The organism is Methylobacterium sp. Leaf91 (assembly GCF_001422815.1).
In the GTDB taxonomy this organism is placed as follows: Bacteria; Pseudomonadota; Alphaproteobacteria; order Rhizobiales; family Beijerinckiaceae; genus Methylobacterium.
In genome coordinates this window covers 226,772-282,173 of the sequence record NZ_LMMP01000045.1, presented here as the reverse complement: position 1 = coordinate 282,173, position 55,402 = coordinate 226,772, and the positions used below count along the sequence as shown (strand labels likewise).

General features: G+C 67.0%; 57 protein-coding genes (2 of these 57 cut by a window edge). 26 read left to right on the top strand and 31 right to left on the bottom strand.

Annotated features, from left to right (window positions below; translation table 11 throughout):
• The 4 genes from purF to ASF32_RS19805 all read left to right on the top strand — a co-directional run.
• Positions 1-980: the 3' portion of an amidophosphoribosyltransferase gene (gene purF, locus ASF32_RS19820; RefSeq protein WP_018045057.1), read on the top strand. Its footprint begins 511 nt before the window's first position; 980 of the gene's 1,491 nt are visible here — the last part of the coding sequence; the start codon falls outside the window, past its left edge; its stop codon occupies positions 978-980.
• Between the two features lie 8 nt (positions 981-988).
• On the top strand, positions 989-1,729 hold the full coding sequence (locus ASF32_RS19815) for an SDR family NAD(P)-dependent oxidoreductase (protein WP_056432370.1): 741 nt from the start codon (positions 989-991) through the stop codon (positions 1,727-1,729).
• A gap of 180 nt (positions 1,730-1,909) precedes the next feature.
• Positions 1,910-2,317, top strand: a complete 408-nt coding sequence (locus tag ASF32_RS19810) for a dihydrofolate reductase (protein ID WP_056432367.1) — start codon at positions 1,910-1,912, stop codon at positions 2,315-2,317.
• A gap of 55 nt (positions 2,318-2,372) precedes the next feature.
• Positions 2,373-3,497, top strand: a complete 1,125-nt coding sequence (locus ASF32_RS19805; RefSeq protein ID WP_056432364.1) for a carboxylate-amine ligase — start codon at positions 2,373-2,375, stop codon at positions 3,495-3,497.
• A gap of 3 nt (positions 3,498-3,500) precedes the next feature.
• On the opposite strand, the gene der is transcribed toward ASF32_RS19805, so the two are convergent.
• The 3 genes from der to ASF32_RS19790 form a co-directional block, all read right to left on the bottom strand.
• The gene (der, locus tag ASF32_RS19800) at positions 3,501-4,859 is read right to left on the bottom strand and encodes a ribosome biogenesis GTPase Der (protein WP_056432361.1); all 1,359 of its coding nucleotides are present in this window, start codon (positions 4,857-4,859) and stop codon (positions 3,501-3,503) included.
• 65 nt (positions 4,860-4,924) lie between these two features.
• On the bottom strand, positions 4,925-5,638 hold the full coding sequence (locus tag ASF32_RS19795; RefSeq protein WP_056432359.1) for a tetratricopeptide repeat protein: 714 nt from the start codon (positions 5,636-5,638) through the stop codon (positions 4,925-4,927).
• A gap of 127 nt (positions 5,639-5,765) precedes the next feature.
• Positions 5,766-6,371 carry an NnrU family protein gene (locus tag ASF32_RS19790; RefSeq protein WP_056432356.1) on the bottom strand — a complete coding sequence of 202 codons (606 nt, stop codon included), beginning with the start codon at positions 6,369-6,371 and terminating at the stop codon, positions 5,766-5,768.
• A gap of 108 nt (positions 6,372-6,479) precedes the next feature.
• Between ASF32_RS19790 and ASF32_RS19785 the strand changes: the two genes are divergently transcribed.
• Positions 6,480-7,649: a hypothetical protein gene (locus ASF32_RS19785; RefSeq protein WP_056432353.1), complete on the top strand. Its 1,170-nt coding sequence runs from the start codon at positions 6,480-6,482 to the stop codon at positions 7,647-7,649.
• A gap of 116 nt (positions 7,650-7,765) precedes the next feature.
• On the opposite strand, the gene ASF32_RS19780 is transcribed toward ASF32_RS19785, so the two are convergent.
• Positions 7,766-8,734 carry an OmpA family protein gene (locus ASF32_RS19780; protein ID WP_056432517.1) on the bottom strand — a complete coding sequence of 323 codons (969 nt, stop codon included), beginning with the start codon at positions 8,732-8,734 and terminating at the stop codon, positions 7,766-7,768.
• Positions 8,735-8,950: 216 nt separating this feature from the next.
• Here ASF32_RS19780 and ASF32_RS19775 point away from each other — a divergent pair, with 216 nt between their 5' ends.
• Both ASF32_RS19775 and ASF32_RS19770 read left to right on the top strand, forming a co-directional pair.
• A complete protein-coding gene (locus ASF32_RS19775) occupies positions 8,951-9,250 on the top strand; it encodes a hypothetical protein (protein WP_056432350.1) in 300 nt (99 codons plus the stop codon).
• Positions 9,247-9,678: a type II toxin-antitoxin system VapC family toxin gene (locus ASF32_RS19770; protein WP_056432346.1), complete on the top strand. Its 432-nt coding sequence runs from the start codon at positions 9,247-9,249 to the stop codon at positions 9,676-9,678. Before ASF32_RS19775 ends, ASF32_RS19770 begins: the two co-directional genes overlap by 4 nt.
• 99 nt (positions 9,679-9,777) lie before the next feature.
• Here ASF32_RS19770 and guaA read toward each other — a convergent pair whose 3' ends face one another.
• Positions 9,778-11,334, bottom strand: coding sequence for a glutamine-hydrolyzing GMP synthase (guaA, locus tag ASF32_RS19765; protein ID WP_056432343.1), 1,557 nt, complete (start codon positions 11,332-11,334; stop codon positions 9,778-9,780).
• Positions 11,335-11,513: 179 nt separating this feature from the next.
• Between guaA and ASF32_RS19760 the strand changes: the two genes are divergently transcribed.
• Positions 11,514-11,741, top strand: coding sequence for a hypothetical protein (locus ASF32_RS19760; protein ID WP_056432338.1), 228 nt, complete (start codon positions 11,514-11,516; stop codon positions 11,739-11,741).
• Between the two features lie 154 nt (positions 11,742-11,895).
• Here ASF32_RS19760 and ASF32_RS19755 read toward each other — a convergent pair whose 3' ends face one another.
• On the bottom strand, positions 11,896-13,197 hold the full coding sequence (locus tag ASF32_RS19755; RefSeq protein WP_056432334.1) for an RsmB/NOP family class I SAM-dependent RNA methyltransferase: 1,302 nt from the start codon (positions 13,195-13,197) through the stop codon (positions 11,896-11,898).
• Between the two features lie 198 nt (positions 13,198-13,395).
• Between ASF32_RS19755 and ASF32_RS26045 the strand changes: the two genes are divergently transcribed.
• Positions 13,396-13,566 carry a hypothetical protein gene (locus ASF32_RS26045; protein WP_200919196.1) on the top strand — a complete coding sequence of 57 codons (171 nt, stop codon included), beginning with the start codon at positions 13,396-13,398 and terminating at the stop codon, positions 13,564-13,566.
• Positions 13,567-13,590: 24 nt separating this feature from the next.
• Here ASF32_RS26045 and panE read toward each other — a convergent pair whose 3' ends face one another.
• The 4 genes from panE to ASF32_RS19735 form a co-directional block, all read right to left on the bottom strand.
• Positions 13,591-14,529, bottom strand: a complete 939-nt coding sequence (gene panE / locus ASF32_RS19750) for a 2-dehydropantoate 2-reductase (protein ID WP_056432332.1) — start codon at positions 14,527-14,529, stop codon at positions 13,591-13,593.
• 83 nt (positions 14,530-14,612) lie between these two features.
• A complete protein-coding gene (locus tag ASF32_RS19745; protein ID WP_056432328.1) occupies positions 14,613-15,044 on the bottom strand; it encodes an MAPEG family protein in 432 nt (143 codons plus the stop codon).
• A 226-nt stretch (positions 15,045-15,270) separates the two neighbouring features.
• Complete coding sequence (gene guaB / locus ASF32_RS19740) at positions 15,271-16,764, bottom strand: IMP dehydrogenase (protein ID WP_056432325.1); 1,494 nt, start codon at positions 16,762-16,764, stop codon at positions 15,271-15,273.
• A gap of 130 nt (positions 16,765-16,894) precedes the next feature.
• Positions 16,895-17,779, bottom strand: coding sequence for a DUF3313 domain-containing protein (locus ASF32_RS19735; RefSeq protein WP_056432322.1), 885 nt, complete (start codon positions 17,777-17,779; stop codon positions 16,895-16,897).
• Positions 17,780-18,078: 299 nt separating this feature from the next.
• On the opposite strand from ASF32_RS19735, the gene ASF32_RS19730 reads away from it, so the two are divergent.
• The gene (locus tag ASF32_RS19730; RefSeq protein ID WP_056432318.1) at positions 18,079-19,479 is read left to right on the top strand and encodes a DHA2 family efflux MFS transporter permease subunit; all 1,401 of its coding nucleotides are present in this window, start codon (positions 18,079-18,081) and stop codon (positions 19,477-19,479) included.
• Here the strand turns inward: ASF32_RS19730 and ASF32_RS19725 are convergent.
• The 7 genes from ASF32_RS19725 to ASF32_RS19700 all read right to left on the bottom strand — a co-directional run bounded on the left by ASF32_RS19725 (position 19,476) and on the right by ASF32_RS19700 (position 23,356).
• Positions 19,476-20,000 carry a DoxX family protein gene (locus ASF32_RS19725; protein ID WP_056432509.1) on the bottom strand — a complete coding sequence of 175 codons (525 nt, stop codon included), beginning with the start codon at positions 19,998-20,000 and terminating at the stop codon, positions 19,476-19,478. The two genes, ASF32_RS19730 and ASF32_RS19725, sit on opposite strands and share 4 nt — an antisense overlap.
• Positions 20,001-20,118: 118 nt before the next feature.
• Positions 20,119-20,418 carry a type II toxin-antitoxin system RelE/ParE family toxin gene (locus ASF32_RS19720; RefSeq protein ID WP_056432315.1) on the bottom strand — a complete coding sequence of 100 codons (300 nt, stop codon included), beginning with the start codon at positions 20,416-20,418 and terminating at the stop codon, positions 20,119-20,121.
• Positions 20,415-20,678 carry a type II toxin-antitoxin system ParD family antitoxin gene (locus ASF32_RS19715; protein WP_056432312.1) on the bottom strand — a complete coding sequence of 88 codons (264 nt, stop codon included), beginning with the start codon at positions 20,676-20,678 and terminating at the stop codon, positions 20,415-20,417. Before ASF32_RS19715 ends, ASF32_RS19720 begins: the two co-directional genes overlap by 4 nt.
• A 158-nt stretch (positions 20,679-20,836) precedes the next feature.
• Complete coding sequence (locus ASF32_RS26930; protein ID WP_280136575.1) at positions 20,837-20,962, bottom strand: hypothetical protein; 126 nt, start codon at positions 20,960-20,962, stop codon at positions 20,837-20,839.
• Positions 20,963-21,021: 59 nt separating this feature from the next.
• Complete coding sequence (locus ASF32_RS26040) at positions 21,022-21,195, bottom strand: hypothetical protein (RefSeq protein ID WP_200919195.1); 174 nt, start codon at positions 21,193-21,195, stop codon at positions 21,022-21,024.
• A gap of 81 nt (positions 21,196-21,276) precedes the next feature.
• Positions 21,277-22,446, bottom strand: a complete 1,170-nt coding sequence (locus tag ASF32_RS19710) for a multidrug effflux MFS transporter (RefSeq protein ID WP_244477903.1) — start codon at positions 22,444-22,446, stop codon at positions 21,277-21,279.
• A gap of 316 nt (positions 22,447-22,762) precedes the next feature.
• Positions 22,763-23,356, bottom strand: coding sequence for a hypothetical protein (locus ASF32_RS19700; protein WP_056432306.1), 594 nt, complete (start codon positions 23,354-23,356; stop codon positions 22,763-22,765).
• A gap of 259 nt (positions 23,357-23,615) precedes the next feature.
• Between ASF32_RS19700 and ASF32_RS19695 the strand changes: the two genes are divergently transcribed.
• The gene (locus ASF32_RS19695; protein WP_056432303.1) at positions 23,616-25,055 is read left to right on the top strand and encodes a serine hydrolase; all 1,440 of its coding nucleotides are present in this window, start codon (positions 23,616-23,618) and stop codon (positions 25,053-25,055) included.
• Positions 25,056-25,534: 479 nt separating this feature from the next.
• On the top strand, positions 25,535-27,055 hold the full coding sequence (gene adh, locus ASF32_RS19690) for an aldehyde dehydrogenase (RefSeq protein ID WP_056432300.1): 1,521 nt from the start codon (positions 25,535-25,537) through the stop codon (positions 27,053-27,055).
• A 77-nt stretch (positions 27,056-27,132) separates the two neighbouring features.
• Here adh and thrB read toward each other — a convergent pair whose 3' ends face one another.
• The 4 genes from thrB to ASF32_RS19670 all read right to left on the bottom strand — a co-directional run bounded on the left by thrB (position 27,133) and on the right by ASF32_RS19670 (position 32,018).
• Entirely contained in the window at positions 27,133-28,098 is a 966-nt protein-coding gene (gene thrB / locus ASF32_RS19685) for a homoserine kinase (RefSeq protein ID WP_056432297.1), read from the bottom strand.
• Between the two features lie 79 nt (positions 28,099-28,177).
• Entirely contained in the window at positions 28,178-29,173 is a 996-nt protein-coding gene (gene ispH / locus ASF32_RS19680) for a 4-hydroxy-3-methylbut-2-enyl diphosphate reductase (RefSeq protein ID WP_056432293.1), read from the bottom strand.
• 124 nt (positions 29,174-29,297) lie between these two features.
• Complete coding sequence (locus tag ASF32_RS19675) at positions 29,298-30,524, bottom strand: acyl-CoA dehydrogenase family protein (protein WP_056432290.1); 1,227 nt, start codon at positions 30,522-30,524, stop codon at positions 29,298-29,300.
• Positions 30,525-30,620: 96 nt separating this feature from the next.
• Entirely contained in the window at positions 30,621-32,018 is a 1,398-nt protein-coding gene (locus tag ASF32_RS19670) for a PLP-dependent aminotransferase family protein (RefSeq protein ID WP_056432287.1), read from the bottom strand.
• Positions 32,019-32,159: 141 nt separating this feature from the next.
• On the opposite strand from ASF32_RS19670, the gene ASF32_RS19665 reads away from it, so the two are divergent.
• The 5 genes from ASF32_RS19665 to ASF32_RS19645 all read left to right on the top strand — a co-directional run bounded on the left by ASF32_RS19665 (position 32,160) and on the right by ASF32_RS19645 (position 37,493).
• A complete protein-coding gene (locus ASF32_RS19665; protein ID WP_056432284.1) occupies positions 32,160-32,456 on the top strand; it encodes a DUF1127 domain-containing protein in 297 nt (98 codons plus the stop codon).
• A gap of 236 nt (positions 32,457-32,692) precedes the next feature.
• Positions 32,693-32,983 (top strand): DUF1127 domain-containing protein, encoded by a 291-nt coding sequence (locus tag ASF32_RS19660; RefSeq protein WP_056432281.1) that lies wholly within the window; start codon positions 32,693-32,695, stop codon positions 32,981-32,983.
• A gap of 179 nt (positions 32,984-33,162) precedes the next feature.
• Positions 33,163-35,070, top strand: a complete 1,908-nt coding sequence (locus tag ASF32_RS19655) for a monovalent cation:proton antiporter-2 (CPA2) family protein (RefSeq protein ID WP_056432278.1) — start codon at positions 33,163-33,165, stop codon at positions 35,068-35,070.
• Positions 35,063-36,517, top strand: coding sequence for an MATE family efflux transporter (locus ASF32_RS19650; protein ID WP_056432275.1), 1,455 nt, complete (start codon positions 35,063-35,065; stop codon positions 36,515-36,517). Before ASF32_RS19655 ends, ASF32_RS19650 begins: the two co-directional genes overlap by 8 nt.
• A 118-nt stretch (positions 36,518-36,635) precedes the next feature.
• A complete protein-coding gene (locus ASF32_RS19645) occupies positions 36,636-37,493 on the top strand; it encodes a DUF937 domain-containing protein (RefSeq protein WP_056432273.1) in 858 nt (285 codons plus the stop codon).
• Between the two features lie 36 nt (positions 37,494-37,529).
• Here the strand turns inward: ASF32_RS19645 and ASF32_RS19640 are convergent, their stop codons facing one another.
• From ASF32_RS19640 to ASF32_RS19630, 3 genes are all read right to left on the bottom strand, one after another.
• Positions 37,530-37,781 carry a Flp family type IVb pilin gene (locus tag ASF32_RS19640; RefSeq protein ID WP_156467905.1) on the bottom strand — a complete coding sequence of 84 codons (252 nt, stop codon included), beginning with the start codon at positions 37,779-37,781 and terminating at the stop codon, positions 37,530-37,532.
• A 340-nt stretch (positions 37,782-38,121) separates the two neighbouring features.
• A complete protein-coding gene (locus tag ASF32_RS19635) occupies positions 38,122-38,367 on the bottom strand; it encodes a DUF3072 domain-containing protein (RefSeq protein WP_082469922.1) in 246 nt (81 codons plus the stop codon).
• 251 nt (positions 38,368-38,618) lie between these two features.
• Entirely contained in the window at positions 38,619-39,182 is a 564-nt protein-coding gene (locus ASF32_RS19630) for a TetR/AcrR family transcriptional regulator (RefSeq protein ID WP_056432267.1), read from the bottom strand.
• A 105-nt stretch (positions 39,183-39,287) separates the two neighbouring features.
• On the opposite strand from ASF32_RS19630, the gene ASF32_RS19625 reads away from it, so the two are divergent.
• Positions 39,288-39,980 (top strand): glutathione S-transferase family protein, encoded by a 693-nt coding sequence (locus ASF32_RS19625; RefSeq protein WP_056432264.1) that lies wholly within the window; start codon positions 39,288-39,290, stop codon positions 39,978-39,980.
• 382 nt (positions 39,981-40,362) lie between these two features.
• Here ASF32_RS19625 and ASF32_RS19620 read toward each other — a convergent pair whose 3' ends face one another.
• Entirely contained in the window at positions 40,363-41,250 is an 888-nt protein-coding gene (locus ASF32_RS19620; protein ID WP_056432499.1) for a branched-chain amino acid aminotransferase, read from the bottom strand.
• A gap of 204 nt (positions 41,251-41,454) precedes the next feature.
• Between ASF32_RS19620 and ASF32_RS19615 the strand changes: the two genes are divergently transcribed.
• The 7 genes from ASF32_RS19615 to ASF32_RS19585 all read left to right on the top strand — a co-directional run bounded on the left by ASF32_RS19615 (position 41,455) and on the right by ASF32_RS19585 (position 49,614).
• Positions 41,455-42,072 carry a helix-turn-helix domain-containing protein gene (locus tag ASF32_RS19615; protein WP_156467904.1) on the top strand — a complete coding sequence of 206 codons (618 nt, stop codon included), beginning with the start codon at positions 41,455-41,457 and terminating at the stop codon, positions 42,070-42,072.
• A 1-nt stretch (position 42,073) separates the two neighbouring features.
• Entirely contained in the window at positions 42,074-42,799 is a 726-nt protein-coding gene (locus tag ASF32_RS19610) for a response regulator (RefSeq protein ID WP_056432261.1), read from the top strand.
• A 93-nt stretch (positions 42,800-42,892) separates the two neighbouring features.
• Positions 42,893-44,218 carry an ATP-binding protein gene (locus tag ASF32_RS19605; protein WP_244477902.1) on the top strand — a complete coding sequence of 442 codons (1,326 nt, stop codon included), beginning with the start codon at positions 42,893-42,895 and terminating at the stop codon, positions 44,216-44,218.
• 122 nt (positions 44,219-44,340) lie between these two features.
• Complete coding sequence (locus tag ASF32_RS19600) at positions 44,341-44,532, top strand: hypothetical protein (RefSeq protein WP_056254034.1); 192 nt, start codon at positions 44,341-44,343, stop codon at positions 44,530-44,532.
• 78 nt (positions 44,533-44,610) lie between these two features.
• Positions 44,611-45,528, top strand: a complete 918-nt coding sequence (locus ASF32_RS19595) for an extensin family protein (RefSeq protein WP_056432258.1) — start codon at positions 44,611-44,613, stop codon at positions 45,526-45,528.
• 97 nt (positions 45,529-45,625) lie between these two features.
• Positions 45,626-46,933 (top strand): L,D-transpeptidase, encoded by a 1,308-nt coding sequence (locus tag ASF32_RS19590; protein ID WP_056432255.1) that lies wholly within the window; start codon positions 45,626-45,628, stop codon positions 46,931-46,933.
• A 239-nt stretch (positions 46,934-47,172) separates the two neighbouring features.
• Positions 47,173-49,614: an EAL domain-containing protein gene (locus tag ASF32_RS19585; protein WP_082469918.1), complete on the top strand. Its 2,442-nt coding sequence runs from the start codon at positions 47,173-47,175 to the stop codon at positions 49,612-49,614.
• Positions 49,615-50,174: 560 nt separating this feature from the next.
• Here ASF32_RS19585 and ASF32_RS19575 read toward each other — a convergent pair.
• From ASF32_RS19575 to ASF32_RS19560, 4 genes are all read right to left on the bottom strand, one after another.
• The gene (locus ASF32_RS19575; RefSeq protein ID WP_056432245.1) at positions 50,175-50,471 is read right to left on the bottom strand and encodes a hypothetical protein; all 297 of its coding nucleotides are present in this window, start codon (positions 50,469-50,471) and stop codon (positions 50,175-50,177) included.
• 271 nt (positions 50,472-50,742) lie between these two features.
• Positions 50,743-51,483, bottom strand: coding sequence for an ABC transporter permease subunit (locus tag ASF32_RS19570; protein ID WP_056432489.1), 741 nt, complete (start codon positions 51,481-51,483; stop codon positions 50,743-50,745).
• Entirely contained in the window at positions 51,480-52,664 is a 1,185-nt protein-coding gene (locus ASF32_RS19565; RefSeq protein ID WP_156467903.1) for an ABC transporter permease subunit, read from the bottom strand. Before ASF32_RS19565 ends, ASF32_RS19570 begins: the two co-directional genes overlap by 4 nt.
• On the bottom strand, positions 52,661-53,548 hold the full coding sequence (locus ASF32_RS19560; protein WP_082469999.1) for a glycine betaine ABC transporter substrate-binding protein: 888 nt from the start codon (positions 53,546-53,548) through the stop codon (positions 52,661-52,663). Before ASF32_RS19560 ends, ASF32_RS19565 begins: the two co-directional genes overlap by 4 nt.
• A gap of 291 nt (positions 53,549-53,839) precedes the next feature.
• Between ASF32_RS19560 and ASF32_RS19555 the strand changes: the two genes are divergently transcribed.
• Positions 53,840-54,229, top strand: coding sequence for a response regulator (locus ASF32_RS19555; protein WP_056432242.1), 390 nt, complete (start codon positions 53,840-53,842; stop codon positions 54,227-54,229).
• A gap of 166 nt (positions 54,230-54,395) precedes the next feature.
• Here ASF32_RS19555 and ASF32_RS19550 read toward each other — a convergent pair whose 3' ends face one another.
• Complete coding sequence (locus tag ASF32_RS19550; protein WP_056432239.1) at positions 54,396-54,788, bottom strand: YraN family protein; 393 nt, start codon at positions 54,786-54,788, stop codon at positions 54,396-54,398.
• Positions 54,775-55,402 carry the 3' portion of a 16S rRNA (cytidine(1402)-2'-O)-methyltransferase gene (gene rsmI, locus ASF32_RS19545; protein WP_056432237.1) on the bottom strand. Its footprint extends 335 nt past the window's final position, so the window shows 628 of its 963 coding nt (coding positions 336-963); its start codon lies beyond the right edge, outside the window; its stop codon occupies positions 54,775-54,777. The genes ASF32_RS19550 and rsmI overlap by 14 nt, the downstream gene beginning before the upstream one ends.

Genomic DNA, 55,402 nt, shown 5'->3' with positions numbered 1-55,402 from the left:
TCGTCGAGCGCTTCACCGAAGCCCTGCGGCAGGTCCAGGGCGCCTACGCCATCGTGGCGCTGACCAACAAGAAGCTCATCGGTGCCCGCGACCCCCTCGGCATCCGCCCGCTGGTCATCGGCGAACTCGACGGCCGCTACATCCTCGCCTCGGAAACCTGTGCTCTCGACATTATCGGCGCGAAGTTCATCCGCGACGTGGAGAACGGCGAGATCGTCGTCATCTCCGAGGAAGGCATCGAATCGATCCGGTTCGCGCCGGCGCAGCCCATGCGCCCCTGTATCTTCGAGTACATCTACTTCGCCCGGCCGGATTCCGTAGTGAACGGCAAGAGCGTCTATTCCGTCCGCAAGAATATCGGCCACGAACTGGCCCGCGAATCCGCCACCGCCGCCGATGTGGTGATCCCGGTGCCGGATTCCGGCGTGCCGGCAGCCCTCGGCTTCGCCCAGGAGACCGGTCTGCCCTTCGAGATGGGGATCATCCGCAACCATTATGTCGGGCGCACCTTCATCCAGCCGACCCAGTCGGTGCGTGAACTCGGCGTGCGGATGAAGCATTCGGCCAACCGCGCCGTGGTGGAAGGCAAGCGCATCGTCCTCGTGGACGACAGCCTCGTGCGCGGGACCACATCGGTGAAGATCGTGCGGATGATGCGCGAGGCCGGTGCCAAGGAAGTGCATTTCCGCATCGCCTCGCCGCCGATCACCTATCCGGATTTCTACGGCATCGACACGCCTGAGCGCGAGAAGCTGCTCGCCGCCACCCACGACCTCGAAGGCATGCGCCGCTACATCGGCGCTGATTCCCTGGCCTTCCTGTCGATCGAGGGCCTGTACAAGGCCATGGGCGAGGAGAGCCGCAACGAATCCTGCCCGCAATATACCGACCATTGCTTCACGGGCGACTACCCGACCGGCCTGACCGACCTCGCCATCGCCGGGCCGAAGCGTCTCGCGATGCTCGCCGAAGCAGATTGATCCGACCCATGACGAAGCCCCTCGACGGCCGTATCGCCCTCGTCACCGGCTGCTCGCGCGGCATCGGCCGGGCGGCGGCCCTGGCCTTGGCCGAGGCCGGGGCTCACATTGTCGCCGTCGCCAGGACGCAAGGGGCGCTGGAAGAACTGGACGACGCGATCCGGCAGGCGGGATCGAGCGCGACACTCGTCCCCCTCGACCTGACCGATTTCGACGCGATCGACCGGCTCGGCCTAAGCATCTACGAGCGCTGGCAGAAACTCGACGTGGTCGTGGGCAATGCCGGTATCCTCGGCAATCTGACGCCCCTCGGCCACGTGACGCCCAAGACCTGGACGCAGGTGATGGACATCAACGTCACCGCCAACTGGCGCTTGCTCCGTTCCGTCGACCCGCTGTTGCGGAGGTCGGATGCGGGCCGCGCTATCTTTGTCACCTCCGGCGCCGCGCAGAAATGCAAGGCCTATTGGGGGCCGTACTCGGTTTCGAAGGCCGCTCTCGACGCCCTCGTGCGCACCTACGCGGCGGAGACCGAGACCACGCCGATCAAGGCCATGCTGCTTAATCCCGGCCCCCTCCGCACCTCCATGCGCAAGGCGGCGATGCCGGGCGAGGACGAGACGACACTGAAGACTCCAGACGACCTCGCACCGCATTTCGTGCGTCTCGCGAGCCGGGATTGGGATCAATCGGGCAAGATCTACGATTTCCCCAGCGACCGGGTGCTGACGCCGCAGATGGCGGCTTAGCTTTTCTGTCACCCATAACCTGCCCGCGACCTCATCCTGAGGTGCTGGAGCGAAGCGAAGGCCTCGAAGGAGGGCTCCAGGACTCGCAGTGCGGTCTGGAGCCCTCCGTCGAGGCCGCTTCGCGGCACCTCAGGATGAGGTCGGTGGCGGGAGTGACCCGCCTTCATCGAGGTTTCCATCATGATCGACGTTCGCTGCATCTGCGCCATCGGCCTGCGCGGCCAGTTGGGCCTCAACGGGCACCTGCCCTGGGAGGGCAACACCGATCCGCTCTTCGTTGAGGACGTGACGCGCTTCTTCGCGCTGACCATGGGGCACGTGCTGATCGCCGGGCCAAAGACCGTGGCCTCCGTGCCGGACTTCGCCTTCAAGGACCGCACCATCGACGTCATCCGCAGCCACGAGGACCCGGAAGAGGTGCTCAAGCGCTATCCGGGCCGGCGCATCTTCGTCGGCGGCGGCATCACGGTCTGGAACGTTTACGCCAAGTACATCCAAAACTGGGACATCACCCGCCTGCCCTATGACGGCGAGGCCGACCGCTGGTTCGATCCGGCCTGGCTGGTGGGTGGCGCATTGCGAAGCTGAGGAGCAACGACCTTTCGCCCTACGAGTTGATGGAGGTCGCTCGCAGGATGATGGCATGACCGCGCATAGCTACCGTTTCGGCATCGAGGAGGAATACTTCCTGGCCGATGCCGAGACGCGAGGGACGCCGCGGCGGTCGGTGAAGCCGTTCCATACCGAAGCGAGCGAGCGCCTGCCCGAGATCGGGCGCGAGATGTTGCAGTGTCAGGTGGAGGTCTGCACCCCGCCCTCCACGGAGTTCGGCGAGGCGAGAGAGATCCTGGCCGGGCAGCGCGACGCCCTCGGCCGGCTGGCCAGAAAACACGAGCTTATGGTCTTCGCCGCCGGCACCCATCCGGTGGCGGATTGGGCGCGGCAATTGCCCACGAAGGGCGAGCGCTATCGCGGCATCCTCAAGGATGTGGGCCTCGCCGGCCGCCGCAGCCTGATCTGTGGCATGCATGTCCATGTGGAAGTGCCCGATCCCGCGGCCCGGATCGACCTGATGAACCGGCTGCTGCCGTTCCAGCCCCTGCTCTTCGCGCTCTCGGCCTCGTCCCCGTTCTGGCAGGGCAAGCCGACGGGGCTCACCGCCTACCGCCTGAGTGCCTTCGGCGAATTGCCCCGAACGGGATTGCCGCAGCTCTTCTCCGGTCCAGAGGCATATGAGCGCTACCTGCGGATCATGACCAAGGCCGGTTCGATCCAGGATGCCAGCTTCCTGTGGTGGTCGCTTCGTCCGTCGATCAAGTTTCCCACGCTGGAGCTTCGCGTGGCGGATTCCTGCACCCGGCTTGAGGATGCTCTCACGGTGGCGGCACTCTTCCGCTGCCTCGTGCGCTGCGTCGTGCGCCAGCCGGACCTCAACGCCGATCTCGACGGCGTCTCTCTCGCCCTGGCCGAGGAAAACCTCTGGCGCACCCAGCGCAGCGGCACCGAGGCCGAGATCATCGACGAAACCAGTGAGGATGCCCTCCCCTTCGCCGACGCCCTCGACAAGGTGCTGGCTCTCATCGATGCGGATGCCGATGCGCTCGGCTGCGGCGCGGAGGTCGAGCGCGCCCGCACCATCGTGGCGAAGGGCACCAGCGCCGACCGTCAGATCGCCGTGTTCGAAGCCGCGCGCGAGAAGGGCCGCACCAACCGTCAGGGACTGGACGACGTGGTGGATTGGCTGAGCGAAACGACCTGCGGGTCGTGAAGCTCAGCCCTTGTTGTCCTTGTCGAACGGGTTCTTCGAGGTGCGCAGGGACAGCCGGATCGGCACGCCGGGCAGGTCGAAGGCTTCGCGCAGGTTGTTGACGAGATAGCGCGTGTAGGATTTCGGCAGGCCGTCGAGCTGGTTGCCGAACAGGGCGAAGTGCGGCGGGCGGCTCTTCACCTGGGTGGCGTAGCGGATCTTGATGCGGCGGCCGGCCACCGCCGGCGGCGGGTTGCGCTGGGTCGCCGCGCTGAGCCAATCGTTGATCTTGGAGGTGGAGACGCGGCGGTTCCAGACCTCGAATGTCTCGGTCACGGCCTTCATCAGCGCGTCGATGCCGTCACCGGCCAACCCCGACAATGGAACTACGGAGACACCGCGCACCTGCGGTAGCAGGCGGGTGCAATCCTCCCGCAGCTTCTTCAGCAGGCCGGGCTGGTCCGCCACGAGATCCCACTTGTTGAGGCCGATGACCACGGCCCTGCCCTCGCTCTCGATGAGATCGATGATGGTCAGGTCCTGCTTCTCGAACGGGATCGTGGCATCGAGGAGCACCACCACCACCTCGGCGAAGCGCACGGCGCGCAGGCCGTCCGACACGGCGAGCTTTTCGAGCTTGTCGTCGATGCGGGCCTTGCGGCGCATGCCGGCGGTATCGTGGAGCTTGATGCGGCGGCCGCGCCATTCCCAGTCGAGGGAGATCGAATCCCGCGTGATGCCGGCCTCGGGCCCGACGAGCAGGCGCTCTTCGCCGAGCATCCGGTTGATGAGGGTGGACTTGCCGGCATTGGGGCGGCCGACGATGGCGACCTTCAGCGAGCGATTCGACGGGTCGTCGTCGTACCCCTCTTCCTCGTCGTCGAGCTTGGGCAGAGCCTCGGTGAGCGCGTCATGCAGCTCGCCGATACCCTCGCCATGTTCGGCCGAGAACGGGATCGGGTCGCCGAGCCCGAGGGAGAACGCCTCGTAGGCGCCGGACAGACCGGTGCCGCCCTCGGCCTTGTTGGCAACGAGCACCACCGGGCAGCCGGCCCGGCGCACCAGTTCGGCGAAAGGCTGGTCGGCGGGGAGGATGCCGGCACGGGCATCGATGACGAACAGCACGACGTCGGCTTCGAGGATCGCGGCTTCGGTCTGTGCGCGCATGCGGCCGAGCAGCGAATCGGCATCGGCCTGTTCGAGGCCCGCCGTATCGATGATGCGAAACACCAATCCGCCGAAGTTGACGTCGCCCTCGCGCCGGTCGCGGGTCACGCCGGGGCGATCGTCCACGAGGGCGAGCTTCTTGCCCACCAGACGGTTGAAGAGGGTCGACTTGCCGACATTCGGCCGTCCGACGATAGCGACGGTCGGCATGTCCATGGTGGTCTCGATTCAGTCGTCGTACGGAGAAAATTCGTCGTGCAGGCGTCGTGCCGAAATTCGGCTCAGCGCGTCACGGGCGGGGGTGCGGCCGGCTCGGAGGCGGGAGCCGCGGTCACCGTGACCGGACCGCCGGCCACGAGGGCAGCATAGACCTCGATACGCTGGCGCAGGTTCGCCGGCGTCTGCGGATCGGCGACGATCTGGTCGAACCAGCGCCCGGCGGCATCGTATTCGCCGCGCTTCAGCGCCACGAGTCCGAGCATTTCGCGAGCGGTGTGGCGGAACGCGCCGGTCGGGGCGGCGAGCCCCTGGAGACTGGCGAGCGCGGTATCGGGATTCTGCTGGTCGAGGCGGATCAGGGCGGCGCGCAGGCGGGCGAGGTCGCGCAGGCCATCGCTGAGCTTGGTGTCGGCGGCCAGCGCATCGTACTCGGTCGCGCCGGCGGCGGCGTCGCGCTTGGTGGTCTCGGTGGCGGAGCGGAACCGGGCCAGCATCCGGTAGCCGCCCGGTGCATCGGCTTCCAGCGCCTCGAAGGCTTTGTCGGCCTCCGTACCCCTGCCATCCTTGGCGAGACGATTGGCGGCCTCGAACTTCTCCGACGCCGCTTCCGCACGGACGCGCTGATCGTGCTGCCAGTAGCGATAGCCCCCGACGCCGGCCACAACGAGAATCGCAACAGCGATGATCAGACCACTGTAGCGCTTCCAGATCCGGGCGACCTGATCGCGGCGATAGTCTTCGTTGACCTCGCGGATGAACTCGTTGTTCTCGGCCATATCGTCTCACGCCGACCGCGATACGATCGACGGCCTTGAGGAAAATCCAAGCCCGGCGCGTAGCACAGCGCAGCCGGCTTGGCGACTGGATAGCTTGGAGAGCGGCGAGCTGTGAGTGCGGCCGGTCTCAGGCCTGCCCCGGCCAGGCCGCCACGCCGATGAGCAACGGGTGGAGATATTTGGCGAAGGCGAACCAGACGACGAAGCCGACAACGACTGCGATCGCATCGTTGCGCCAGCCGGCCGGGGCTGCGACGGCGCCATGCTGGGCGGCCACCGCGCCAGCCGACAGGGCGCGGCGCTTGGCGTTGATCCGGGCGATCACCGCCCAGGCGAGGAAGCTACCGAACAGCAGGATCGAGCCGAGGTCGCCATTGGCGAGGAGATGGGCCGTCGCCCAGATCTTCACCGCCAGCAGCATCGGGTGCTTGGCCCGCGCCCGGATGTGGCCGGGCAGGTAGGCGGAGGCCAGAGCGATGAAGGCGAGGAGCGTCAGCAGCAGCGCGAGATGGCGCGTCCAGACCGGCGGGTTCCAGACCTGGATGTAGCCATCCGCGCGGTATTGTCCGAAACCATAGGCGATGAGCACGATGCCGACGATCGACAGCACGGTATAGCCGAGCTTGAACCGGCTCTCGCCGACCTCGTCGATGACGCCCGCGCGCTTGGCCCTCAGCATGGAGAAGGCGTGCGTGCCGAGGAACAGCACGAGGCCGAGGATGAGGATGAGCATGAAGGGCCTTCGAATCGAGCCTGTGGATCGCGGGAGCCGCGCCAGGCCGGGTGAAGCAGACTGTAACGGTTCAAAACCCAAACCGGCGCGGATGTCCAGGCTCATCCGATGACGCGGCTTCTCGCGCTCCTCCTGCTCGTCCTGCTTCCTCAAGAGGTCGCGGCGCGGTCCGAACCGCCGCTTTCCGCCCTCACCCTGGTCGGAGCGCCGACGACGATATTCAAGGCCGGTCGCGATGCCTGCGACGGGGCGGACGTGCCGGACGCCTCCGCCCGAGCCTTCCGCGACTCAGCGGGCGGCGTCGCCCTGTTCGGCATGCATTACCGCAACAGGGCCCTGCGCGGACCGAGCCTCGACCAGTTGAAGCTCGACTGCGCCGTGGTGCTCGAATCCGGCGAGAAGGCCGATCCGGCGGCCTATGACGACCGCTCCTGGATCACGGCCACATGGACGGAGGACGGCAAGGCCGTCTCGGCCCTCCTCCACCACGAGTACCAAGCCAACGAGCACGAGGGCCGCTGCCGCTCGAAGGTCTATATCGAGTGCTGGTACAACACGATCGTCGCCGCTTCTTCCGGCGATGGCGGGCGCAGCTTCACCCGCGCCAAGCCGCCCGTCATTGTGGCGGGGGCGCCGTTCCGTCAGGAGGTCGGCCAGGGCCGGCAGCGGGGCTTCTTCAATCCATCGAACATCGTGGCGGACGGGCGCTGGCGCTACGTGCTCATCGCCACCACCGGCTGGTCTTCCGGCGGCAGCGAGCAATCCGCCGGGGCCTGCCTGTTCCGCACCGACACGCCGTCCGATCCGACGCGCTGGCGGGCCTGGACCGGGCTCGGCTTCACCGCCGCCTTCCCCGATCCCTACACCAAGCCGACCCTGCTCACCGAACCGTGCAAGCCGTTGGAGCCGTTCGGCCTGCCCGTGGGCGCGGTGGTGCGCCACCGCGGCACGGGGGCCTGGATCGCCGTCTTCATGGCCGCGGCCGGCGCCAAGGTTCCGCAATCCGGTTTCTACTGGACGACGTCACGCGACCTCCTCACCTGGGATCAGCCGCGCCTGCTCCTCGCCGGCGCCACGCTCTACGACGATCCCTGCACGGCCAAGGGCGACCTCATCGCCTATCCGTCGATTCTCGATCCACAGGCGACCGGCCGCAACTTCGACGATGTGGGCGACACCGCCCTCCTCACCTACGTGACGCTGCGCCGGGAGGGCTGCCAGGTGACCTCGGACCGCGACCTCGTCCGCAGACCATTGGCGCTCAAGGTCTGGCCGTAAGGCGGAAGCGGATCGTCATCACGGCCGGCCCCTATCCGGCATGGGGCGGACTTCGTTACCGAGACCGTGCCGTTGGAGACGAACCTGCCGGCCCGGCGGCATCGCACGTCTCCGTGTCAGAACTTCACCAGTTCCACGCGCCGGTTCTTTGCCCTGCCCTCCTCGCTGCCATTGGAGGCGACCGGACTGGCGGCCCCGAAGCCCTTGGCTCTCAGCCGATCCTTCGCGACGCCGGATGCGATGAGCCTGGCCATGACCGCCCTGGCGCGGCCATCGGAGAGCGACTCATTGTGCCCGGCGGACCCGGTCTCGTCGGTGTAACCGTTGATCGCCAATTTGAGACCTGGATTTGTCTTCAGCAGGCTCGTCACCGCTTCGATCTGAGACGCGGAATCCGGCAGGATCTCGGTCTTGTCGGTGGCGAAATTGACATGGATCACCGCCCGCCCGGTCTTGTCGATGTCCTGTTTCAATTGGTCTGCGGGCAGCAGGCCAGCGGTCTGCGCGAAGGACTTTGTTTCTATGATGGTCCAGCTCGCGTTGTTGCTGCCGGGCACGAAATGCACCCAGATCTGCCGGTCCGGACGGCGGATCACCCATGTCTGCGTCCGTTCGGAGTAGACGTTACCGAGGCCTTCATACATGCCCATCTTGACCTCCTCCGGCAGGGTATCGGTCACTGAGGTGGGCATCTGGCTGTCGGTGAGCTTTCGAGCACCGGCCTGGGTCAGCACGGCCTCGATGTTCCTCTTCAACTCATAGGACGAGTAGGTCTCGCCGTCCTTGGCACCGATGAGGGACAGGAAGACCTTGCCGTCGACGTCGTGGAGCGCGGTGCCCGTCCAGAACGGAAAATGCCCGAATTCGCGCGTCTCGGGCGGGTTCACCGGCTGGTAGCCCGCGGGCAGCGCGAAATAGGGAAAGCCGCCGAGGGGCATGGTCGAGACGGGAATGTCGTCGAGCGCCACGGCGCCCGGTATGGTCCCGCCCCCGGGAGACGATGGACCCGCGACCGGCTCGGCCCTGCTCTCGCTCGCGGCATAGGTGAGCGCCAACAGAATCCAGACCAGCTTCAATGCTCTCATCATCCACTCCGCCAAGATGATGGCGCCGACAGACCGGGCCGTCGTCGACAGCATTACGGGAAGGCGGGCCTTCAGGGGGGCAAGAGATGCCACGCCAGCGCCCGGTGTCGAGTCGGACGGATGTCCGATGGACCCCGACCGCCCCCTTTGCCGACCACGCGACCTTGCTGCCCTCGGCCGCACTGGCTATATTACTGGATACATCTGGAGCCGATCATGGGAAGTTCGCAGAATCGCGCCATCCGGAATTATCGCTCTCGCCTTGGCGAGCGTGGCCTCGCGCGTTTCGAAGTGCTCGGACGAGATACCGATCGCGACCTCATCCGGTCGCTCGCCAGACGCTTGTCCGAAGACACGCCCGAAGCCTCGGAGCTTCGTGCGACCGTCAGCCAGTCGATCGCTGGCGCTCCGCCCAAACCAGGCGGCATCCTCGCTGCGTTGCGGCGTTCGCCCCTGGTGAATGCGGAACTCGATCTTTCCCGCCCCCTTGAAGAGGGACGCAAGGTCGACTTGTGACGCGCTATCTCTTGGACACCAACATCATCAGCAACGTCGTCAAGCCGCAGCCGTCGGACTCACTTCTGGCGTGGATGTCGACTCAGCGCGATGAGGACCTATTCATCGCGTCATTGACCGTCGCTGAAATCCGCCGCGGGATTTTGGAGAAGCCACGGGGGAAAAAGCGCGAGGCGCTCGAGAGATGGTTCTCCGGACCGGAAGGACCCCAAGCGCTGTTTATGGGCCGTGTCCTCTCGTTCGACGACAAAGCAGGCCTGATCTGGGCACAGCTGATGGCGGCGGGGAAAACGGCCGGCAACCCGCGCAGCGGGCTCGACATGATCATCGCCGCAATCGCCGGTGCGAATGACTGCGTGGTCGTCACCGACAACGAAAAGGATTTCGCCGGAGTCGAAATCCTCAATCCTATGCGCGGATCGATCTGATGCAGCGCCGGGGTCCCGAACGGCTCGGAACGGCGAATTCTATCCCACTCTATCAGCGTGTCGTGGGGTGATTCGGCGCAACGTCAGCGACGCCCGAAATCACTCCCACTCGATCGTGCCGGGCGGCTTCGAGGTGATGTCGTAGGTCACCCGGTTGATGCCCTTGACCTCGTTGATGATGCGGGTGGCGACGCGGCCGAGGAAGGCCATGTCGAAGGGGTAGAAATCCGCCGTCATGCCGTCGACCGAGGTGACCGCGCGGAGCGCACAGACATGGTCGTAGGTGCGGCCGTCGCCCATCACGCCCACGGTCTTCACCGGCAGGATCACCGCGAAGGCCTGCCAGATCGTGTCGTAGAGGCCGGCCTTGCGGATCTCGTCGAGATAGATCGCATCGGCTTTCCGCAAAGCCTCCAGTTTCTCGGCCGTGATGGTGCCGGGGCAGCGGATGGCGAGGCCGGGGCCGGGGAACGGGTGGCGGCCGACGAAAGCCTCCGGCAGGCCGAGCTCCTTGCCGAGCACCCGGACCTCGTCCTTGAACAGTTCGCGCAGGGGCTCGACGAGCTGCATGTTCATGCGCTCGGGCAGGCCGCCGACATTGTGGTGGCTCTTGATCGTCACCGAGGGGCCGCCGGTGAAGGACACGCTCTCGATCACGTCGGGGTAGAGCGTCCCCTGGGCCAGGAAGGCGGCGCCGCCGATCTTCTTCGCCTCCTCGTCGAACACGTCGATGAACAGGCGGCCGATGGTCTTGCGCTTGATCTCCGGGTCGCTGACGCCTTCGAGCTCGCCCAGGAACAGCTCCTGCGCCTGAACATGGACCAGGGGGATGTTGTAATGGTCGCGGAACAGCCGCACGACCTCATCGGCCTCGCCCATGCGGAGCAGGCCGTGATCGACGAAGACGCAGGTGAGCTGGTCGCCGATCGCCTCGTGGATCAGCACCGCCGCCACTGAGGAATCGACGCCGCCCGACAGGCCGCAGATCACCCGCTCCTTGCCGACCTGCTCGCGGATCTTGGCGATGGCCTCCTCGCGGTAGGCGCCCATGGTCCAGTCACCGGTGCAGCCGGCGATGTCGCGCACGAAGTTGCGGATCAGCAGAGCGCCGTGCGGGGTATGGGCCACCTCCGGGTGGAACTGGACCGCGTAGTAGTTGCGCGACTCGTCGGCCACCGCCGCGAAGGGCGCGTTCTTCGACAGGGCGACGGTGGTGAAACCGTCGGGGAGCTTGGTCACCCGGTCGCCGTGGCTCATCCAGACCGGATAATGCTCGCCCACATGCCAGACGCCCTTGAACAGGGGACAGTCCGAAATGATCTCGATCTCGGCGCGGCCGAACTCGGCATGGTGCCCGCCCTCGACCTCGCCGCCGAGCTGGGCCGCCATGGTCTGCTGGCCGTAGCAAATGCCGAAGACCGGCACGCCCGAATCGAACACCACCTGGGGCGTGCGGGGCGAGGCCTCGGTCGTCACCGATTCGGGGCCGCCGGAGAGGATCACGCCCTTCGGCTTCGATTCGGCGAAGGCCTCAGCCGCCTTGGTGAAGGGGACGATCTCGCAATAGACACCCTCCTCACGCACGCGCCGTGCGATGAGCTGGGTCACCTGGCTGCCGAAATCGACGATGAGGATCTTGTCGTGGTCGGTATTCATGGATCGGAGTTAGACGAGGCCCCGCCATGGTGCAACGCGCAGCGTCCGCAGGGCACACGTCGCCCACATGCATCGGGCGTGGCCCTGCCTAGCGAAGGACGGAAGGCGGGATAATTAACAAAGGATTCACACAATCTGCGCGATTCATCCCGCCCTTCCAACAGACAGGAGCTTACGCAATGAGAGCAACCCTCTTCGGATTGGCAGCCATCACCCTCGCTGGCATCGGCTCGGCATCGGCTCTGCCGCTCGCCGGCATGACCCTTTCCGCCCCCGCCACCGCGATCGAGCAGGCGCGGGTCGTCTCGCGCACTGTCGTCAGGGGCCCCCGCTGCCGGACGGTCGTGACGAAGCGTCGGGGTCCGTATGGCCGGGTGACGATGGTGCGTACGCGCCGCTGCTTCTGAGCACCGACCTTCGCGCCATCGACTCGGTGGCGCGAAGGCGCCGCTGGAATGGCTCGCTCTCAGAGCCATTCCAGCGGCTTTCACGCCCGGAGGATGCCACGATGGCGACGGTGTCGTCGGCCGCCCGGCAAGGAGGGCCGGCGGTCGAGGCGCATCAGCCGCGCCGTTCCAGGGTGGCGACGTAGAAGCCGTCCGTGCCCGTGAGGGCCGGACTCATCTGCAGGCCGTGCTCGGTGAACCGCACCACCCCGGCGAGGCCCGGCGCATGGTCGGCGGCGATCTTCTCGGCCGGCAGGACCGTCAGCCCGCCATTCGCCCGTGCGAGGATGCCGTCGATGGCCGCGTCGTTCTCCTCCCGCAGCAACGAACAAGTGATGTAGGTGATCCGCCCGCCCGGCCGCACCAGGCGCGACGCCCGGTCGAGCACCTCGGCCTGGTCCGTGACACGCGCGCTGAGGGAGCCGGGGCGCAGCCGCCACTTGGCGTCGGGGTTGCGCCGCCATGTCCCCGAGCCGGTGCAGGGCGCGTCGACCACCACCCGGTCCACGGTACCGTCGAGGTCGCCGAGCACATCGGCCCGCGCGCGCCCGGCGCGCGGGGTGCGGATCTCGGCCTCGGCACCCGACCGGCGCAGCCGATCATGGATCGGGGCGAGCCGGCGCGGGTCGTCGTCGGTGGCGATGAGCCGTCCCTCGTTCCGCATCATGGCCGCGAGGGCGAGGGTCTTGCCGCCGCCGCCCGCGCAGAGATCGACCACGGTCTCGCCGGCGCGCGCGCCGGTCAGGGCGCCGGCGATTTGGGAGCCCTCGTCCTGAATCTCGTACCAGCCGTCGAGGAATTCCGGCTCAACATGCAGGGCGGGACCGCGACCATCCTCGCCGATGGGAATGCGCAGGCCATTCGGGGCATGCGGCGTCACCGCAGGTGACAGATGCGTCAGCCCGGCCAGGGCCGTCTCGCGATCGCGCTTGAGGGTGTTGATCCGGATATCGAGGGGTGCGCGGCGGGCGAGCGCGCGCAGCTCCTCCAGCAGGGCATCGCCGAACAGGTGGCCGAGGGAGGGTAGGATCCAGTCCGGGACGTCGCCGGCCACATGGGGCGGTGCATCGGCGAGCGAGCCCTCGGCGATGGCCGTGCGCTCGGCGTCGGTCAGGGGATCGGGCGCGAAGCGCTCGCCGGAGAACAGCTCGCCGATGGTGGGCGCCGCGAGTCCGTGCTGCAGCCGCAGCATGCCGATGAGGATGGCGCGCGGGGCCTCGTCCCCCATGATCCAGGCGGATGAAGCCCGGCGGCGCAGGGCGTCGTAGACGAGGCTCGCGATGGCCGCGCGGTCGCCGGAACCGGCGAAGCGATGGGCGAGGCCCCAATCCTTGAGGGCATCCGCGGCCGGACGGCGTCGCCCGGCAATGTCGGCGAGCACTTCTATAGCGGCGGAGAGACGGGCGGGAGGGGTCAGGACGAAATCCTCAAGGTTAGGGAAGGGTGACCGCGGTCGATCGTCGCCGCGATACGGTCACGCTTTGAGCCGGGGTTGGACACATTACAGCCGAGCTTCCGGCGAGATCAGCCCTCAGACCGGCAGGGTGGCGGATCTGTCTCGTGGCCTTGCTGCGCCAGAGCCCACTGCGTCAACGTACGGAGCTTCGCAATCGTCATGTCGCCCATCATTCACCTGACCCTCGCGGGCATCGTCCTCATGAGCGTCGCCGCCTGCTCCACCGCCCCCGCCGTCGATCTGACGCCTCCGCCCCAGCGCCCCTACGATGCAAAAACTCAGCTGGAATACGGCAACCCGCCCCCGCCGCCGCCGGCCCCGCGCTACTGAGCGACCGACTTTCGGGGCCGCCGCTCAGGACGCCTCACGGGCGCGACGGTTCTCGTAGGCCTTGAGATGCGTGTAGACCCGGTCGAGCATCGGGTGCGCGCCCTCTCGCCCGCGGGAGATGAGATCGCCGATGATGTGATCGGCCTCGATCCGCGCCTGGTTTTCGATGTCACGCAGCATCGAGGCGGTGAAGGCCGACCCCTGCGCGGTCAGCGTCGCCTGCGTGTTCCGCATCACCTTGTCCCGTGGCGCATATCCGGCATCCTCGGCGATCCCACGGCATTCCTCCATCAGCGCCTCGATGAAGGCGAGACCGCCCGGCGCGGCGACGATGTCGCCGACCGTCGACCGCATCAGGCAGGTCGCCCCGGCGAGGGTCGCCAGGAACGTCCACTTCTCCCACATTTCGAGAACCATCGCCTCGCTCAGACGGGCCTGGAACGCGACGCCCTGCATCAAGGCTTCGATCCGCTCCACCCGCTCGGAACGGCCGCCGGCCCGCTCGCCATAGGTGAGGCTATGGAGCGGGCTCATCATGCGGATCTCGCCATCCGCCGTCACCGTCGCCGCGATGGCGCAGGAGCCGCCGAGAACCCGCTCCGGCCCGAAAGCGGCGTCGAGGATGTCGAGATGGCGCAAGCCGTTGAGGACGGGCAGCACAAGCGTCGTGGGACCGACGGCCGGTGCCACGTCGGCGATGGCGGCGTCGAGGTCGTAGGCCTTGCAGCTGAGGAGGACGAGATCGAAGCCACCGCCCTTCCCCGCCGCGAGATCGGCGGCCGTGAGCGTCGCCGGTTCGGCGATGTGGACGTCGCCCACCGGGCTTTTCACTCGGAGCCCCGACGCGGCCAGAGCCTCGGCCCGGGCCGGCCGCACGAGGAAGGTGACGTCCTTGCCCGCCTCCACGAGACGCGCCCCGAAATATCCACCGGTGGCACCGGCGCCGACGACGAGCACGCGCATGGGACGATCCTCAACCTCGATAAGTCTCCCTCTTTACCGGACGAGGGCGGCGACTTTCCAGGCGTGAACGGAAATTCCGAACCTCAGACCCCGATCGGAGCGAGGAAGACGCGCACCGCGAAGACGATCCACATCACCAAAAGCACCAGCGCCCCGAGCGTATAGGCCTGGAAGCGGTAGGGGACGTGGTTCGAGGTGACGTAGACCCCCGCATGAACGGCGCGGGACGCGACGAAGATCCAGGCCAGGACCACGAAGAGAAGATCGGCCTTCTTCGTGTAGAGGGCCAGCGGCACCAGGGCGAAGAACAGCACCGGCAGTTCGAACTGGTTCGAGAACGCATTGGCTGCCTGCTGCGCGCGGGGCGGCCAGTTGCGCTGGCCCATCGAGACCTCGCCGGACTTTACCGACCCGGCCCTGACTTCCGCCAGGCGCACGCGGCCGAGCCAAAACATCAGCACGAAGATCAGCAGAACCTGCGCGAAGACGGGGGCGAGGATGGCCTGGACGGTCATGATGAAGCCTGTTGGTCCGCATCACCGGCCGAGGGCGGCAAGCGGACCGTCGCAGCGGAGGACGATGGCGGGCGGTTTAAACGGGTGGACCATCGGGGGATGAGGCGCGTGACACTCGGCCATTCGTCTGACCCGATCAGCATGCCATCGAGGCCGAATGCCAGTCCGATCCGCGCCGGCACCGGCCAAAGCCGGGCGACGGGACGGATCAGACTGCGTATCGCGGTCAGGCGCGGCTGGGGTAGTTCGGGCTTTCGCGGGTGATGGTCACGTCATGGACGTGGCTCTCGCGCAGGCCCGCATTGGTGATGCGGACGAACTGCGCCTTGTCCTGGAACTCGGGGATGGTCGGCGCGCCGACATAGCCCATGGCGGCACGCAGGCCACCGGCGAGCTGATGCAGCACCGCCGCCACCGGTCCCTTGTAGGGCACCTGTCCCTCAATTCCCTCGGGGACGAGCTTGTGAGTGTCGCTGACCTCGGCCTGGAAGTAGCGATCGGCCGAGCCGCGCGCCATGGCGCCCACCGAACCCATGCCCCGGTAGCTCTTGTAGGAGCGGCCCTGGTGCAGGAACACCTCACCCGGCGCCTCGTCGGTTCCGGCGAGCAGCGAGCCCAGCATCGCCACCGACGCGCCGGCCGCGATCGCCTTGGCGAGATCGCCCGAAAACTTGATGCCGCCATCGGCGATGACCGGCACGTCTGCGCGGTCGGCCGCCTCTACCGCTTCCATCAGAGCGGTGAGTTGGGGCACGCCGACGCCGGCCACGATGCGGGTGGTGCAGATCGAACCCGGGCCGATACCGACCTTGATCGCATCCGCGCCGGCATCGATGAGCGCCTGGGCGCCGTCGCGGGTGGCGACGTTGCCGGCCACGATCTGCACGGTGTTGGAGAGCTGCTTCACCCGGCGCACGGCGTCGAGCACCTTGATGGAGTGCCCGTGGGCGGTGTCGACCACGATCACGTCGCAGCCGGCATCGATGAGACGCTCGGCCCGCTCGAAACCGTTATCGCCGGTGGTGGTGGCGGCGGCGACCCGGAGGCGACCCTGCTCGTCCTTCACCGCGCCCGGATAGGCCACCTGCTTCTCGATATCCTTCACCGTGATCAGGCCGATGCAGCGGTAATGGTCGTCGACCACGAGAAGCTTCTCGATGCGGAACTGGTGAAGCAGGCGCTTGGCCTCCTCCTGGTTCACGCCCTCGCGCACGGTGATGAGCCGGTCGCGGGTCATCAGCTCGGCGACGGTCTCGGAGGGGTTCGTCGCGAAGCGCACGTCGCGGTTGGTGAGGATGCCGACGAGCTTGCCGCGCGAGCCGTTGGGGCCGCGCTCCACCACCGGAATGCCGGAGATGCGGTTCTGCTTCATCAGCGAGAACGCGTCCGCCAGGGTCTCGTCGGGATGGATGGTGATCGGGTTGAGCACCATGCCCGATTCGTACTTCTTGACGAGGCGGACCTGCTCGGCCTGCTCGGCCGGCTCGAGATTGCGGTGGATCACGCCCATGCCGCCGTTCTGGGCCATGGCGATGGCCATGGGCGCCTCGGTGACGGTGTCCATGGCCGAGGCCAGGATCGGCATGTTGAGGTGGATCGAGCGGGTCAGCCGCGACGCGATGCTGACCTCGGTGGGCATCACCGAGGATGCGGCGGGGCGGAGAAGCACGTCGTCGAAGGTCAGGCCCTCGATGATGGAATCCGCGGTGATACGAGCCATGTGCCAACTCCCGAAACGGTGAGAGGCGCCGGACTGGAAACAGCTGTCGGCGCCGAATGCGTTGGCACGGCGCAGTATCATGGGGCCGGACCCTGCGCAAAGGCAGGATCGCAGCATCGCAATGGAAAACTCAGTTGATCGGGTCGCGGGGGCCCTTGTCGGTCCATTCCGGCGGCAGGCCGATATAGTCGCCGACCATACCGTCGATGCCGGGCGCGCGGCCGAACTGCTCGCAATCCGGATCGAGCGGAGCCTCGCCGAGGGTGGTGATGCGGATGCGATTCCAGCTCGGGATAGACAGCGGCTCCTTGAACGGGTCGCGTCCGGTCACGAGGAGCGTGCCGAAATCCTGGCCGAATTCACCCGCCAGATCGTAGGCGTCCCCGGCCGCCGAGAAGCGGGCCTGGTTGGTGAAGGCGTTGGCGCCGCCACCCCAGATCATCGCCGCCCGCTGCTGGTGACGGCTGTCGAGGGCTTCGGCCTCGATGGTGATGCTGCCGAGGCCGATGGGAATACGCGGGATCGGCACGCGGCCGACAGCAGTGGCGAAGCCGACGCCGAGCTGGGACGCGACGGTGATTCCCGCCGAGGTGGCGATGGTCGCGCCGGCGGCCGGGACGTTGGTGAGTTCGACACGGGTGACGGCGGACCGGATCGTGAGGTCGGCCTTCTTGGTGGAGACCACGTCGTAGCGCAGCGACAACTCGTAGCAGAGCGCACGGTCGGCTGCGTTGGCGATCAGGCGGCGCTCGACGCTGTTGAGACCGGGGCCGGAGATCGATTCCGGAAACGCCGCCGGGATGATGCGGACCGTCCGCGTCGCCGCGAGGGTTGCCTGATCTGCATAGAGTTTCGCCCCGGTCGCCACTTCGGTGCTTCCATTGAGGCGGTCGTAGCGGGTGAGCGACCCGCTTTCATTGAGAATGACGGTGCCGCAACCGGCGACCATGAGCAGCAGGCCCAGAGCCCCACCGATGAGGGGCGAGCGTCGACAGGTTTCGAACCGCGAGGGCATTCAATATCTTTCGCGCAAAATGGCGGCGGTGGCTCGCTCGACCGACGTGATACGAGACAGCCGAATTGTTGCTGAGCTTAAGGCCGTATCGACGCCCCCGAAAGCCGGCCATGCCGGCCTGACGACTTGAAGCCCGCACCTGTGGCTCGTGGGTCACGGTCGTCCACCACGTGCGACACCGCACGCCTCATCCACAGCCACCATCATTTGTGTGCATGTTCGTTCGAGAGCCGAGTTGCGCCCCCCTCGACGCCGTGACGGAACCGGGCGGCTTTAGCCGCGCTACCTACGCGATCCCCATGCGCCCATCCCAAATCGTCCCCCTCGTCGTCGCAACGGCCCTGTTCATGGAGAACACCGATTCCACGGTGATCGCCACGGCCCTGCCGGCCATCGCCCGCAGCCTCAACGAGGATCCGATCGCCCTCAAGCTCGCGCTCACGGCGTATCTCGTCAGCCTCGCGATCTTCATCCCGATCAGCGGCTGGATGGCCGACCGCTACGGTGCGCGCACGATCTTCCGCGCCGCCCTCGTGGTGTTCATGGCGGGGTCGCTGGCCTGCGCCGCGTCCGATTCGCTCGGCGCCTTCGTCGCCGCGCGCGCGTTCCAGGGCATTGGCGGGGCGATGATGGTGCCGGTCGGCCGTCTCGTCATCCTTCGGGCGGTGCCGAAGAGCGAACTCGTCAGCGCCCTCGCCTACCTGACGATTCCGGCCCTGATCGGCCCGATCATGGGGCCGCCGCTGGGTGGGCTGATCACCACCTATCTCGACTGGCGCTGGATTTTCTTCATCAACATCCCGATCGGCTTGGCCGGAATCGTCCTGTCCACGATCTATTTCGAGAACATCCGCGAGCCGTCCCGGCCACCCCTCGACGTCCTCGGCTTCCTGCTCTCGGGAGCCGGCCTCGCCACCTTGATGCTCGGCCTCGCCTCCCTCGGGCGCCATCTCCTGCCGGATTACGTATCCTGGGGCTGCCTCGGCGGCGGCGCGATCCTGCTCGCGCTCTACCTCGCCCATTCCCGCCGGGTCGAGCATCCCGTGATCCGCCTCGATCTGCTGAAATACCCGACCTTCCGGGCGGCGGTGACCGGTGGCAGCCTGTTCCGCATTGGCACCGGGGCGATCCCGTTCCTGCTGCCGCTGATGCTGCAGATCGGCTTCGGCCTCGATCCGCTGCAATCGGGCCTTCTCACCTTCGCCGCGGCGGCCGGCGGGCTCCTCATCAAGATCATCGGGCCGCGCATCCTGCGCGCCTACGGGTTCCGCCGGGTGATGCTGTTCAACGCCGTCGTGGCCTCTTGCTTCCTCGCGGTGAACGGCCTGTTCACGGCGCAGACGCCGCATTGGCTCATCATCGGCATCCTGCTGGTCGGCGGCTGCGTCAGGTCGCTGCAATTCACCTGCGTCAACGCCATCGCGTATGCCGATCTCGACAAGCGGGAGATGAGTTCGGCGACGAGCCTGGCGAGCGTGGCGCAGCAATTGTCGCTCAGCCTCGGCGTCTCCATCGGAGCCCTGGCACTGGAGACGGCTGCCGCGCAGCATGGCCGCACAACCATCGAGGCCGGCGATTTCTCGCCCGCCTTCCTCACCGTCGCGCTGATCTCATGCGCTTCCCTCTTCGCCTTCCTGCGGCTGAAGCCGGATGCGGGCGCGGAGGTGTCGGGTCAGCGCCTCGCGTCGAAGGGCGTTTAAGCCGCCGCGCGGCTCGACGGCCGGGCGGGGCTGCGCTTCGGTCCCTTCGCGGATTTCGCATTGGCGTTGGCGGATTGCGGCCGGGCAGGCGCGCGCACGGGGGCCTCGCGGCTGGATTGGCGCCACCCCTGCCAGCTCCAAGCCCCCGGACCGGTGAGGGCGTAGATGAGGAAGCCGCCGGCGAGGCCGAGATCGGCGAGGAACAGGGTGCGCTCGGTCAACGCCGCCGCGCCGGAATAGGCCCAGAACCCGTGCAGCAGCACCGCCATCGCGACGGCGAACCCCGCCAGGGCGAAACCGGTGATACGCGGCAGGACGCCGAGGATCAGCGCCAACGGCCCGAAGACCTGGACCACCACGGCCGCCGTGGCGACGGCGTTGGGAGACGGCATTCCGGCCCCGGCCAGCGCCAGCGCGAAGCCCGAGACGTTGAGCGCACGCGCGATGCCGGTGGGCAGCAGCGCCGCCGCCAGCAACAGGCGCGACGCAAGGAGGATTCCGTCCTGGCTCCGACCGAACACGCGCGAACTCCGTCCCTGACCCATCGAGATCGGGAGAATGCGCGAGACCGGCTGAAGACAGCGTTAAGGGGTGTCAACCGGGCTCATTCACCTGGGGAAACAGGCGAATCGGACATGGCTATGGAGAGGGGAACAAGATCGGCCCGTAATCCTGGGCGCCATGCAGGATGTGGACGATGTCGATCGTCGCGGCACCGACACGATAGAAGATGAGATAGTTTCCGTACGTCCGGACCCGGATGCCCCTGCGCTCGTATCGCCGCACAAGAGGGAAACCGAGAGGCGCATCGGCCAGACGTTCGCAACAGGCGATCAACGCCTGGACGAAAGCGGCGGCGCGAGCCGGATTGTCGCTGGAAATGTAATCGCCGATCCGTTCCAGATCCGCTTCGGCGGTTTCGGCGAAGACGACGATCATGCCTCGGCGACGGTCGACCGGTTGCCGTACCGTGTCGCCAGACGCGCGGCGACTTCGCTTGCCGGGTTGAGCCGGCCTTCATCGGCATCGGCAAGTCCGCGCTCGATGGCAGCGTCGAGCGCCGCCAGTCGATTCTCCCGCTCCTCCAAGAGGCGCACGCCCTCGCGCAACACGTCGCTACGGGATTGGAAGCGCCCGTTCTCCACGAGTGTTGAAACGTAGCTCTCGATCCTGGGGCCGAGGTCGGCACTTGTCGGCATCGCCGCCGCTCCCTGTCTACCGGAGGTCATGGTCTAGGACCGGTCATCGCCCGATCATCGCTATCAGGTATCCCCTATGTGGCGAAGGACATTTCGCCGACGCGCCGCTCCCCCCGACGAAACCGGCTGAAGACGGCGTTAAAGCTTGGAGCCGGCGCTCACTCGCCCGGGGAGCGACGCTCCGCCTTCGCCAGCGAGCGCTCATGCAGCAGAACTGCGAGCCAGCCGACGCCGACGGCGAGTAACGGCGTGAAGACGAAGGCGATCGCGTAGGAGGTGCTCATTGATCGAGCCCTTTCAGGACACGGCGTGCAGCCAGATGTAGGCCTCCGGCGCCGAGAATCTAAACGAGGACGCCGCCGATCATCTCGAACGGCCCAGACAGGGCTCGAAAATTTCCTACATTGTACAGGAAGCCCGCGACCGGCGTGGCGATCCCGACCGTGAAGCACGCCGTCGAGGCCCGGTCCAACGCGTTGGCGAGCAGCTTCGTCTGCTCGATCAGAGATGGCTTCATCGGATCGCCCGCTTTTCCATCAACGATAAGCGTGGCAGACTCGAAGTTCAACTTATGGTCGCCGTCGAACCGGTGCGTTCCTCACCCCGACACCCCACCCCGGAACAACCGCCCGCGCTCGGTCCAGGCGACGACGAGAAGCGCCGAGCCACCGAGTCCGGCATAGCCGATGCCGAGGGGAAGCACGGTGCCGTCGAAGGCCTGGCCGATGACGAAGCCGCAGAAAGCGCCGAGGATCGTCGTGTAGAAACCGAGGAAGGACGAGGCCGTGCCGGCGATCTCGCCGAGGGGCTGCAGGGCCAGCGCGTTGAAGTTCGGCATGGCGAAGCTGATCATGAACTGGTTGCAGGCGAGCACCGTCAGGAACAGCCACAGCGGCGGATGCCCGGCATAGGCGAGCCCGATTGCGACCTGGGCCAGCGCCACCGCCACGAACAGGGTGAGGCCCACATGCGAGAGCGGCCGCATCCCGAGCCGCCGCACCAGGCGGGCATTGACGAGGGTCGCCGCCCCCATGGCCCCGGCCACGAGGGCGAAGGCGAGCGGAAACAGCGCGCCGAGCTGGTAGAGCCCGGTATCGAAGACCTGCTGGGCCGAGCCGACATAGCCCATGATACAGCCGGTCAGCAGCCCGAGGGCGGTGGCGTAGCCGACCGCCACGCGGGTGCGGAAGGTCAGGGAGACCGCCTGACCGATGGAGCGCAACGAGAGCGGACGCCGGTATTCCGGGTGCAGCGTCTCCGGCATGCGCCAGGAGAACCAGAGGGTGAGGATGCCGGCCAGGGCCAGCATGGACACGAAGACATAGTGCCAGGAGCCGAGCAGCAGCATCGCCCCGCCGATGGCGGGCGCGATCATCGGCACGATGAGAAACACCATCATGATCAGCGACATGACGCTGGCCATTTCGCGCCCCGAATAACGGTCGCGAACGATGGCGGTGGAGAGGACGCGCCCACCCGCCGCCCCGATCCCCTGGATGACGCGGGCGGCCAGCAGCCATTCGAAGGACGGCGCGACCATGGCGAGGCCCGTACCCGCCCCGTAGACCGCAAGGCTACCGAGCAGCACCCGCCGGCGCCCCAGCGCATCCGAGACCGGCCCGTAGACGATCTGGGCCACGCCGAACCCGATCATGTAGACATAGACGAGAAGCTGCAGCGCATTCGGATCGGCGACCGAGAACCGCGCCTGGATCGCCGGAAAGGCCGGCAGCAGGTTGTCGATGGAGATGGCGGTCACCGCCATCATCAGGGCGACGATGCCGACGAATTCGCCGAAGCCCGGACCGTTCCAGACCGGTCCGACGGGCGGAAGAGCCCGTACCGATCCCGGCTGATCGCCCGGCGGAACCGGCCTCGAGGGTACAGTCACTCGTCTTGAGCCTCTTTGCGATCGCCGGCTCCCGGGCCGGCGATATCATGGTGGAAAGTGCGCGGCCGGACCTTCGGTTGCGCGCCCCTTCGCTGGGATGCGCGTTCGAGACGAGGCTCCGTACCGGCGGCGACGATGGTCACCCGATCGCATCCCGGTTGCCCGGCATCGTCGCCCGCCATGCCGAGTGGCGTTACTGGCTGCCGCCCGCCACCTGACCGAGCTTGTCGATGTTCTGGGTGACGAGGGCGATGTTGCCGTCGGACGGCTTCTTCGGCTCACCGGCGGCGATCGCCTCGTTGATGTCCTTCAGCGCGGCGGCCTTGTCCTTCGGCTTCATCTTCTTGTCGGCCTCGACGGCGGTAAGCTGCTTCTTCAGCAGTGGCACGACGCCGACATAGGTCTTCGTCTCGGGGTCGATGCCTTCCAGCACCGCCTCGACGCTGTCGGCCGCGTCCTGCAGGTCGTCGACGCTGGCAAAGCCGTTCTTCTTCGCGATCGCCACGGCCTGGGCCTGAACCTTCGGATCAGGCTTGTCCGCGTTGCCGCCAGGGAGTTTCGCCAGTTCGGGCTGCGCGGCCACGAGGCCGTCGATCAGCGCCTGGGTCAGGGCGACCTCCTTCTGCTCCTCAGCCTCGGGGGCCTGAGCGGGAGCGGCGGGGGCTGGGGCGGCTTTGGCGGGTGCCGGCGCCTTCTGCGGCGCCTGGGCGAAGCTGACCTGCGAGACCAGGGCGGAGGTACCGAAGGCGAGGGACGCTGCCAGCAGGGCGCGAGTGGTGCGGCTCATGGATGTCTCTTCCTGTTGCATGGTTGGGGAAGGGCCGTCATCGGCGGAGCGGGTCCGACCGTGACGGATGGCTTCGTCCGTTGGCACGAAGGCGGGCCATGTTGCCGAGCTTCGGGGCGAAACAGTGATCTCGGCGCCGAGGCCGATCACGGTTTCGCGGGAATGACGGCGATGTCGACCGAAGGTGGCGCTCCCGCGCAACCACGCCACATTCCCGCGCAACCTTGGCAGGATTGCAGCCGACGGATCACCGCGCCCTATGCTCTCACGCTTTCTCGTCGGCGCTTGCGCCCTGTTGCTGCTGCTCGGCGCGGCGACCGCGCAGGAGCGTGCTCCCGGCGCGGCCATCGGCGGCGAAACGGAGGCGTTCTCACGCAAGGCCGCCGCTTTGATGGAATCCCATGCGGATGGCGGCGTCTTCTCGGGTGCCGTCATCGTGGCGCGGGACGGCATCCCTCTGTTCCGCCACGCCTACGGCATGGCCGACCGCGAATGGGCGATTCCCAACACGCCGGACACGGTGTTCCGCATCGGCTCCATCACGAAGCAGTTCACCGCGGCGGCGATCCTGAAACTCGCCGAGGCCGGTTCCCTCTCCCTCGACGATCCCGCCATCCGCTACCTGCCGGAACTGCCGCCGGCCTGGGCTGCGATGACGATCCGGATGCTGCTCAACCACAGTTCCGGCCTGCCCAACGTCACCGCCCTGCCGGGCTACGCGACGCAACTCGGGCGGATCGAGCGCTCGCCGATGGAGACGGTGGCCCTCCTCTACCGCGAGGACCTGCTGTTCCCGCCGGGGAGCGGCCACGAATACAGCAATACCGGCTACATCCTCCTCGCCGGCTTGATCGAGCAGATCACCGGCCAGAGTTTTGCGCGCTATCTCGACGACGCAATCCTGGCGCCGGCCGGATTGGCCTCGACCCGGGACGCCGATCCCGGCGCCATCCTCCCCCGGCGTGCCGCCGGCTACCGCCGCGTCTCGGGCGAATGGCGCCACGCCCTGCCGCTGGCCGCCAGCGCCCCGTCGGGTGCCGGCATGCTGGCCTCGACCCTCGACGACCTCGTCGCCTGGGACAGGGCGCTGTTCTCCGGCCCCGTCCTGTCGGAGGCGTCGCGCCGGGCCATGGTGACGGATTACGGCCACGGCTACGGCCTCGGTTTGTATATCGGCACCGCCTACGGGCAGCGCCTGTGGTCGCATGGCGGGTTCATCAGCGGGTTCAGCGCGATCAAGGATTCCTATCCCGATCTCGGCCTCACCATCGTGGTGCTCGGCAATTCCGAGATCGTGCCGGCCCAGGCCCTCTCGCGACAACTCGCGGCCCTCTATCTGGGCGAGCCGGCGCAGACCGAAATCAGCGTCGGACCGACCGTTCTCGACCGCTATGTCGGCTTCTACCGGACGGGCCCGCGCTCGGTCCTAGGCGTCACCCGCGACGGCGACCGTCTCACGGCACAGGCGGTCGGTCAGGGATCGGCCGAGTCCCGCATCACCCTCGTCGCCGAGAGCGACAGGGCCTTCGCGGCGGATAACGGCGCGATCCGCGTGGCTTTCGACATCGAACCTGACGGACGCGCCACGGGCGTGATGATCCACCGCGACGGCATCGAACGGGCCGGCCCCAGGATCGATCGGGCCATCGCCCGGCGGATCACCGCACGCCGCTTCACCCGGCTGCCGTCGGGACGGTAAATGTCTTCCCTGACCCCAAACTCGGGTTGATACCGTCCGGTTTGTGGGGACTTTCACGCCGGTTCCGACACCCTGACCGTCATTCCGGGTCGCCGAAGGCGAGCCCGGAATCCAGAACCGCTACGGATGCCAGCATCGTCGCTGGGTCGGTCGCCCGATCGAGCCGTCGTAGAGACTCGTGGCGGATCTGGATGCCGGGCTCCGCTACGCGGCCCCGGGATGACGGGACGTCCCGCTCATTGTCATGCCGAACCCTATCGACCCGAGTTCGAAGGTCTCCGCGCCCGCCCACGGCATCGCCAGACCGCCGCAGAGGGGCTAGACTGCCTCAGCGCGTAGCTCCCCGCCACAGAAGCGGGACCACGCGCCGACCCGCTCGATGCCGTCGATCCGAGCCGGTTAGGCCAAAAGTCTATCTTGATTTGGCAATCCGCCCGGCTTCTGCTGGCGCACACAAGAACAACACGGAGGAAACGCACATGAACAAGCCAGAATTCCTGTCGTCAGGTACCAAGGCGCCGTTCTCGGCCCGTTACGAGAACTTCATCGGCGGCCAGTGGGTCGCCCCCGTCGCCGGCCGGTATTTCGAGAACACCTCACCGGTCACCGGCCGCGTCATCTGCGAGGTCGCCCGTTCGGACGCGCAGGACGTGGAGAAGGCCCTCGATGCGGCCCATGCCGCCAAGGAGGCCTGGGGCCGCACCTCGCCGGGCGAGCGCGCCCTCATCCTCAACCGCATCGCCGACCGGATGGAGGAGAATCTCGACCTGATCGCCCTCGCCGAGACCTGGGACAACGGCAAGCCGATCCGCGAGACGACCAACGCCGACATCCCGCTGGCCATCGACCATTTCCGCTACTTCGCCGGCTGCGTCCGTGCCCAGGAAGGCTCGATCTCCGAGATCGACCACGACACCGTCGCTTACCATTTCCACGAGCCGCTCGGCGTCGTCGGCCAGATCATCCCGTGGAATTTCCCCATCCTGATGGCGGTGTGGAAGCTGGCGCCCGCGCTCGCCGCCGGCAATTGCGTGGTGCTCAAGCCCGCCGAGCAGACCCCGGCCTCGATCCTCGTGGTCGCCGAGCTCATCGCCGACCTGCTGCCGCCGGGCACCCTCAACATCGTCAACGGCTTCGGCCTGGAATGCGGCAAGCCGCTCGCCTCCTCGCCCCGCATCGCCAAGATCGCCTTCACCGGCGAGACGACGACGGGCCGCCTGATCATGCAATACGCCTCGCAGAACCTCATCCCGGTGACGCTGGAACTCGGCGGCAAGTCGCCGAACATCTTCTTCGCCGATGTGGCCAACGAGGATGACGACTTCTTCGACAAGGCCCTCGAAGGCTTCACCATGTTCGCCCTCAACCAGGGCGAGGTCTGCACCTGCCCAAGCCGCGCGCTGGTGCACGAATCGATCTACGACCGCTTCATGGAACGGGCGATCAAGCGCGTCGAGGCCATCGTCCAGGGCTCGCCCCTCGACCCGACCACGATGATCGGCGCCCAGGCTTCGGGCGAGCAGCTCGAGAAGATCCTGAGCTACATCGACATCGGCAAGCAGGAAGGCGCCAAGGTCCTCACCGGCGGCGAGCGCAACACCCTCGAAGGCGACCTGGCGGAAGGCTTCTACGTGAAGCCCACCGTGTTCCAGGGCCACAACAAGATGCGCATCTTCCAGGAGGAAATCTTCGGCCCCGTCCTCTCGGTGACGACCTTCAAGGACGATGCCGACGCGCTCTCCATCGCCAACGATACGCTCTACGGCCTCGGCGCCGGCGTCTGGACCCGCGACGGAACCCGCGCCTACCGCTTCGGCCGCGCCATCCAGGCCGGCCGCGTCTGGACCAATTGCTACCACGCCTATCCGGCCCATGCGGCCTTCGGCGGCTACAAGCAGTCCGGCATCGGCCGTGAGAACCACAAGATGATGCTCGACCATTACCAGCAGACCAAGAACATGCTGGTCAGCTACTCGGCCAAGAAGCTCGGCTTCTTCTAGGCCTCAAGGTACGAGACCACCTTGCCCCGGCCGGAAACGGCCGGGGCTTTTTCTTGGCCCCGACCTCTGCGTGGCCGCTATTCGCGCCAGCCGTAATCCCGCGCCTGCGTCGCCGCGCGGTGGAACACCAGCCGGCGGTCGTATTCCAGCGGGTCCTTCGGCTGGACCAGGGCGCCGGGGGGCACGTTGAGCCAGTCGACCAGGCGGGTCAGCATGAAGCGCAGGGCCGCGCCCCGACACAGGATCGGCAGCGCCACGACCTCGTCGTCCTGCAGACGACGCACGGATTGGTAGCCGGCGATCATCGCCTCGCCCTTCTCGGGGAAGAACGTGCCGTCCGCCTCGAAGCACCAGGCATTGAGGCAGATGGCGAGGTCGTAGGCGAAGGCGTCGGTACAGGCGAAATAGAAGTCGATCAGACCCGACAGGTCGTCGCCGATGAAGAACACGTTGTCGGTGAACAGGTCGGCATGGATCACGCCGGAGGGCAGGCCGCGCGGCCAGCCGGCCTGGAGCACCGCGAGATCGCCGCGCACGCGCTCGGTCAGTCCCTCGGACACGCTGTCGGCGGCGGGGCCGGCGGTCTCGAACAGCGGCTGCCATGCCTCGACGGAGAGGTTGTTGGCGCGGGTCATGCCGAAATCGCTGCCGGCGCGATGCAGCCCCGCGAGGGCGACGCCCAGCGCCCGACAATGGTCGGGGGTCGGCCGTTTGACCGACACGCCCTCCAGGAAGCTCACGATCACCGCCGGACGACCGCAGAGCGTGCCCAGCGCCACGCCGTCGCGCCGCGCGATCGGCTGCGGGCAGGCGAGGCCGCGCGCGGCGAGGTGCTGCATGAGGTTGAGGAAGAACGGCAGGTCGCCGGCATTCACCCTCTTCTCGTAGAGGGTGAGAATGTAGGAGCCCGCCGTGGTGTGCAGGAAGAAGTTGGTGTTCTCGACGCCCTCGGCGATGCCCTTGTAGGACAGGAGCGTGCCGATCTCGTATTCGGAGAGGAAGGCGGTCAGCGCCTCGTCGGAGACCTCGGTATAGACGGCCACGGGCTTCGCTGAGGTTCGAGGGCGGAAACGCGAAGGGGCGCCCGCAGGCGCCCCCGGATAGAGAGCCGATGCGGCCGTGTTACTCGGCGGCTTCGCTGCGCAATTCGCGCGGCAGCGGGAAGGACATGTCCTCCACCACCGTGGAAACCGTATCGACGGTGACGTCGTAGCGGGCGGCGAAGGCGTCGATGATCTCTTCCACCAGCACCTCGGGCGCCGAGGCGCCGGCGGTGAGGCCGAGCTTGCGGATGCCCTCGAAAGCCGGCCAGTCGATCTCCTCGGCGCGGAGCACGAGGCGGGTGATCGGGCAGCCGACGCGCTCGGCGACTTCGCGGAGACGCTGCGAGTTCGAGGAGTTCGAGGAGCCGACGACGATCACCGCATCCACCAGCGGGGCCACCTGCTTCACCGCTTCCTGGCGGTTGGTGGTGGCGTAGCAGATGTCGTCCTTGTGCGGCCCGGTGATGGTCGGGAACTTCTGCTTCAGGGCGGCGACGATGTGGCGGGTATCGTCCACCGACAGGGTCGTTTGCGTGACCCAGGCAAGGTTGTCGCGATTCTCCGGCTCCAGGGCGGCGATCTGCTCCAGATCCTCCACCAGGGTGATCGAGCCCTTGGGCAGCTGGCCCATGGTGCCGACGACTTCCGGATGGCCGGAATGGCCGACCAGCAGGACGTGGCGGCCGCGCTTGTGGTGGATCTCGGCCTCGCGGTGGACCTTGGTCACCAGCGGGCAGGTGGCGTCGATGGTGACGAGCCCGCGATTGTCGGCATTGGCCGGCACCGTCTTGGCGACGCCGTGGGCCGAGAAGATCACCGGGGCGTTGCCGTCCGGCACCTCGTCGAGCTCGCGCACGAACACCGCGCCCTTCCGCTTCAGACTCTCGACCACGTATTTGTTGTGGACGATCTCGTGGCGCACATAGACCGGAGGTCCATAGATCGCCAGCGCCCGCTCGACCACGTCGATGGCGCGAACCACGCCCGCGCAGAACCCCCGCGGTGCGCAGAGCAGGATCTCCAGCGGCGGCTTGGCCGAACCGTCGGGAAAGGTCTTCGAAAGAGGATCGCTCATGATAGCCGGGATGTGGCGAGGCGAGGCCGCCCCTGTCAACCTCCTATAGCGTAAAATGCGCGGCGGTGTCAGGGCGGAGGGGGCACACCGGGGCAGGATCGGATGCGTCCCTCCCTTGCGTCACTTACCTGCGCCCCAGCATCCGGTCGCTGATGATCCGCCGCTGGATCTCGCTGGTTCCCTCGAAGATCGTGGTGAGCCGCGCGTCGCGCCAGTAGCGTTCCACCCGGCGTTCGGTGGTGTAGCCGTTGCCGCCGTGGAGCTGCATCGCCTGGTTGGTGACGCGCACCGCCATCTCGGTGGCCAGCAGCTTCACCTTGGCGGATTCGCTCTCGGCCGCCTCGCCCTCGTCGAGAAGGTGGGCCACCTGTTGCCAGTAGGCGCGGGCCTGATCGACCTCCGCCGACATGTCGGCCAGCGCGAAGCGCAGGGCCTGGAACTCGCCGATCGGATGGCCGAACTGTTCGCGCTCCTGCAGGTAGAGCTGGCAATCCTCCACCGCCGCGCGGGCGACGCCGACGGCGCGGGCGGCGGTGTGGACGCGGGCAATGTTGAGGCCGCGCTGCACCGAGGCGAAACCGCCGGAATCCGCATCCGCGCCGCCATCGCCGTAGAGGCCGGTGAGGCGGTCGCCCTCCGGCACGCGCACGCCGTCGAGTTCGAGCTCGAAGGTGAGGAAGCCGTGATAGCCGATCTTGTCGATGACATGGCCCGTCATGCCCTCGGGGAAGGTGCCGGGCTTCTTGACCACGAGGAACGGTTCCAGCCCGGCCGAGCGCGGCTCGCCCGGCTCCGGCTCGCGGGTGCGGGCCAGGACTTCGATGAAATCAGCGGCGAGCGCGAAACCGGCCCAGCGCTTGGTCCCGGTGAGAACCCAATCGTCCCCGTCGCGCACCGCGCGGGTCTGGACGCCGGCGAGATCGGAACCGGCGGTGGGCTCGGACAAGGCGATGCCGCCGATCCACTCGCCGCGGGCCGATCTCTGCAGGAGAGCGCGGCGGCGCCCCTCGTCGAGGGTCTGGGTGCCGAGCCCTTGCCCTCGCGCCAGGATGCTGCCGACGGAGAGCCAGGCGCGGGCGAGCTCCTCCGAGACGAGGCAATATTCGAACACGCCGAGGCCGAGTCCGCCATGCTCGGCCGGAATGGTGATGCCGAACCAGCCCTTGGCCGCCATCCGGTCGATGAGCGAGCGCGGCATCTCGGCTTTCTGCCGGTCGAGTTCGTCGGCGAGCGGCAGCACCACGTCCCGGGCGAAGTCGCGCGCTTCCTGCTGAAGCCTGGCGCGCGCCTCCGTGCGCCAGGGGGAGAACAGCTCCGGCGGACGCGGCTGCTTCAGCTCCGACTTCGACATGGTTCCTCCCGAGACTTTGTGTTGGGCGTCGCCCTTATCCAGCAAAGCTTCGCTTCGGCTCAGGGGTTCCACCTGGCGCGGTGCACCAGAAAGTCGTCAGGCCGCCGCCATGCTCTCCTCCAGCACGCGAAACAGGCGCGGATCGGCGCAATGGGCGACGTTGAAGCGAAGGAAGTCACGCCCGCTTGCGCCGATGCTGAAGGCCGCGCCGGGGGCGAGGACCACGTCCCGCGCCAGGGCGTTGCGGGCGATGTCGGCCGAATCGAGCCCGTCCGGCAGGCGCGCCCAGAGGAAGAGGCCACCGCGCGGCTCGGTCCAGAGCGTGAGGCCGCAGCGCTCCAGCCGCCGTGCGGTCTCGCCCATGGCGCGGGCGAGTTTTTCGCGGATTTCCGCGAGGTGGCGGCGATAGGCCCCGTCGGTGATGAGACGGTGCATCAGCGCCGCGGAGAGATGACCGTTGCCGAGGCTGAGGGCGAGTTTCAGGTCGATCAGCCCCTCCACCCAGTCGGGGCGCAGGGCGATGTAGCCGCAGCGGATCGAGGCCGAGAGGGTCTTCGAGAAGCTGCCCACCGCGATCACCCGGTCGAGCCCGTCGAACCCCGCCAGACGCGGGGCCGGGTCGGCTTCGAGATCTCCGAAGATGTCGTCCTCGACGATGAGCATGTCATGCGCCTCGGCGAGCTTGAGGACGCGGTGAGCCACGGCGGGAGCCAGGGTGGCGCCGGTGGGGTTATGGAGCGCGGAATTGGTCAGGTAGAACCGGGGCCGGTGCTCGACGATCAGCCGTTCGAGCTCGGCGACGTCCGGCCCGGCGGGGGTGAAGGGCACACCCACGACCTTCGCGCGGTTCGCCCGCAGCAGCGCATGGTAGTTGAAGTAGCAGGGGTCATCGACCAGCACGGCGTCGCCCGGGTCGAGGAGGAACCGGCACAGCAGGTCCACGGCCTGGGTCGCCGAATCCGTCAGGACGATCTGGTCGGCCTCCGCCTCGATCCCCTTCTCGGCGAGACGCCGGGCGATCTGGCTCCGCAACGGCGGAAAGCCGAGGGGCTTGTCATAGCAGATCACGTTCGAATCGGCGTCGCGGGCAATGTGGCGCAGGGCGCGCCGGATCGCCTCCTCGGGCATCCATGACGAGGGCAGCCAGCCGGAACCGGGTTTCAGCAGGTCCGGCCCGGATTGCATCGATTGCCGGGTGATCCAGAGCGGATCCACGGCGCGGTCGAGCTGCGGCCCGATCTCCTTCAGGCAGAGCGGGCGGGTCTTGCCCGCCACATAGAAGCCCGAGCCCCGGCGCGCGACGATGGCCCCTTCGGCGCCGAGGCGCTCATAGGCCTCGACCACGGTGGATTTCGACACGCCCATGGATTCGGCGAAAGCCCGCACCGAGGGCAGCCGCGCGCCGGGCATGAGCTGGCGTCCGGCGATCCGCTCCATGATCGCGGACGACACCGTATCCACCAGGGTGAGCGTGGTCCGCGCCGATCCCGCCATCTGTACTGATCCTTCGCCCGGACAATTCAGCCAAAGCGTACTGGACTGTCCCTGTCTCCGCCAGCGGGACGGGGCCATCCCTGCCCTCCAACGAAACGCCGTCAGGCCCGCGCGGCAGGCCGGCGAAGGAAAGGCCCATCGATGACGACGATCCTGCAGCAGCGGAAGACCACGCGGACGGGCGATCTCGCTCGGCGCGTCTCGCTCGCCGCCGCCCGGCTGTTCACCGGACTGGCCGCCGAGTTGTCGCGCCAAGCGATCAACCGGCGTGTCCTGCGCAAGCTCAGTGTCATGACCGATCGGGAATTGAAGGATATCGGCCTGATCCGGCAGGACGTGATGGATGCAGGCGCTGTTGAGGCCGACGCCTCCCAGTTCCTGCTGGTCCGCCAGGACGAGAGAAGGGAAGCACGCCGCACCCAAAGCGTTAAGATCTGATCAAGATGGCAGAACGTGCATTATTGAGCATGACTTCGAATTCGGCATGCCGCCAAACTGGTCATTCGGTTGGTGATTGAGGTTTATCCGTGGTCCGGTTCTACCAGACCTGCAGGCACCGCAAGTCTATTTGGGCTAAGTGCTCGATCGCACGTCTTTCAGGGCGGAGGGGGCGCACATCACTCCCATCACCTTCGCCGCAAAGATTGTGCGTCGAGAATTTGGAACTCAGGATCATGAACAGCACCCTCAACTGGACCCCGGGCGACGCGGCAGCCGAACAGGTCGGCCGGGCCACTCGCTTCATCGGCAACCTCTTCTCCAAGGCCGCGTCCCTGGTCTCGCGCAACGACGCCGACAAGCGCGGCCTCGTGGAGCTCGGCTCCCTTTCCGAGCGCGAATTGAACGATATCGGCCTCACCCGCTGGGACGTCCTGGACGCCTACGACGCGCCCTCGCCTTCAGACGCCACCAAGGTGATCCTGGCCCATCGCGCCGTCCGCCAGGTCACGCGCCGCTTCGCCTGACACGTCACGCGCCGCTTCGGCTGAACCGCGTGCCGCTGCGCACCGGTAGTGGATGCGACACGGCCCATCCACCACATGCAGGCGTGGCGGGGGCGATGCCCCTGGTCTAAGAGGAGAGCACGGCGACGCGCTCGCGGCACCGGCCGCGGGCGACCCCACTCCTCATAGACCGGATCGACATGGCGAGCGCCTCCACCCATGTGAGCTTCCTGCCGCCGGTGCTGACCTTCCTGTCGGCGGCGGTGATCGGCGTGCCGATCTTCCGTCTCATCGGGCAGAGCGCGGTACTTGGATATCTCGTCGCCGGGGTCATCATCGGCCCCTTCGGCTTTTCGCTCATCGCCGAGCCGGAGACCGCCGCGAGCGTCGCGGAACTCGGCGTCGTCCTCCTTCTCTTCATCGTCGGGCTCGAACTCGAGATTTCCCGGCTGATTTCGATGCGGCGCGACATTTTCGGGCTCGGTGCGGCACAGCTGCTCCTCTGCACGATCTTGCTTGCCGGCGCCTGCGCCCTGTTCGGGCTCACCCTGGCCGCGAGCCTCGTCATCGGCGTCGCCCTTGCCCTGTCGGCCACCGCCGTCGCCCTGCAGCTCTTGGAAGAGCGCGGCGATCTCGGCACGCCCTATGGCGGACGCGCCTTTGCGGTGCTGCTGTTCCAGGACATCTCCGTCGTGGCCATCCTCGCCCTGATGCCGCTCCTCGCCTCCAGCGGCGGCACCGGCAACGACGAGTGGCTGGGACACGCGCTCGCCTCCACGGGGACCGTCGGGGCGGCGATCCTCGCCGTGGTGCTGGTGGGCCGCTACGGCCTCAATCCGTTCTTCAGCATGCTGGCGGCCAGCGGCGCGCGCGAGGTCATGACGGCGGCGGCCCTCCTCGTGGTCCTCGGCACCGCGATGCTGATGGAGCATGTCGGCCTGTCCATGGCGATGGGCGCCTTCCTCGCCGGCGTGCTTCTCGCGGAATCGAACTTCCGCCACCAGCTGGAGGCCGATATCGAGCCGTTCCGCGGCATGCTCCTCGGCCTGTTCTTCATGAGCGTGGGCATGTCCATCGACGGCGGCCTGCTGAAGAGCGCGTGGCCCGCCCTGCTCGGCGCGACGGCGGCTGCCATCCTGCTCAAGGTCGCCATCGTGGCCGGCCTGTTCCGCCTGTTCGGATCGCCCTGGCTCGATGCCGTGCGCGGCGCGGCGATCCTCGCGCCAGCGGGCGAATTCGCCTTCGTGCTGCTTCCCGCCGGGTCCGAACTGGGGCTGATCGACCAATCCTCCACCCGGTTCGCCGTGGCGCTCGCCGCCCTGACCATGCTGGTCGGCCCCGTCGCCGCCAAGGCCCTCGACGGCTACCTGTCGCGCCACCGGCCGGACGCGGTGGAGCACGCACCAGACCAGATCGAGAGCACGGAGGCCCGCGTCCTCGTGGTCGGGTTCGGCCGTTTCGGACAGATCCTGACCCAGGTGCTCCTCGCCGAGGGAATCAGCGTCACCGTCATCGACAAGGACGTGGAGCAGATCCGCTCCGCCTCGCGCTTCGGGTTCCGCATCTATTACGGCGACGGCACGCGCCTCGACGTGCTGCGCGCGGCCGGAATCGGCCGGGTCGAGCTGCTCTGCATCTGTGTCGACGATCCCCAGGCGGCGCTGAAGATCGTCGATATCGTGCATGAGGAATTCACCGGAGTGCGCACCTATGTCCGCGCCTTCGACCGGATGCATTCCGTGGAGCTGATGAACCGCGACGTGGATTATCAGCTTCGCGAGACCGTGGAATCGGCCATCGCCTTCGGCCGCGCGACCCTGGAAGGGCTCGGCATTTCGGCCGAGGCCGCCGCCGCAACGGCGCAGGACGTGCGCAAGCGCGACGTGGCGCGCCTCGTCCTGCAGCAGGCCGGCGCCCTTCCGGAGGAAACGCGCTATATCGGCGGCAGCCCCGAGATCAAACCCGAACCCTTGACCCGTCCGCAGCGCCCGTCGCGCGCCCTCAGCGCCGAGACCAGAGATATTATCGGCCTGGAACAGCGCGAAGCCGCGACCCGCACGTTGCAAGTCCAGGATTCCCCATTGCAGGACACGCCAGCGGATGCCTGAAACGAGCGCGGCGGCGGTGAAACCCGCCGCCCGACGGGAGACGGGCCGTTTCGTCACGGGATCGATCCTGCGGCACGTCGTGGTGATGAGCGGGACGGGCTCGATCGGGCTGATGGCGATCTTCGTCGTCGACCTGCTCTCGCTGATCTACGTCTCGAAACTCGGCGACCCGACGCTCACGGCGGCGGTGGGCTTCGCCACCATCGTCCAGTTCTTCGCCATCGCCATCAATATCGGCCTGATGATCGCCGCCGGGGCCCTGGTCTCACGGGCCATCGGCGCGGGCGACGAAGCGGGCGCGCGGCGGCTGGCCACCTCCGCCTCGATCCACGGCATCATCGTCTCGGGCATCCTCGTCCTCGCGATGCTGCCCTTCCTGCCGACCATCCTGTCCTGGATCGGAGCCGACGCCGAGACGCTGCCCGTCGCCGAACGCTTCCTCTGGATCGCCCTGCCCTCGAACATGCTCATGGGGCCGGGCATGATGTTCTCGGGCCTGCTTCGCGCCGTCGGGGCGGCGCGCCAGGCGATGTACGTGACGCTGGGCGGCGCCATCGTCACCGCCGGCCTCGATCCGCTGCTCATCTTCACGGCGGGGCTGGGGATCGACGGGGCCGCCATCACCACCTGCGTGGCGCGGGCGACCTTCGCCCTCGTCGGCCTCTGGGGCGTGCGCCAGCACCGGATGCTCGCCACGCCGAGTGTCGCGGATGTGATCTCGGACGCGCCCATCGTCTTCAGGATCGCCCTGCCCGCCGTGCTCACCAATCTCGCCCCCTCGGTGGCGAGCGCCTTCATCGCCCATGCGCTGGCCAAGTTCGGCGCCGTGGCGGTGGCCGGCAACGTGGTGATCGACCGGCTGACGCCGGTGGCCTTCGGCGGCCTCTTCGCCATGTCCGGCTCCATCGGCCCGATCCTCGGCCAGAATTGGGGAGCGGGGCGGTTCGACCGGATGCGCGGCGTGCTGAGGAACGGCGCGCTGGTCACGGCGGTCTATGTCGTGGTGGTCTGGGCCGCCCTGATCGCCTTTCGCGGGCCGTTGACGGGCCTGTTCGAACTGACCGGGACCGCCGCCGACCTGTTCGTCTTCTTCTGCCTCGTGAGCGGAGGCGTGTGGTTCTTCACCGGGCTGCTGTTCCTCGCCAACGCCTCGTTCAACAATCTCGGCTTTCCCTTCCTGTCGACCTTCCTCAATTGGGGCCGTGCCACCATCGGAACCGTGCCCCCGGCGCTCCTCGGAGGCTATCTCTATGGCCCCGAGGGCATCATCGCCGGGGTGGGGTTCGGCTCCGTCGCCTTCGGGGCGATCGGTATCGCCCTCGCCTTCCGGACGGTGACGCAGCTCGAGCAACGGGCCGGTTTCGCGCGCGAATTGGCCTCGGAGGCCGATGCGGATGCCTCCGGGGGCGATATTCCGGCCCCGGAGAGGCCGAACGCACTGGTTTAGAGCCGGGACGGGCATGATCTCGGGCTGGTAAGTACGACTGGGATGCGACAGAGTTCGCGTCTCGACAGCAGGCCGAAGCAATTCGGCCTGGCCGCGATGGGATCAAGAGGCTGCCGCCATGTTCAACCTGTTCGATCTCTTGCAGGCGCAGGGCGGCATGGACCCCAATGGTTTCATGGGCGCCAACGGTTTCGGCCAGCAATTCGGATTGTCGCCGGACCAGACCCGTCGGGCCATGGAAGCGCTGATGCCGGCCCTGACGCTCGGCCTCCAGCGCAACGCCGCCGCCGATCCCACCGGCTTCACCCAGATGTTCAGCTTCATGGACCCGGCCGCGCTCACCGCCCCGCAGGCCAAGCCGCAGATGGATGCCATGATGCGCCAGCTCTTCGGCTCGCAGCATCTGAGCCAGGCCGTCCTGCAACAGGCGGCTGCGGTGAGCGGCGTGGCGACGCCCGCCCTCCGGCAGATGCTGCCGCTCATGGCCGGCATGGTCGTGGCGGGGATCGTCCACGTGATGATGAATCCAGGGCAGCCCGCTCCCCAGCCCGCGCCTCCCCCGCCCTCGCCCTTCGGCATCCCGACCCATCCCTATTGGACCGAGATGATGAACGGCTTCATGAAAGCGGGCGGTGCGATGCTGTCTTCGCCGATGCAGGCCGCCGCCCCTGCTCGTACCGCCCCGGCACAGAAGAGCCTGCCGCCCGCACGCCTGTTCCCGGCGGCCCGACCGGCACAGGATTCCACCTCAGCGCCCGAATCCCGTCAGGCCTCGGCCGGCGCGCAGCAAGGTGCTGCGCTGAACCCGTTCGATCTGTTGCAGCAGATGTTTCAGTCCGGGCTGGAGGTTCAGCAGGAAAACGCCAGGACGATGCAGAGCCTGTTCGACAGCCTGTGGCGTGACGGCATGGCGTCCGTGGGCTCGTCGAAAGCCAACAACCCGACGCCGAACCGGCCCGGCCAGACGCGGCGCTGAAGCCGGCGCCGCACGAGACGCGCGGGGCACGAACGCTCAAATACTCCGGGTGAAGGCCTGCGCGACTGACTCGTAAAGCTCGCGGACCCGGTTGGTGTAATTCAGCAGCGCCGTGACGATCCCCAGGACGATCACGCTGGCAATCAGCGCATATTCGATCGCGGACGTCCCGCTTGTATCTCGGGCGAACCGCGAAGCGCTTCGTGAAAGACGGGACGAAGGGCCAGCCGAGGACGCGATCGGCTTGGCGACCGTAGATGTCACATCGTTTTTTTCAGAAATCGTCATCGAGCGAGGCGATCCCTGAAGAAGCAGCGCCCGCCTTCCTACGACGAAAATCATTGCCGACGGTTTAAACAAATACCGGCGAAACGCCGTCGGACTTCCAATGGGTACGTGCCCCTCCGCCACCGCGAGCAGGGGCTCGACATCCGGTTCGATGTCCCACGATCCGGCAGCGACGGCCCAGCGCTTTCACCGCTCACATCGTCATTCCGCGTCACCGGGTTGCCCGGCCCCGAAGGGCCGAGCCCAAGGCGCCCTAGACATCACTATGCAGGACGAGACGGATCGGCTCTCGCCCTATCGAAAACGCGTGCCGCAAGCCCGCGACCGGGGCTGCCGTCCATCAAGCTTTTCCGGATTCCTTGCGCAGCGCGTCGATCCGTTTCGAGGCCTCGGCCTTATCCAGATCCGGCTCGAACGAGTCGGGTGATTTCGCCTCCTCCGACAAGGTCTTGAGATAGGAAGCCTGCGCGCCGGTCATCGGCTCGTCGCCCGTGGTCCATTCGCTCGGATCCTTGATCCGGTTCGATGCATCGCCACCCGCCGTCTTCGGGTTCTCGTTCTCGTCCGTCGCCTGCTTCTTCGTCATCGCTCGACCTCGTTCATGAATTGTTCTCTCCATAACGAGGCGGTCGCCGATGAGTTCCGAACCCTGACCACCCCGGGATGCGGGGTGTAAGCCTCACTCCGCCACGATCCTTCGTTCAGGCAACCGGCGGCCATATCGTTGGTGCCCCGCTAGAGCTGCGCCCGACCACGTTGGGTCGGGACACATCTCCAGGCCTTTGTTTTGCCACGCTCTTTTTCGCCGAACCGGGATCCACTTCGGCGGAGAGCGCTCTAGCCCGGCAGAAGTCCCGCCTGACGGTAAGTGTCGATCGCCGCATCATAGACGGAGAGATCCGATCGGCTTCTCGCCAGAAGTTGCGCGCCGGCGATGGCCGCGAAGATGGCCCAGGCTCTCGACGTGGCGGTCTCGGCGGTGACCGGGGATGCGGCGGTCAGCTGTCTGCCGATCCAGGCCACGTTCACCTCGGCGAAAGCTCGCACCTCCGTCTTCACGTCGTCCGGCAGGTCGTCGTGCTCGGCGGCCATCATGCTGCCGAGGCACATTCGGTTGTCGTTCTGGAGCGCCGTGCGGAACGTGTCGGGGTAGCGCCGCAGACAGGCGACCGGATCCGGACATGCGTCCGATAGGGCCTCCAGGGCAGCGAACGCATCTTCCCGGTAGCGACGTGCCACCGCCGCCCCCAGGGCAGCCTTGCCGGGGAAATAATAGTGGATGCTCGCCGCCTTGATTCCCACCTCCTCCGCGAGATCGCGGAAGTTCAGGCCGCCATAGCCGCGTGCCTGCGCGGTCAGCCTTGCGGCGGTCAGGATCAGTTCCCGGGTGCTCTCACTCATCCTCCGCTTCTACACCTCAATTCTATCGATTGGCAGGTAGACGTTGACGTGTCGTCATCGACCTGCATGGTGTATCTACCAACTGGCAGATAGAGAGCGTTGCCCATGAAAATCTACGACCGGGAGGCGGGTCCCCACCCCGCACGAATCCGCATCGTCCTCGCCGAGAAGGGGCTGGAGGAAAGGGTCGAGTTCGTCAGTATCGACCTCATCGCCGCCGAGCAGAAGCACCCTGGTTTCCTGGCGATGAACCCGATCGGGAAGGTCCCGGTCCTCGAACTCGATGACGGGACGATCATCACCGAATCCACGGCGATCACGGAATATCTCGACAACCTGGACGGCCATCCGACCCTCACGGGTACGACACCGCGTGACAAAGGCATCATCCATATGATGCAGCGACGCGCCGAGATGATGCTGATCGATGCCGTCGACGATTATTTCCATTACGGCACCCCCGGCCTCGGCGGCGCGCTGCGGCCATGGCGGATGCCGGATTGGAGCGGGGCCAAAGAATGGGGGCAGCGGCGCGGCGCCTATGCCGTCGCCAACATGCCCTATTTCAACGATCTGCTGGCGAAGCAGCCCTTTCTCGCCGGAGAGCGCTTCTCGATGCCGGACATCACCTTGTTCGCCGGGCTGATGTTCGCCGAGATCGTCGGCCTGCCGATCGCTCCGGAACTCACCGCCCTTCACGCCTGGCGCGGCAAGGTCGCCGATCGTCCGGCCGTAAAGAACCGCAGCGGACAGGTCCCGCGTCCGGAAGACCTGGCGCGATACGGCGACGCGGCTTAGGGCCTGTTCGGGCTGTTTTTCCAGGGCTTCGCCTCATCCTGCTGAGGTGCCGCATAGCGGCCTCGCAGGAGCCTTCCAGGGATCGCGTGACCACTGGAGGCCTCCTTCGAGGCCCGCTGACGCGGGCACCTCAGGATGAGGAAATCTGCTTGGATGTTCGATTTCGGTTAGGATCGTCCGCTGAAAAATCCGAGCAGGCAGGTGTCTGGGAGCCGCAGGCTTCCACACCGGGACCGTCCATTGCGTCCGCTTGCGTGATGGACGGCGAGCCTCGTCACGAAGGACCAGCTCGATGTGAATCCCCGGTGAGCGAGGGCAAGGCGTCGTTCACGCCTCGTCCCCGCAAGCGCCCACGACGTGGCCGCGCGAAGTGCGGTCCGAACTACGCCGCCACCGCCTTCGGCTGAACCTCGGCGGTGTAATCGTCCATGAGCGTCTTGGTCATGGCGGCCGGCGTGAAGCGGTAGGGACCGATTTCGGAGACTGGCGTCACTTCGGCAGCGGAGCCGGTGATGAAGCACTCGGAGAAGCCCTCCATCTCCTCGGGCTTGATCCGCCGTTCGATCACCTCGAAGCCACGCCGGTGGGCGAGGTCGATGACGGTCTGGCGGGTGATGCCGTTGAGGAAGCGGTCCGCGAGCGGCGTGTGAACCACGCCGTCCTTGATGAAGAAGATGTTCGCGCCGGTGCATTCGGCGACGTAATCCTCCCAGTCGAGCATCAGGGCGTCGGCATAGCCCTTGTTCTCGGCCCGGTGCTTCGAGATCGTGCAGATCATGTAGAGGCCCGCCGCCTTCGAGGCGGAGGGGATGGTCCGCGGATCGGGCCGGCGATAATCGGCCATGTCGAGGCGGATGCCCTTCATCTTGGTCTCGGGATCGAAATAGCTCGGCCATTCCCAGGCGGCGACCGCGAGATGGATGGTGTTGTTCTGGGCCGAGACGCCCATCATCTCCGAACCGCGCCAGGCGACGGGACGCAGATAGGCGTCGGTGAGGCCGCTGGTCTTGAGCACGAGTTCCTTGGCCGCCTCGATCTCGGCGACGCCGTAGGGAATCGTGAAATCGAGATACTGCGCCGAGCGGAGCAGGCGCTCGGCATGCTCGTGGCTCTTGAAGATCCGTCCGCCATAGGCGCGCTCGCCCTCGAACACCGCCGAGCCGTAATGCAGGCCGTGGCTGAGCACGTGGATCTTGGCCTCGCGCCACGGCACCAGCACGCCATCGAACCAGATGGTGCCCTCGCGTTCGTCGAACGGGATCACGGACATGACGAATTCCTTGAAACCGCGGGCTCGCATCGTCGCGCCTGCGGGGTCGATCGATCGGGTTGGCGCGATGGCCAGGCAATGCCCCGCGCAGTATCCGCGGGGACGGAGGTCCGCAAGACGGCCGTTACGGCGAGCCGGCCCCGGGGAGGCTTGACGGGTATCAACGCCCCTGAGATATGTCAACAACACTGACGTATATTGAGGATGTCGCCGGACGTGACGCGCCAATCGACCCTGGCAACGAGCCCGCCCCCCATACCCCCGTCCGGGGAGGATGACGGGCTGGCGAATTCAGGTCTCGCGCCCGAAGGCGTGCGCGTATCCGACAACGGCATCACCAACGATCTCGTCGAACTGCTCTTCTTCGCCTACCGCGATTTCGTCGGCGACCCGGACCGGATGCTGGCCGAATACGGGTTCGGGCGGGCGCATCACCGGGTGCTCCATTTCGTCTACCACTATCCCGGCCTGACCATCGCCGAACTCCTCGACATCCTGCGGATCACGAAGCAGAGTCTGAACCGGGTTCTCAAGGATTTGATCGAACAGGGTCACATCGTGCAGAAGACCGGCCGGAGCGACCGCCGGCAGCGTCTGCTCTATTGTTCGGAGACGGGCGCCACCCTCACGGCCGAGCTGACGCGGGTGCAGGTACGGCGGGTCGCCCGCGCCATCGCGGACCCGGTGGGGGATGGTCCGAAGGACGCCCGGGACAAGAGCGGATTTGCAGCGGCACAGGGGTTTCTCATGGCGATGATCGAACCCGAAGAGCGCGCGGCGGTGACGAGCCTGATGGCGCGGCGCGCCCGGAGCCGTCGCTGACATGGCATCGCCGGAACTGAAGGTCCGCGCCGAGCTTCCCGACCACGCGCCCCATATCCTCGTGGTCGACGACGACCGGCGGGTACGTGAATTGCTGTCGCGCTATCTCTACGAGCAGGGCTTCCGCGTCACCTCCGCCGGAAATGTCGAGGAGGCCCGGCAGCGGGCACAGAGCTTCGTCTTCGACGCCCTCGTCCTCGATGTGATGATGCCGGGCGAGAACGGTTTCGATTACGCCCGGCAGGTGCGCGAGACCTCGCGGGTGCCGATCCTGATGCTCACGGCCCGTTCCAACCCCAACGACCGGGTGATGGGGCTCGAGATCGGGGCGGACGATTACCTGCCCAAGCCCTTCGAGCCGCGCGAGTTGATCCTGCGCCTCAACAACATCATCAAGCGCCGCCCGGACGGCGCGCCGCCATCGGACCGCACCATCGCCACGGTGACGTTCGGGCCGTTCTCCTACCGGATCGACCGGGGCGAACTGCGCCGCGACGAGGAGACCATCCGCATCACCGAGCGCGAACGCGAGATCCTGACGATCCTGGCGGAGGCCAAGGGCGGCAATGTCGACCGCGACGTGCTGGCCGGGAATGGCGGGCTGGCCGCGGAGCGCACCATCGACGTGCAGATCAACCGCCTGCGCCGCAAGACCGAGGTCGATCCGGGCAATCCCCTCTTCCTCCAGACGGTCCGCGGCATCGGCTACCGCCTCGCGATCGATTAGACAGGACCCGCCATGGCCCTCGCCGGCCTGAACCTGTCGCGGATCAGAACCAGCACCGCCGCCGCCTGGCGCGCGAGACCGCATCCGCGCCGGATGTGGAAGAGGCTCGCGCGCGCCATCGGCAACGCCCTGCCGAAGGGGCTCTACGCCCGCTCGCTCATCATCATCATCGCGCCGGTGGTGCTGCTGCAATCGGTCATCGCCTACACCTTCATGGAGCGGCACTGGCAGCTCGTGACGCGCCGTCTCTCGGCGGCCGTGACGGCCGACGTGGCGGCGATGATCGACGTCTATGAGAGTTACCCCCAGGACAAGGACGCCGACACCCTCACCCGTATCGCCGGCACGCGGCTGAACCTCGACCTCGACATCCTGAAAGGGGCGAAGCTCCCCCTGCCGGGGCCGCGCCCGTTCTTCTCCATCCTCGACGAGACGCTCTCGGAGGAACTCGCCAAGCAGATCGGCCGGCCGTTCTGGATCGACACGGTGGGCCGGTCCAGCCTCATCGAGATCCGCGTCGAGATCCCGGACGGGGTGCTGCGGGTGACCGCGCGGCGGAGCATGGCCTACGCCTCGAACTCGCACATTTTCCTGCTCTGGATGAGCGGTTCGTCCCTGGTCCTGCTCGGCGTGGCGATCCTGTTCCTGCGCAACCAGATCAAGCCGATCCTTCGGCTGGCCGACGTGGCGGAAAGTTTCGGCAAGGGCCGCGAGATCGAGTTCCGGCCGCGCGGCGCCCGCGAGGTGCGCCAGGCCGGCCACGCCTTCATCGAGATGAAGCGGCGCATCGAGCGGGCGATGGAACAGCGCACGACCATGCTCAACGGCGTCAGCCACGACCTTCGCACCATCATCACGCGGTTCAAGCTGTCGCTCGCCCTGGTGGAGCAGACCTCGGAGGTAGAAGACCTCCAGCGCGACGTCGACGAGATGAGCCGGATGCTGGAGGCCTACCTCGCCTTCGCGCGCGGCGATTCCGGCGAGGCCGCCGTGTCCACCGACATGCGGGCGATGCTGGACGACCTGCGCACCGACGTGGAACGTCTCGGCGCCCATGTGGCCGAGGTGGAGTTCGACGGCCGCGCCATGGTGACGCTGCGGCCGGACGCGTTCCGCCGCTGCCTGTTCAACCTCGCCGCCAACGCCGCCCGCTACGGCGAGACGGTGGCGATCCGGGGCCGCACGGAGGCACGCTCCTTCGTCGTCTCCATCGACGATGACGGCCCCGGCATCCCTCCCGAGAGCCGCGAAGAGGTGTTCAAGCCCTTCGTCCGCCTCGACGATGCGCGCCAGGATGCCGGCGGGTCGGGCCTCGGCCTCGCCATCGCCCGCGACATCGCCCGCGCCCATGGCGGCGACGTCGCCCTTCATGACAGTCCGCTGGGGGGATTGCGTGCCACCGTCCGCATCCCGGCGTGATGGTGGAGCGCCTGTGAATTTTGTTGCGTTCGGGGTGTCCCCTCGGGCGCAGTCCAATGCTATGACCGGTGCCGCTTTCAAGAGAAGGGCCGAACCCCGGTCCCGATACACGCGAGTACGCCATGAACCCGCTGGGTCCCGTCCTGATCGTCCTGCTCCTCCCGATCTCCGCCATCGGCCTCCTGCTCTACACCGATACCGGGATCGAGCCGGCGCTGTTCTCCGCCACGGTGAAGACCTTCGTCGCCCTGTTCGCCATCGCCGGGATTCTGTCCTACGGCGCGAGCCGGCTCGCCGCCCGCTCGGAAGGCTGACAACCGCGCCTCCGGATCGGCCCCATGGCGGGGCCGGTTTCGCGGTGACGCAACGGTGACGATGGGATCGAGGACGACATGAAGGCCGCCCTCGCTCGAATTCCCCTGCCCGCCCGGCCATGGACGGCACTCGCCCTCTGCCTCGCGGCGGGCGTCGCTGCGCTCTCCCCACTGGCCCTGGCCGCCGAGGAAAAGTCGGCCCCTCCGCCCGCGTCGATGCCGGAGCCGCCGGTTCGGCCCGCCGAGCTGAAGCCCGAGTCCGCGCCGACATCCGCGACGGTCCCGCCCCTGCCGGACGCTCCGACCCCGCCCGAACGCCCGGCCGAACTCACGCCCCCTGCACCGGCCGCGCCGGAGACGGGCCCGGCCTCGGAAATGCCGGCGCCACCACCGCGCCCGGCCGAACTCTCGACGCCGCCGGCCTCCACGCCCGCCCTGACGCTGACGGTCGCCCCCCTCGACGATACCGCCTGTCGCAAACGCCTCGAACGGCTGGGGGCGGTCTTCGAGGCGCTGCCGCCGATCTCGAACGGCCAATGCGGCGCGGAGAAGCCGCTGAAGCTCAGCCGTCTGACCGGCGAGGTGACGCTCACCCCGCCCGCGACCCTGGTCTGCAACACCGCCGAAGCCCTGGCGCGCTGGACCACGGAGGCCCAGGAAGCCTCGGAGCGCATCCTGAAGGCGCCCCTCCGGAGCCTCTCCATCGGCACGTCCTACGAGTGTCGCGGCCAGAACCACGATCCCGACGCCAAGCTCAGCGAGCACAGCTTCGCCAACGGCGTGGACATCATGGGCTACGGCTTCGAAGGACGGGCACCGATCCAGGTGGGCGCCGGCCTCGACGGTGCGCCGGAGGCGACGTTCCAGGCCGCGACCCGGGCCAAGGCCTGCGCCTTCTTCCGCACCGTGCTCGGGCCGGGGTCGGATGCCTCCCACGGCAACCACCTCCATCTCGACGAACGCGAGAGGAATGCGGGACATCGCCTCTGCCAATAAGACTTGGTCTCTGCCAGTAGGAGCGGTGGAACGCCGAGGGGTCGGACCGGCTTGAAGGAACGAAGCTGTCGATCCCTAGGCGAAAGTTGATCTCCCGATGCCCCATCTGCCCCTGCCGAGCGCCGTCGCGCTCATGGCTCTTGTCTGCCTCGCGGCTCCGAACGCGGCAGTGGCGAAGCCGGCGGGAAACACATCCTCGGAGGCCAGCAAGGCGAGCTCCGACAAGGAGGCTCCCGGCGAGGCCCTGACCGCCGAGGCGATCAACGGCGCGACCTTCTCGGCGCCAGAGACGCCCGAGGGTGGCGGCAAGAAGGAGAGCAAGAAAGCGCGGGCGAAGGGCAAGGACAAGCGTCCTCAGCCGCTGCTGGTGAAAGTCCAGGTGCTGCTCGACCGGGCGCATTTCTCCCCCGGCGCCATCGACGGGCGGGACGGCGAGAACATGCGCAACGCCCTGTCGGCCTTCGCCGTGGCCCAGGGGCTGCCTGCGAGCCAGACCCTGAACCAGGAGCTCTTCGACAAGCTGGCCGCCTCCAGCGCCGACCCGGTGGTGGCCACCTACACGATCACCGACACCGACGCCTCGGGCCCCTTCGCGGAAAAGATCCCCGCCAAGATGGAAGAGCAGGCCGATCTCGAGGCGATGAACTACACCAATCCGCGCGAGATGCTGGCCGAGCGATTCCACATGTCGCGCGATCTCCTCAGCGCCCTGAACCCCGACGCCGCCTTCGACAAGGCGGGCACCGGCATCGTCGTGGCGGCGGTCCCTCCGCTCGAGACCGGCAAGCCGGCAAAGGACGAGGCGAAGTCCAAGAGCAAGTCCAGCGGCAAATCTGAAGACAAGGCCCGCGACGCATCGGACGGCAAATCCGCGGACAAGCCGGCTGCGGACAAAGGCACGGACACGTCGAAGAAGGACGATGCACCCAAGAGCGACGATACCTTCAAGAAGGATGACGCCCCCAAAAAGGATGACGCCCCGAAGAAGGACATCGCGTGGGTCGAGGTCGACAAGGTCACCAGGCATGTCCGAGGCTTCGGCGAGGACGGCACCTTGCGGGCCTATTACCCCGCCTCCATCGGCAGCGCCGAGAAGCCGGCCCCCTCAGGCGAGGCCAAGGTGAAGGGCGTCGCCTTCGCGCCGGTCTATACCTACAACCCGAAATACGCGTTCAAGGGCGTGAAGACGAACAAGACCTTCTCGATCCGCCCCGGCCCGAACAACCCGGTCGGCATCGTCTGGATCGACCTGTCGATCCCGTCCTACGGCATCCACGGCACGCCAGAGCCGGAGAAGGTCGGCAAGACCGAATCCCACGGCTGCATCCGCCTGACCAACTGGGACGCCCGCGACCTCGCCACCCGCATCGAACGCGGCGCGAAGGTGGTGTTCAAGGACGAGTGAGGTGACTTGGGCGTAGAGTTGGGACGTGCGCAGTTCGAACGGACGAGGAGCAGGCTCCGACCCGAGCAGCTCCTGAGTAAGTCGGCTTTCAAGCCACCGGGCGGGATAGAGAGCACAACCGGAGGAACGGAGGTTCACTGTATAGCCCTGATTTCAATCGTATTCATCGAGAAATAGTTTAAATTTATTAAGGCTCTTGACGGCAGCGTGGTCGACATAAAACCACAGGGTATTCGTCAATGTACCGCGCCCTTCTCTGCCTAAGCGCGCAGCACGACGCCTGGGTCTTGCCCCTTGCTGCTATCGTATGCTGGGTATCGAGCCATACCGCGCTGCGGCTTGCCCGTCAGTCAACTAAGAGCCGTGGCCTGGAACCTTTGGCGTGGCTCTTGGCGGCGGGTTTCTCAGCTGGAGCCGGGGTCTGGAGTACGCATTTCATCGGTATGCTCGGTTATGATCCGGGACTCGTCGTCAGCTACAATACGCGCTTGACGCTGCTATCCTTGATGGCAGCCATACTGGCGTCGGTGGTCGCACTGGCGTTCGGACGTTGGGCCACCAATTCAGCCATGGCGGCGGGCGCCGGGATCGTTCTCGGGCTGGGCGTGGCGGCCATGCATTTTATCGGCATGGCGAGCATCCAGCTTCCTGGAGCTTTTGCCTGGGACCGAACGCTCGTCTTCGCCTCGGTGCTGATCGGTTGTAGCTTTTCAGCCGCCGCATTCGTCGCTTTCAGGCATCGAGGGCTGAAATACCCGAACGGTGTCGCCGCGACGCTTCTGACCGTCGCGATCGCGGGATTGCACTTCACCGCCATGGGCGCTGTGCAGATCACCCCTGACGGAGCGGAACCTGCTTCGGTGTCTGGGCTGCCACGTCTCGCCCTCGCCTCCGGCATCGCTGCGGTCATGCTTGCGATCCTGGGCTTTGCCGCGCTCGCCCTGTTCGCCGACCGCATGCGCCGCGCCAATCGCGCCTTGCGGACCAGTGAGACCGCTTTGCGGATCAGCGAAGAGCGTCTTGCGCTCGCCCTCGATAGCGGCAGCGACGGCCTTTGGGACTGGGATGTCGCGACAGGAAAGGTCTGGTTCTCAGACCGCTCGCAGACAATGCTCGGCTACGAGCCGGCCGAGATCGAGGGTCATGTGCGGTCCTTGATACGACTTACGCACCCTGACGACATCGAGCAGTCTCGAAGGCAGCTGGCCGACCACATAGAGGGGAAGACGAAGATCTACGAATGCGAGCAACGCGTCCGCAACAAAAGCGGTGCCTACACGTGGGTCCTGTCGCGCGGCAAGATCGTCGCGCGTGATGCCACAGGGGCTCCACTCCGCATCGTCGGCACACAGATCGACATCGCGGCGCGCAAACAGGCGGAGCAGCAGATCGAGTATCTGGCGTTGTACGATGCGCTCACCGGATTGCCCAACCGCACCCTATTTTGGGATCGCCTCGACCGTGAAATGGTGAGCGCGGAACGACGCGGACACTTCTTCGCGGTGCTCGCCTGCGATCTCGATCGTTTCAAATGCGTGAACGACAGCATGGGACACCCGGCGGGCGACACCCTTCTGCGCAAGGTCGCTGAACGGCTTACCGCGGCGATCCGTGAGGGAGACACCGTCGCTCGGCTCGGCGGCGACGAGTTTGCGATCGTTCTCAGAGGACTCGACCATCCGCAGAATTCCAGCACTACAGCGCAGCAAGTCATCGACGCCGTGAAGCTGCCTTTCGATATCGAGGGCCGCGCAGTCAGTGTCGGGATCAGTATTGGCATCGCGCTGGGGCCACAGGATGGCTGCAATCCGGACCAGTTGTTCAAGAATGCCGATATCGCGCTCTACCGCGCCAAGGCCGCAGGTCGGAGCACTTACCGCTACTACGAGCCTGAGATGGATGCGGCGATAGCCGAACGCAATGCGCTCGAACTAGACCTTCGCGAAGCCGTTCGGCTGGGTGAGTTCGAGTTGTACTACCAGCCGATCATCCGCCTCGAGAACGATATGTTGAGCGGCTTCGAGGCGCTCATGCGTTGGAGAAGTCCTTCGCGGGGCCTCGTCTCGCCCGGAGACTTCATTCCACTGGCCGAAGAAATCGGCTTGGTCGTCCAGCTCGGTGCCTGGGCCCTGAAGGATGCATGCTGCGAAGCGGCGGGATGGCCCGGCGACCTCAAGGTCGCGGTGAACGCCTCAACCGTGCAATTCGCCGAACTTGGTTTGGAGCATGCTGTTGTGACGGCGCTGGCGGCGTCAGGTCTGCCGCCGCAACGTCTTGAGCTCGAAATCACCGAGAGCGTGCTGATGAGCGACACGGAAAGCGCAATCCGTTGCCTGCATCGGCTGCGTGAGCTTGGAGTACACATAGCCCTCGATGATTTCGGCACCGGCTTTTCGTCCTTGAGTTATCTGCGGCGCTTCCCATTCGACAAGATCAAGATCGACCGTTCCTTCATCCACGAAATCGGCAATGCCGATACGGCCGCGATCGTGCGCGCCATCGTCGGCCTCGCTGAACGGCTGGGCGCGAGCATCACCGCCGAGGGTGTCGAGGACGAAATACAGCTTGCCCACGCACGTGGAGAGGGATTCACAGAGGCACAAGGCTACTTGCTGAGCAAACCACTTTCAGCGCGCGATGCTCTTCAATACGCCCGTGCTTCGAAAGATCTTGTGGCGTGATACCGCGTTTTCTTCTTCCACGCCGGCTACGAAGAACTGATGTTTTCGGGCAGGCGACCTTCAGCATCAACGGCAACGTCTGCTTCGGGACGCAAGGCCAGGACCCTACCGCTACGGTCCGGCAACGGTACTGGCTTCCAACGTCCGACGATCTGAGCCGTTGGCGGGCCGATATGGCCGTGAAAGCCAAGATCGATTGGGTGGCAATGGCATGTCTACGATTTCTGCCGCCGCTCGATGTCCTCGTTCAGCATCGGACCGACGAGGTGATCTCCGAGGCGAGCACCACTGGGGGGAGCTGTCGGGGAGCCCCGCTCCCCCTCGGGCTTCTCCTTGCCGACAACTTCGAGCGGTCCATGCAAGACGGCAATCCGTCCCGGACCCTCGCGCACGAAGGCATTGAGGCGGCCCGTGAGCGCATCGGGTCCAACCTTTGGCCCGGTGACCAATCCGGTCGGCGTGCCATCCTCAGCCGCCCTTCACTCCGTCGGCTTTATCGCGTTTCGCCCTCGGCAGCTTCGCGTCCCAGTTGATGCAGGGGAACTCTCACATCCTGTCGGCTAGATCGTTTGTCTGCACCAATGCGGATCATCGAGCTTTCTCCGCGCTATGTGCATCAGATCGTCCCGAACGGACTGGGTCGCGCTGAACGGGATATCGAAGTTCAGGCTATGATAAATCAGGCCGAGGACGGTGCTGTAGTCGGGATCGTCAGCGCTGCGGTCGATGAAGTTCAAGACCCATCGGTAGACGGATTCATGGTCCGACGGAGAGGAATCGTCCCCGACGACCAGCCGACCTCCGGTGATCCACTCGCTCCGCAATGCCGCGATGTCCTGCGCCGTCGGGTTTGTCATACCGCCTCGTGACGTTCGAACAGGCCCGGCAGCGACCGCGCCAAGTGTCTGAACTCATCATCCCCAGCCGACCACCTCATCCTGAGGTGCCGAAGTGCAGCGAAGGCCTCGAAGGAGCCTTCCAGTTCGCGTAGCGGGTTCTGGAGCCCTCCTTCGAGGCCGCTACGCGGCACCTCAGGATGAGGTAAAGCATGGGAAATCAATTTTAACAGGCTCCGACCCGTCGTCGATTTTAGATCGCATAAACGGTCGCCGCCTTTACGAAACCCATTCATTGCCGCGCTCGGTCCGCCGAAACCAAACTCGCCAGCCCGAGCAGCACCGCGTCGCAGAGGAAGGCCAGGGCGGCGGTGGCGAGCGCGCCCTGCAGCATCGGCAGGACGTTCTGGTTCTGCAGCCCGGCGACGATAGGGGTGCCGAGGGTGGAGGCTCCCGCCAGGGCTCCCACCGCCGTGGTGGCGATGGCGAGGACGAGGGCCGTGCGCAGGGCATCGACGAGGCCCGGCAGCGCCAGGGGCAGTTCCACCCGGAGCAGGATCTGGATCGGCGTGAAGCCCAAGGCCTCCGCCGCCTCGCGGGCCTCGGGCGAGACCGATTCCAGCGCGCCCACCGTGCCGCGCAGGACCGGCATGATGCCGTAGGCCACGAGGGCCAATAGGGTCGGCGGCCCGCCGAAGCCCAGGATGGGCAGGGCCAGCGCCACCATCACCACCGGAGGCACCGCCTGCGCGGCGGCGGCGATGCCGTCGATGCCGCCGCGCAGGGGCGCGGCGAACGCGCGCGTCACCAGAATGCCGAGACCGAGGCCGAGGACGGCCACCAGGGCGAGCCCGAGCGCGGCGAGGCCGAGATGATGCGTCGCGAGGGCCAGCAACCGCTCGGCGCTCAGGCCCCGTCGCGGCTCCTCGCCGAGGCCGGCCACGATCCAGGCGGCCAGGGAGGGATGGCTCATCGCCGCGAAGATGGCTCCGACCAGGAAGATACCGAAGGCCGGGCGTAGGCGGTGGGTCATGCGCGCCACCTCGCACGGCAGCTTGCCTCCATCGCGCTCAAGGCCGCTTCCGCCGCCAGCGACAGGGCGACGATGGGGATGGCGCCGAGGAGGATCAGGTCGGGCGCGAACTGGGCCATGCCGTCGAACACGATCCGCCCGAGGCCGCCTGCGCCGATGAGGGCGCCCAGTGTCGCGAGGCCGAGGCTCTGGACCGTCGCGACCCGCAAGGCTCCCACGAGCACCGGCGCGCCGAGCGGCAGCCTGACCTGCCGCAAGATCTGCCCCCTCGTCAGGCCGATGGCCTCGGCGGCATCGATGGCGGCGGGGTCGGCGGAGCGCAGGGCCGTGCCGATCCCGCGCCAGAGCGGAAGCAGCAGGTAGGCGGCGATGCCGATGAGGGCGGGCCATGGCCCCAGCGCCGAAAGGCCGAGATCGCGCAGGGCCGGCACGGCGCGGACCAACCCGGAGACCAGGGCGACGAGGCCGCCGAATAAGGCGACGGCGGGAATCACCTGTATGCCGCTCACGACGAGCCCGACGATTCCCTCCCCCGAGCGCCAGAGCGACAGAATCACCGCCGCCGGAAGCGCCAGGACGATCGCCCCGCCCGAGAGGAGCAGATGCTCGGCGACGGCCCGATGCAGAGTCTCCTGCCGCCCGGCATATTCCACGACCAGCGAGAGCCGGTCCAACCCGCCGCCGTGCCACGCCGCGATCAGGATTCCCGCGACAGCGAGGGCGGCGAGCAGACCGAGACCGCGGATCCGGGCGCGTCCGATGCTGGCTCCGGCGAAGGCCAGGAGGCAGGCCGAGGCCATCCAGAAGCCGGAGCCGAGGCTGGCTCTCGCGGCGGGCGGCATGGAGGCGAGGCGACGAGTCGCCTCCGCCCCGAGGCCGAGCAGGAGGAAAGCCCAGGCCGCCGCGAAGAGGCCGACGGCGAGCAGACCACCCATGCGTCGGGGCAGCGTCGCGAGAAGGACGAGACCGGCCAGCGACAGCAGCAAGACCAGGCCGATCGATCCATCCCCAAACCCGGACGCAACCACGGGAGCGCCGGGCAGGAGCCGATTCGGCGCGATATCGAGCAGCGCCATCCGATGGAGGAATGCGATGAGAAGGCCGGCCCCGAAAAGCCCGGCCGATGACGCATGAAAAGCCGCCCGATGGCGGTTCGAACGCCAGTCCGATTCCGCTCTCATCCGATCAGCCCGCGCTCCGTGAGGTCGTCACGTGCGACCTTTTCCGCGATCTCGCCGTCCACGGTGATCCGCGCGTTCAGCCGGCGAAGGGTCGGGGCGTCGAGACCGGCGAAAATGCGGGCCAAGGCCGGGCCGATCGCCGGAAATCGCTCCAAAGCGGCGGCGCGGATGACCGGCGCGACCTCATAGACGATCTGGGCCGCAGCGGGATCGCTCATCACCACGAGGTCCAGGGCAGAGAGGGCCCCATCGGTGCCATAGACCATCCCGGCATTGACCCCGCTGATCCGCTGTGCCGCCGCCCGCGCCGTCACCGCCGTATCGCCACCGGGCAGGCTGATGATGCGGTCGAGGGGCAGGCTGAAACGGTAGGCCGCCTCGAAGGACGGCAAAGCCGCCGGGCTCTCCACGAACTCGGTTGACGCGGCCAGCAGGATCAGGCCGTCATTCGCCACCTTGGCGAAATCCGCCATCGTGACCAGATGCCGCTCCCGCGCGAAATCGCCGTTGAGGGCGATGAGCCAGGTGTTGTTGGCGGGCGCCCTGGCGAGCCAGATCAGCCCCTTTTCGGCATCGCTCCGCCGGATGGTCTCGTAGGCCTCCTGAGGGATCTTCCAGGCGGGATCGGCCTCGGTGCCGGTGAAGAACGCGCCGTTTCCGGTATATTCCGGGTAGATATCCACGTCGCCCGACAGCAGGGCGCCGCGGACAATCTGGGTCGGGCCGAGGCCGAGCTTGCGCACCACCGGGACGTTGAGATGCTCGAGCGCCAGGGCGATCATCGCCCCCGTGAGCGCTCCCTCCGTATCGCGTTTCGAGGCCACGACGAGGGGCCGCTCAGCTCGGACAGGAGATGCAGCCGCGAAGGACGCCGCGCCCAGCATTACCAGGGCGCCGCGACGATGAGTGGTCATGAGGCCGCGCCCTCGCTTGCTCCGCATGCCACAGGTATCGGCGATGTGCGTGAAAATGTATCGTCCGATAACATTAACCCGATCCTGAACCGCCGAGGCCACTTTCTGCGCCTTGACACGCCAAGCGGAACGGGCGACGGCTCGACCGTTGCCACAGGAGCCATACGTCATTCCCGCCACCCCGACGGATGGCAAGCCTGCGAGGCTACGGATGACGGCACCGTTCCGGGCAGGAACGAATCGAAGGGAAGAATCCCCAGCGTGAGTGCTGAACAGAACGACACTCTCCTCGACGGCGCCAGGGTTCTGGTGGTGGAGGACGAAGCGGCCATCTCGATGCTGCTCGAAGACATGCTGCTCGACTTCGGGTGTACCGTAGTCGGTCCCGCTGCGCGTCTTGCGACGGCTTTGGAAATGGCTCGGAACGAGACCTTCGAAGTCGCGATCCTCGACGTCAACGTCGCCGGCGAGCCGATCTATCCGGTGGCCGAAGCGATCACCGAGCGCGACCTGCCCATCGTCTTCTCGACGGGCTACGGCGGCGCGGGGATTCGTGAGCCGTTCCGTGATCGTCTCGTGGTCCAGAAGCCATTCAGCCAGGCCGATCTGAAGCGCACCCTGATCGCTGCCCTCGCGGCAGCGAAGAAATAGGCCTCGGTCGACCTCGCTCGGGCGCTGCTCTTGGCTGATGGCCTCGTGTCAGCAGCGACCGCTCTTCCAGAGAGTACAGCGGCGCCTGCAGCCCTGCCCCATCAAGCTCGCGGGCGGGTCCGGACTCGACACAACTCCGTCCTCGGATGGAGGGTTACCTCTCGGCTCAGAGTCCCTCGATCGTGAAGGCGTCAGGGAGATGGCGCGGCCAAGTCCTTGGCGCAACGAACACCGCATCCGCCCTGAACGTCATCCCCCCGTAGCGGGGATTGCGCGTGATCCAGGCACGCACGGCGCGGGAAAACCGGGCGCGTTTCTTTGCATCGATAGCGACTAGGGCAGTCTTGAGATTCTCCCTCGCCTTCACCTCTACGAAAGCAACGGTGTCGCCCCGGCGTAGGACCAGGTCGATCTCGCCGCCATTCGCGCTGAAGCGCTGGGCCAGAGGGCGATAGCCCTTCATGATCATGGCGAGGAGGGCCAAGGTCTCGCCGGACTGGCCGCGCAGGTAGGTGGCGCGCCGCCGTCCTTTCGCATCGAGGAGCTTAGACGTCCGCATCGGTACGTCTGGCGAGGACGAGAGCCCGGGCATAGACGACCCGGCGGGGCTGGCCGGTGGCATCGGCCACGAGAGCAGCGGCATCCTTAATCGAGTGACGTGAAAGCGCTGCCTCGATTGCCGCATCGAGACCGGCCTCGACCTCCTCCTCCGGCGGTTCTTCCGGGTTGGTCCCGATCACCACCACCACCTCGCCCTTGGGAGCCCCCTCCTCTGTGAAGGTCTCGGCCAGGGTCGCGAGGGTGCCGCGCCGGATCGTCTCGTAGAGCTTGGTCAGTTCGCGGGCGACCGCCGCGGGCCGGCTCCCTCCGAGGATCGCGGCGGCATCCACCAGCATTTCGGGCAGGCGGTGGGGTGATTCGAACAGGACCAGTGTTCCGGGGATCTGCCCGAGCGCCGCCAGGCGATTGCGCCGGGCACCGGATTTCTGCGGTAGGAACCCCTCGAAGAAGAAGCGGTCGGTGGGCAGGCCTGCCGCGACGATGGCGGTCATCACCGCGGATGGACCGGGAATCGGCGTCACGGCGATTCCCGCCTCGATGGCGGCCTGAACAAGCTTGAAACCCGGATCCGACACCAGCGGCGTCCCGGCATCCGAGACCAGGGCCAAGGCT

Coding starts and splice junctions, on each gene's coding strand:
- ASF32_RS19815 (WP_056432370.1), top strand. CDS start 989: ATGACGAAGCCCCTCGACGGCCGTATCGCCCTCGTCACCGGCTGCTCG.
- ASF32_RS19810 (WP_056432367.1), top strand. CDS start 1,910: ATGATCGACGTTCGCTGCATCTGCGCCATCGGCCTGCGCGGCCAGTTG.
- ASF32_RS19805 (WP_056432364.1), top strand. CDS start 2,373: ATGACCGCGCATAGCTACCGTTTCGGCATCGAGGAGGAATACTTCCTG.
- der (WP_056432361.1), bottom strand. CDS start 4,859: ATGGACATGCCGACCGTCGCTATCGTCGGACGGCCGAATGTCGGCAAG.
- ASF32_RS19795 (WP_056432359.1), bottom strand. CDS start 5,638: ATGGCCGAGAACAACGAGTTCATCCGCGAGGTCAACGAAGACTATCGC.
- ASF32_RS19790 (WP_056432356.1), bottom strand. CDS start 6,371: ATGCTCATCCTCATCCTCGGCCTCGTGCTGTTCCTCGGCACGCACGCC.
- ASF32_RS19785 (WP_056432353.1), top strand. CDS start 6,480: ATGACGCGGCTTCTCGCGCTCCTCCTGCTCGTCCTGCTTCCTCAAGAG.
- ASF32_RS19780 (WP_056432517.1), bottom strand. CDS start 8,734: ATGAGAGCATTGAAGCTGGTCTGGATTCTGTTGGCGCTCACCTATGCC.
- ASF32_RS19775 (WP_056432350.1), top strand. CDS start 8,951: ATGGGAAGTTCGCAGAATCGCGCCATCCGGAATTATCGCTCTCGCCTT.
- guaA (WP_056432343.1), bottom strand. CDS start 11,334: ATGAATACCGACCACGACAAGATCCTCATCGTCGATTTCGGCAGCCAG.
- ASF32_RS19760 (WP_056432338.1), top strand. CDS start 11,514: ATGAGAGCAACCCTCTTCGGATTGGCAGCCATCACCCTCGCTGGCATC.
- ASF32_RS26045 (WP_200919196.1), top strand. CDS start 13,396: ATGTCGCCCATCATTCACCTGACCCTCGCGGGCATCGTCCTCATGAGC.
- panE (WP_056432332.1), bottom strand. CDS start 14,529: ATGCGCGTGCTCGTCGTCGGCGCCGGTGCCACCGGTGGATATTTCGGG.
- ASF32_RS19745 (WP_056432328.1), bottom strand. CDS start 15,044: ATGACCGTCCAGGCCATCCTCGCCCCCGTCTTCGCGCAGGTTCTGCTG.
- guaB (WP_056432325.1), bottom strand. CDS start 16,764: ATGGCTCGTATCACCGCGGATTCCATCATCGAGGGCCTGACCTTCGAC.
- ASF32_RS19735 (WP_056432322.1), bottom strand. CDS start 17,779: ATGCCCTCGCGGTTCGAAACCTGTCGACGCTCGCCCCTCATCGGTGGG.
- ASF32_RS19730 (WP_056432318.1), top strand. CDS start 18,079: ATGCGCCCATCCCAAATCGTCCCCCTCGTCGTCGCAACGGCCCTGTTC.
- ASF32_RS19720 (WP_056432315.1), bottom strand. CDS start 20,418: ATGATCGTCGTCTTCGCCGAAACCGCCGAAGCGGATCTGGAACGGATC.
- ASF32_RS19715 (WP_056432312.1), bottom strand. CDS start 20,678: ATGCCGACAAGTGCCGACCTCGGCCCCAGGATCGAGAGCTACGTTTCA.
- ASF32_RS26930 (WP_280136575.1), bottom strand. CDS start 20,962: ATGAGCACCTCCTACGCGATCGCCTTCGTCTTCACGCCGTTACTCGCC.
- ASF32_RS26040 (WP_200919195.1), bottom strand. CDS start 21,195: ATGAAGCCATCTCTGATCGAGCAGACGAAGCTGCTCGCCAACGCGTTG.
- ASF32_RS19710 (WP_244477903.1), bottom strand. CDS start 22,446: ATGATGGCGGTGACCGCCATCTCCATCGACAACCTGCTGCCGGCCTTT.
- ASF32_RS19700 (WP_056432306.1), bottom strand. CDS start 23,356: ATGAGCCGCACCACTCGCGCCCTGCTGGCAGCGTCCCTCGCCTTCGGT.
- ASF32_RS19695 (WP_056432303.1), top strand. CDS start 23,616: ATGCTCTCACGCTTTCTCGTCGGCGCTTGCGCCCTGTTGCTGCTGCTC.
- adh (WP_056432300.1), top strand. CDS start 25,535: ATGAACAAGCCAGAATTCCTGTCGTCAGGTACCAAGGCGCCGTTCTCG.
- ispH (WP_056432293.1), bottom strand. CDS start 29,173: ATGAGCGATCCTCTTTCGAAGACCTTTCCCGACGGTTCGGCCAAGCCG.
- ASF32_RS19675 (WP_056432290.1), bottom strand. CDS start 30,524: ATGTCGAAGTCGGAGCTGAAGCAGCCGCGTCCGCCGGAGCTGTTCTCC.
- ASF32_RS19670 (WP_056432287.1), bottom strand. CDS start 32,018: ATGGCGGGATCGGCGCGGACCACGCTCACCCTGGTGGATACGGTGTCG.
- ASF32_RS19665 (WP_056432284.1), top strand. CDS start 32,160: ATGACGACGATCCTGCAGCAGCGGAAGACCACGCGGACGGGCGATCTC.
- ASF32_RS19660 (WP_056432281.1), top strand. CDS start 32,693: ATGAACAGCACCCTCAACTGGACCCCGGGCGACGCGGCAGCCGAACAG.
- ASF32_RS19655 (WP_056432278.1), top strand. CDS start 33,163: ATGGCGAGCGCCTCCACCCATGTGAGCTTCCTGCCGCCGGTGCTGACC.
- ASF32_RS19650 (WP_056432275.1), top strand. CDS start 35,063: ATGCCTGAAACGAGCGCGGCGGCGGTGAAACCCGCCGCCCGACGGGAG.
- ASF32_RS19645 (WP_056432273.1), top strand. CDS start 36,636: ATGTTCAACCTGTTCGATCTCTTGCAGGCGCAGGGCGGCATGGACCCC.
- ASF32_RS19640 (WP_156467905.1), bottom strand. CDS start 37,781: ATGACGATTTCTGAAAAAAACGATGTGACATCTACGGTCGCCAAGCCG.
- ASF32_RS19635 (WP_082469922.1), bottom strand. CDS start 38,367: ATGACGAAGAAGCAGGCGACGGACGAGAACGAGAACCCGAAGACGGCG.
- ASF32_RS19630 (WP_056432267.1), bottom strand. CDS start 39,182: ATGAGTGAGAGCACCCGGGAACTGATCCTGACCGCCGCAAGGCTGACC.
- ASF32_RS19625 (WP_056432264.1), top strand. CDS start 39,288: ATGAAAATCTACGACCGGGAGGCGGGTCCCCACCCCGCACGAATCCGC.
- ASF32_RS19620 (WP_056432499.1), bottom strand. CDS start 41,250: ATGTCCGTGATCCCGTTCGACGAACGCGAGGGCACCATCTGGTTCGAT.
- ASF32_RS19615 (WP_156467904.1), top strand. CDS start 41,455: ATGTCGCCGGACGTGACGCGCCAATCGACCCTGGCAACGAGCCCGCCC.
- ASF32_RS19610 (WP_056432261.1), top strand. CDS start 42,074: ATGGCATCGCCGGAACTGAAGGTCCGCGCCGAGCTTCCCGACCACGCG.
- ASF32_RS19605 (WP_244477902.1), top strand. CDS start 42,893: ATGTGGAAGAGGCTCGCGCGCGCCATCGGCAACGCCCTGCCGAAGGGG.
- ASF32_RS19600 (WP_056254034.1), top strand. CDS start 44,341: ATGAACCCGCTGGGTCCCGTCCTGATCGTCCTGCTCCTCCCGATCTCC.
- ASF32_RS19595 (WP_056432258.1), top strand. CDS start 44,611: ATGAAGGCCGCCCTCGCTCGAATTCCCCTGCCCGCCCGGCCATGGACG.
- ASF32_RS19590 (WP_056432255.1), top strand. CDS start 45,626: ATGCCCCATCTGCCCCTGCCGAGCGCCGTCGCGCTCATGGCTCTTGTC.
- ASF32_RS19585 (WP_082469918.1), top strand. CDS start 47,173: ATGTACCGCGCCCTTCTCTGCCTAAGCGCGCAGCACGACGCCTGGGTC.
- ASF32_RS19575 (WP_056432245.1), bottom strand. CDS start 50,471: ATGACAAACCCGACGGCGCAGGACATCGCGGCATTGCGGAGCGAGTGG.
- ASF32_RS19570 (WP_056432489.1), bottom strand. CDS start 51,483: ATGACCCACCGCCTACGCCCGGCCTTCGGTATCTTCCTGGTCGGAGCC.
- ASF32_RS19565 (WP_156467903.1), bottom strand. CDS start 52,664: ATGAGAGCGGAATCGGACTGGCGTTCGAACCGCCATCGGGCGGCTTTT.
- ASF32_RS19560 (WP_082469999.1), bottom strand. CDS start 53,548: ATGCTGGGCGCGGCGTCCTTCGCGGCTGCATCTCCTGTCCGAGCTGAG.
- ASF32_RS19550 (WP_056432239.1), bottom strand. CDS start 54,788: ATGCGGACGTCTAAGCTCCTCGATGCGAAAGGACGGCGGCGCGCCACC.